The organism is Nocardia carnea NBRC 14403 (assembly GCF_000308515.1).
GTDB lineage: Bacteria > Actinomycetota > Actinomycetes > Mycobacteriales > Mycobacteriaceae > Nocardia > Nocardia carnea.
Map to the genome: position 1 here is coordinate 56,473 of NZ_BAFV01000124.1, position 55,827 is coordinate 112,299.

A 55,827-nucleotide genomic window follows, 5' to 3' on the forward strand; every position below is an offset into this window, starting at 1 on the left:
GCTGAGTTAGGTTGGTGCGCGCGGGCCCGTATTCCCTCTCGGTTTCCGAATTCCGGTGCGACCGGAAATCTTTCCCCTGCAATCGCGGGCGAGTAAGCGGAGCCGTTTCCAGCGCCGACAGGAGCGGTAGTGAGCATCGAAGACCCGAACCATCCGGCCATCGCCGTCATCGGGAGTGGATTCAGTGGAATAGGTGTGGCGATAAGCCTCGTACGCGCCGGATTCACCGCGGTGACCGTGTACGAACGGGCCGGCGATATCGGGGGAGTCTGGCGTGACAACACGTATCCTGGCGCGGCCTGTGATGCACCGTCGCATCTGTACTCGTATTCGTTCGCGCCGAATCCCGCATGGTCGCGGCGCTTCGCGCCGCAGCCGGAAATATTGGACTATCTGCGCCGGTGTGCGGACGAATACGGAATCACCGAACATGTACGCACCCGCACCGAGATCGTGGCGGCGACATTCGACGAACACCGATATCGGTGGGAACTCACCTTGTCCTCGGGGGAGATCGCCTACGCCGATGTGCTGATTTCGGCGTGCGGACAGTTGAGCCGGCCATCGTATCCCCGGCTACCCGGTACGGCGGATTTCGCCGGGACGGCATTCCACTCCGCCTGCTGGGATCACGACTTCGATCCGGCGGGCCGCGATATCGCGGTGATCGGCAACGGCGCCAGCGCGATCCAGTTCGTTCCGCATCTGGTGGAGAAAGCGCACAGTGTTACCGTTTTCCAACGGCAACCGCATTGGATCAGCCCCAAACCCGACGGTGAATACGGCCCGCTGCGCCGCCGGGCGAACAAATGGCTACCACTACTGCAGAAAATTCCGCGGTTGGCGGTGTTCTGCTGGTTCGAAGGAATTCTCAATCCGATGCTGATCTCCCGGCGGGGCCGGCGCATCCTCGCCGCGCCGATCCGGCTGTGGTGCCGGTGGAATCTACGGCGGATCACCGACCCCGAGCTGCGCCGCACCCTGCTGCCCGGATACGAACTGGGCTGTAACCGCATTCTCACCTCGAACGATTACTACACGGCACTGGACCGGGAAACCACGCGAGTGGTGACCGATCCGATCGCGACGGTACGGCCGACCGGGATAACGACCGAGGACGGGCGGCAGTTCGATGTGGACGCCATCGTCTATGCGACGGGTTTCCGTTCGCACGATTTCGTGGCGCCGATGCGGGTGACAGGGCTGGCCGGAGAGAATCTGGATACCGTGTGGAAATCCGGTGCGCGCGCCTATCTGGGGCTCACCGTGCCCGGGTTCCCGAATTTCTTCCTCATGTACGGGCCGAATACGAATGTCGGCTCCGGGTCAATCGTCCATATGCTGGAGAGCCAGATGAAATACATTGTCGGAGCCGTCGAGGAAATCTCCCGGGTGCGGTATCTGGACGTTCGGCCGGACGTGCTCGAGCGCTTCGACAGCGAAACCCGGCAGCGGCTGGCCGGCACCGTATGGAATACCGGTGGCTGTCACAGCTGGTATGTGGCCGATACCGCGGCGGGTCCGGTGAATACGAACAACTGGCCGGGCTCGATGCTGGGATACCGGCGCAGGACCCGGCGCTTCGATGCAGACAACTACCGGACGGTCCCGCGGCCGGCCGAACCCGCGCATAACCGGCGAACCTGACAGCATGGACGCGGGGCGGGCACCGGCCGATACCGGCCCTGGGCCGAGGGCAGATTCGGTGCCGTACGAGACCGCCGACAGCGCGGTCGCGCGGCGGATCCTGGATGCCGTGGAGGGCCTGCTGGCCACCGGTGTTCCCTATACCGCGCTGTCCATGCGGCGTATCGCCGCAGCGGCGGGGCTCGCCCGGTCGACGGTGTATCGCTACTTCCCGCAGAAGAACTGTCTCCTCATCCGGCTGGTGGACGCGGATACCGAGGACGGGTTCGCGCCCGAGGAACGCTGGTGGGCGCAGTGGCGAGCAGATGACCTCGCCGGGCTGGCCGATGCGCTGGCAGCGCTGCTCGAATTCCGCCGCAGCCGTGGACATATCCTGGATGCGCTCGCAGAGGTGGCCGCCTACGACCGCCGCGTGGCGCGATATCACGCCACGCGGGCGTCGCGGCTGTCCGATCGGGTCGTCGACAGTTTGCGGGAAACCCGGCCGGTCCGTGTCGCGTCCTCGCCGCCGGCGGACCGGACCTCGGCCTTGATCATCGTCGCCATGATAGAGCGCACCGCCGAGCTCTATGCGGCGCTGGACCCGCCGGTCGACCCGCGAAGTATCGCGACCGCGTTGAGCAAGGCGGTAGTCGCGGTAGCGACGGGATAGACGGTTCAGGCGCGCGGGTCCGGGATCGGCCGCGTTCACGCGAATGCTGTGGGGTGTGAGTTCCATGGCCGCGAGCTCGGTGAGCATCAGGACTCCGGCCTGGGGCGAGCGGTACGCGCCGATCCCATCAGCGTCCGGTGTCCCGCGGCCGACGGGACGAACACAATGCGACGTGCCGGCCGTGCACCCGGCCGGTGCCTCGATTCCCTTACGGCACAGCTCGCACGCGAACCTGCGACCGTATGGCCCGGCCGGAAGTGTCGCTCGTACAAGCACATTCCTCATCCGAGCATTTTTGTCCTCGGGTACCGAGCTCGCCGGGACCCCATGAGGACCACAGGGCGCGACGAGTGTGCAATGCCGGCTACCCGGTGGTGCACGACTGCGAAACCCCTACTGCCGACTGATGTGCTCGGCAGTAGGGGTTTCCATGACCGGTCCCGGCCGGTCACGAGTCCGGGCGCGCAGTCGGGGTTCCAGCGCACCCGGCGGTATCGTGCCGGTGCCCGATCGCGGTCGGATCTATCCGAGGGGCTGTTCCTCGGTGGGCTCCGCGGGAGCAGGCGGTTCCTCCGCGGGGAGCTCCGTGGCAGGCGGCTCCTCCGTGGGCAGCTCCGCAGCAGGCGGTTCGTCCGTGGGGAGCTCCGCGGCGGGCGGTTCCCCGGTGGGTTCCTGCGGGGCGGGTGTTTCCTCGGTGGGCGGCTGTTCGGCCGGCGGCTCGTCTATCGGGTGGGTGGCACAGGCGAGGATCGCCTGGCCCTTGTCCCGGGCGACTGTCCGGGCTTCGTCCGCGCTGGGCAGCACCTGCACCGAAGCGTCCTCGAACATGCAGGCCACCCGCCCCAGCAGAGTCTCCAGCGGCGGAGCTTCGGGCATCAGAGCCGGCGGAGTGCCCTCGTCCTGGGCCGGCGGCGCGGGCTCGGGGGCCGGAGCGCTCGGTTCACTCGCGGGTGGTGTTGTCTCGTCGTCCGCGGGCGGTGCGGGCGTTTCTTCTACGGGGGGAGCGGGTTCGCCCTCCGCCGGCGGGGGTGTCTCCTCACTGTCGATCGGCGGCGCCGGTTCGGTGCTCGGCGTGTTCTCTTCCTCCGTGGGCGGCGCGGGTTCGGCCGGTGCCGTCGTTTCCTCGTTTCCGGTGCTCGGTGCGGGTTCGGCCGGCGCCTCGGTGGTCGGAGTGGGCGCGGGGGTGGTGGCCGGGCCCGGCTGCGCCGACGCCAGGGGCGAAACCAGGCCGGCGGCCGCCACCGCGACCGCGAACGTGGCGAGCCTGCGGGAGGTTATCGGCATCACAAATCCTTGCTGTTGGGTTACGGGAATTTCGAGCTCGATTACCGATCGGTCTCCGCAGTGTATGTCCGGAGTTATTCGATATGTCGATTCCCGGCCTTTCGACATCCAACTCGCCGAACAGCCTGGGCGGCTGCACAATAGGGGGAACAATTGTTTTCGCCGAAACACGCTCCGGCCTGCGCCGGCTATTTCGGGTGGTGGTGTTCGTGTCGACGGAAATATGAAATTAGCGCTCGTTCTTTCGGCGAATTCACAATTGATGCGTGGCGGCGGGGCCGGTCAAGAGTTCGAGGAATCGTTGCTGCTGCCGGCGCCCCCGGGTGGCGGCACGAGCCCGCCCGCCGGGAGCGAACCGGGCCGCGGCACTGCGCAGCAGATTCACCGGTAAACGCAGAAGCGGATACCACGGCGGCATGAACGGCCACAGGCCCAGGCGGTGCACCGATCGCGGGCCGAGGAAGGCGGTGGCGAGGGACAGATGCTGGGCGCGCGCGAACTGGCCGCGCAGCCGGGCCATATTCGGATACGACCAGCCGAGCGGATCCCGGGCCAGGGGAATGGCGAGCCGGCGGCTGGTCTCGTCGGGGTTCATGATCGCGGTGAGGCAGTGGAACAGGATGCGGACACCGTCGCGGAAACCGGTGGGCAGCCATCGATCTTCGACACCGATCAGCCATCCGACATAACGGGTGAGGTGAGCGGCGGCGTCGAGGTCGGCGCGGCGGGGCAGCATACCCATGGCGATACCGCCGACGAACGGGGCCAGCAGCGCGCCGACCAGAGTGGCGGCCATATCGGTCTGGTTGATCGGCAGGCCCCAGTCCTCGGTGCGCCAATCGGGCCGGTCCAGCAGATGTCTGCGGACCAGGGAATGGATGAGCCGGACACGCAGCGTCGACCGGTACCCGGGCCCGAAACGTGCCATTGCGTCCTGGCCGGATACATCCATGGCCCAGCGCAGGGTTTCGGCGAACCGGGCGGCCGGGCCCTTCTCCAGTGCTCCGGTGCGCAACAGGGTCCGGTTGAAGCCGGAGGCCAGATAGCCGCCGAGGAACGAGACATCGCGGGCGAGGTAGAGGCCGTCCGCGCCACCCATGCGATAGACCTGCGCACCGCGTCGCAGGAGTTCCGGGTCCACCCATTCCGGCGGTGTTTCCACACTCCGGAAGAAGGCGACCAGCGGTTCGGGTGCGTCCGGAACGGAATCGATTCCGGTGGTGAGTGCCCGTTCGAAGAGCGGACGGGTAGTGGCGGTGCCGGCCTCGCACATCCAGGCGACGAGCTCGTCCATGGCGGGGTCGGCGACGAGCAGGGATTCGCCCAGGTCGCGCCACCGGGCGGTATCGGACCTGCGGATGCCGAGCGCCAGTGCGAACGGACGGAGCCCGGGCACCCCGCGGGGTGTATCGGGATGGCGGGTGGGAACGATCCGGGTCATGAATACGGTCCTCCGAACGGCCTGCGGTGCCCATATACCGAAGTGAAACGAACATACGAAGGTCGTTGCACGGTGTCAATGCGTTTGTCATATAACACCGGACCGTTTCGGTTCTCGGCCTGCGAGTAGGTGTAGCCGGTCCGGCCGTCGGTGCCGACACACGCGGTGTTTTCTCCCCGGCATCCATATGGTGACTCCGCTCGGCTTGTGGCAGAACACAAACCGAGAGGTGATACGTCCCGCGTTTCTCCGGGCACTTCGTATCGACTGCGCAACGGTGTACCCGGGAGCGGCGGATTGTATCGACTATTGGTATGCCTCGGTTGGTACATTGAAAATCATGGTGAGGCAGGGCGACGCGGTCGACGAGAAGATCATGGATGCTGCGCTGGTGCGGTTGCTGCAGGTAGGCATCCGGCGCGCGAGCCTCGACGATATCGCGCGCCGTTCGGGCCTCAACCGCGTGACCATCTACCGCCGGTTCGCCGGCAAGGACAATCTCATCGAAGCGGTCATCATGCGTGAGATCGAGCGGATGCTCGCCGAGGTGGGCCGGATCTCCGCCGAAGGTACCGATGTCGACGATCAGATCGCACGGACAGCGTTGTTCGTCCTACGGCAGGCCCGCACGCACCCGCTGCTGACCCAGCTCATCGAGGTCTCCCCGGAGGAAGCGATCGAGTTCTACACGGTGCGCGGTGAAGAGATGGTGAGTTCGGCGATCGGTTATATCGTGACGATGCTCGAGCACGGGCAGGCGGCGGGCACTATCGACGACTACGACCCGCGCCCGGTGGCCGAACTGCTGGCCCGGCTGGCACATTCGCTGCTGCTCACACCGCTGGGCGGTGTCGATTTCCGCGACGAGGAACAGGCCGCGGCCTTCGTCCGGATGGCGGTTGTACCGCTCGTCCGGCACGGCGCGACGGTCGGGGCGGGTGTGGCGCGGGAATCGCCCGCGGCCGACCGGTCGCGTACCCGCTGATCGGGCCGCGGTCCGGGACGGCTCAACGGTGTTCAGCGTGCCGGTGGGCGCAGGACCGCGTGCGCGTGGATGAAAAGTCTGCGGTCCAGGCATCGGCCGTCGAGTTCGACCACGCCCGCGCCGGTTCCGTCGACCGAGACCATCCGGCCGGCGATCTCCACCGGCTGGACCGCGCGGCCGCGCTGCCCGCCGAAGTGGGTGAATTCGGCGTCGTAGCGGGCGACCGCGGCGGGGTCGCCCAGACAGGACGAGAGATAGCCGGCGGTCAGCGCGAGACGCATCATCCCGGACGGTGGCCTGCCGTGCGCCTCCGGACCGGCCACCGTGCGGTAGTGATCGGGAGTGCCGAGCGCGTCGTAGGTGTCCATATCGGCGCTGTCGACCGGAAAGATGCGCCGCGGTAGCGGTAATCCCGGAGAAGTCGCCGCGGACCCGAGGGTTCGTCTGTTGCCGGTCCGGGCGCGGGCCCTGTCGACCACGCCGCCGAGGGGGTACGGCCGGGTCACCGGGTGCGCCGGAACAGCGGGCGCGCAGACGTACAGCGAGCTGGAACTCGATTGCACGATCTCGCCGTGGTGGTCGGTGAACACCAGTTGTGCTTCGACGCCGGCGTATTCGCCCGTGGTCCGGATCGCGCGGATCCGGATATCGGTGGTGACGATATCCCCGGCGACCAGTAGGCGCCGGATGTCCAGGGTCTGCCGGGTGTGCAGCAGCGCGGTGGGCCGGACACCCGGGGCGAGGACCCAGACGGCGTCGTATTGTGCCCGGACCATGACGAGTGCGGCGAAGGTGGGCGGTGCGACCAGCGCCGGGTAACCGTAGTCGCGCGCGACCGTATCGTGGTGATGGATCGGGTGATCGTTGTGGGTGAGCTCGGCGAACAGCCGAATACGTTCCGGCGTCACGGTATAGGGCCCGGTGCCGCGGATCGGGCATCGGCCGCTGAGCTGTGCCGCCGTGGATTCTCGGTTCGGTCCTGGGGAAGCGGTGATCCGCGTGGATTTCGGTACGCCGTTGACGATCTGCATCGTGTCTCCTCGGTGCGTCCGTGGGTGGCTGCCTGCGGCGTGCTCAGACTGCTTTCCCCACGGGTACCGGGCCGGCCGCGACGCCGGCTCGCGCGATCGGCTTCGGTGCCGCCGGGCCCGGGTATCCCTTGCCTTCGAATGCGCCGACCACCATAGCCGCCTGCAGTTTCGACAGTCCGGATACCGTCGCCGGGTCGTAACCGGTGACCTGGTGGATGCGGCGGAATCGGTAGTCCACCGTATTCGGGTGGACATGCAGCAGCCGGGCCGTGCTCTTACGGCTGCCGTCGCAGCGGATGTAGACGAGCAGCGCCTCGACCAGGTCGCGATGCCCGTCCAGCGACGAGGCGATCCGGGCGAGGCTCTCCCGGGCGGGGCCGGGCCTGGTGACCTGGTATTCGAGGGCGATCCGATCGAACCGGTACACGCCGTGGGGGTATCCGAGGCGTCGTACCACGTCCAGCATTTCGTGCGCCGTATCGACGGAATCCGGCACCCGGTCGGGCGGGCAGAACAGGACGGTGGCGGTGACCGGGGTGCGCAGGATGCCCTGAAACCGGGCGACGATCCGGGCCACCCGGCCATCGATATCGCCGTCCGCGGGGACGGACAGGGTGCCGCCGTGTTCGGTGATCAGCGACAGCACGCTGATCTCGGTATCGCCGGTCAGGCACGATTCGATGCGGTCGGCCCGTACGCGCCGGTTGGGCGCCTGTTCGGTGACCTCGAATTCGAGGGCGACGACGGCAGCCCGTTCGCCGGTGCCGGGCCCGGGACCGACACCGCGCAGCGGTACGACGTTTCTTCCGGTGGTGCGCGCGGCACCGTCATAGGCGGTGCTTGCGGTGCCGAGGATGAACTCGCACACCCGGCCCAGGCGCCGGCTGTATACCGCGAGCTGTCCGGCGGGCAGACCGCCGGCATGTAATTCCTGCACGGTCACCTCGAGGGCGCCGCGGACCGCGCCGGTGACCGCCGCGGCCGTTTCCCGCCGTGCGACCGCTGCCTCGACGGCACGGTGCAGGTCGGCGATGAGCGTCTCCGATTTCTCGCCCGCCCCTCGGTCGGGTTCGAGCAGATGCAGTAGCAGGGCGATCACGGTTGCGGGCAGTGGGTGAGTGGCGCCCGCCTCGTCGCGGTAGCGGTCGGCCCGGCGTGGGCTCCGGACCGGCGTGGTGCCGGTCCGTGGCGGTGGGGTGGTGCGCGTGGATCGGGCGAACGGTGTATTCACCAACTGCGTGGCGGCGGCATTCATGATCACATCTGCTCCGGTGTGCTTGGGCCGAATGGCCGGCGATTTTCTCCGCGGTACCGTTGATGTAACAATGTATCAGAGTACGGTGCATCGAGATACGTTTTGCCGCAAATTCGAATTACGGCTGATTTACCGTTCTCAGCCGCCGTTCCGGTATCTGTGTGCAATAAGCGCAGAGCGCAACAGCCAGCTGTCGTCCGGTCGCATCGGGTCCAGGCCGATGAGCTGGTGTGTGCGCTCGAGACGATGACGCACGGTATTGATATGCAAGCCGAGCCGCCGCGCGGTACGGCGCGGCTGGAAACCCGTATCCAGGTGATGCATCAGCGTGTCCAGCAGGTGTGCATGGGGTGCGAGCGGTTCGAGCAGCGCGCCGAGCCGGTCGAAGGCCGGGCCGGGCCGGGTGAGGTGATAGGGCAGTGCCAGATCGGCCCACCGGTACATACCCGGCCGGTAGTCCAGGCGTACCGCGACCTCGAGCAGTTCGTGGGACAGGGCTGCCGCCGCCGGGACCTGCTCGGATTCGGCGTACACAACGGTCGCCAGCAGCGCGGCGTCGGCGGCATCGGCGAGCTCGGTCAGCAGTTCCTCCGCGCAGCGCGCGTGCCGCCCGGCGCCCGGAATCAGGATCGTGTTCCGGCCGGGGGTGAGCAGGGCGGGCAGCGGATCGGGCCCGTCCAGTAGAAGCTCTGCGCGGATCCGCTCGATGATCTCGGCATCGGTGGGACTGCTGGGTGACCGGTGTACCGGAGGCGCCCACGGGGTCAACGCGATGACGTCGTATCGGTCGGTATAGGCATATCCGGTGATCCGTGCGGCGGCCGCCGCACGCGGTGGGAACAGCAGCGATCGTGCGAGTTCCTCGCTGGCGTCGTGCTGCCGGCGATGGCGGTCGTCGGTCCCGTGGCCGGTCTGGTGCGTCGGTTCGCTCATCCGGAGATCTCCGATCGGGTGATAGTGGCGACCCGGTCCCGCGCGACGGCGGGTCAGTGTGCCGGTTCGCCGGGCCGGGTGCGGTCGCCCGGATCGTCGCTGCCGGAATTCGGGTCGTTGTGGGGCGGACGCTTGGTCAGATCCACCGTGGCCGCGGCGGCCGGAAGGTTCATGAGGCCGAAGTTCCCGGAGTCGATCTTCTCGGCGTTCAGGCCGGTCAGGCTCGCCCGGACATCGTCGGGGATGAGCGGTTCGTCGCCGAGGAGATGCCGCGTGACCAGTGACTGCGGGTCGATACCGCGCAAGCGCCGGAGTTCGGACAGCGGGGCGCGGAGCTCGTCGAACTCCGGTCCCAGGTCCCGTTTCAGTTCCGCGGTGGCTCCCGTGGCGTAGTCACGGGCTTGCCGTAACGCCCGGGCGGTCCACCGCGCGGCTTCGGGAAGCCGCTCCGGGCCGAGTATTACCAGCGCCGCGACGAGGAGGACCAGCACCTCGCCCCATCCGATACTGCTGAACACACCGGGAGCGTATCGCTCCCGCAGACCGTGGAATACGAAGTAACGAAGGTCTGTTCACTGTCACAGTTGATAAGGCAGAGAAAGCGGTTGTCCGTACGGAAACGAGAAATCCAGTACAGGCGAAAGGAATTGGATGGTGGTCCAGTCGCACGGTCGAATAACGCTGGAGTTGCTCACAGAATCGCCCGGCGACGGTGGCCGCCGCGCCGATCCATGCCGTTAACTCGTGAGCGAGTTCGCCGGGGAACACCGAGTTTTCGGCGCGCTCCGGCGTCCGGAACGCCGCGGCGACGGCCGGATCGGCCGTCGGTTCCCGGGCCGACTCGGCGCACGACACGTGGTGCCGGGCCGGCCCAAGTCGGCACGAAACGAGGCATTCGGTGGTCAATTACGGCTTCTTCGAAGAATGGGATCCGGCGGGCGGTGTGCTCACCACCTGGACCGCGACCCCGCACTCGCGCGAAGCGGCGCGACGGGCACCGGCGCATCCCACACCGCCGTCGTATCAGCAGGAGGTCTACCTCCGCGCCGCATACCGTGAGGACGGACAGGGGTTCCGCGCATCGCGGCTGTGCATGATCGCCTTCGATCTGCCGGGCGTACCCGACCATCGCGCCATGACCCGCACCGTGAATGCTTTCTTGCGCCGCCACGATACGTTCACCTGCCACTTCGTTCCGCGGGTGGATGGATCGTTCGAGCGGCACCGGATCGATCCGCGGACCATCGATTTCCGGCCCGTCCGGCACGGCGCGACTGCCGGCAGCGCCGCGATCCGGTCGCATGTCCAGCGCGAAACCCCCGGCCCACTCGAATGGGACTGCTTCACCTTCGGGATCAGCGAGCGCACCGACTCTTTCACGGTGTACGCGGCCATCGACCATCTGCACACCGACGGTGTCGCGCAGGCTCTCACCTTCGTCGACCTGCTGACGATCTACTCCGCGGAATGCGCCGGCCGTCCCGCCGCGCTACCGGAGATCACCGGTCATATCGCCTACTGCGACCGCGACCGGCGGGTGAACCGGCAACTCGGCCCGCATTCGCCGGGCGTCCGGGAATGGCGCAACATCCTGTACCGGCACGGCGGTGAAATACCGGCGTTCCCACTGGATACCGGAGTCGTCCGGGGCGGCTACACCAGGGGCGCCCAGGTGACCGTGACCCTGCTCCCGGAAGCACAGGCGGTCGAATTCGACGAACTGTGCGCGAATCAGGGCGGGCGTTTCCTCGCCGGGATTCTCGCCGCGGCGGCCTGTGTGGAACGTGAACTCGTGGGCCGCCCCCGATATCTCGGACTGACTCCGGTCAACACCCGGCACGAGGTGGGGGAGGCCGCTTCGGTCGGTTGGTACACCAACCTCGTTCCCGTCTCGTTTCCGGTCGGAGCGGCCGATACCTTCGCTTCGCTGGTGGGTTCCGCGCAGCGGGCCATGGACCAGGCCAGGCAGCTGTCGGATATTTCGCTGCACCGGGTGCTCGAGCTCGCCGAGCACGATCCGAATATCGGTGCCGCGCCGGGTTGCTCGACGCCGATGCTGTCGTATCTGGATATCCGCCGGATTCCGGGCGTCGCCATGTTCACCGCGGTCAACGGTGGGATCTACGCCAACCCGATCAGTCCGCGCGAGGTCTACATCTGGGTGAACCGGTTCGCGGACGCCACCCGCATCACCCTGCTGTTCCCGGACAACGGCCGCGCCCGCGAATCGGTCGACCGGTATCTGTCGGCGCTTCGCCGGGTGGTGAATACCGTCTGTTCCACCGGAGATTACGGCCTGGCCGTGGAAGCGGTGCCGTGATCGCCCCGACCGCATCCGGCGCTGCCACCGGCTCCGAGCGCGTACTCCGGGGGCCGTTGATCGTCTGCCTGTTCGCGGTGGCGGTGCAGGTGCTGGATATGACGATGCTGGCGGCGGCGCTACCGGCCATCGGCCGCGCACTGCACTTACCTGCGGCGCAGCAGGTGCTCGTGGTTACCGGATACAGCCTGGTCTTCGGCTGTGCACTCATGGCCGCGGCCCATTTCGGCGACCGGTTCGGCCGCAGACGGATCTATCTGACCGGTATGACGGGATATGCCCTCTGTGCAGGCTGGTGCGCCGCTGCCGGCGGGGGAGCGGAACTGGTGACGGCGCGCTGTCTGCAGGGACTGTGCGGTGCGCTGGTGGCGGCGCAGACGCTGGCCGTCATCACGACCTCGTTCGGGCCGCGGCACCGGACCACCGCGTTCGCCGCCCACAGCGCGACCGCCGCGGCCGTTGCCGTCGCCGGCCCCGTCCTGGGCGGGGTCCTCGTCGACGCGGATCTCGGAAATACGGGGTGGCGTTCGGTCTTCCTGGCCGAGATGGTGTGTGCACTGGTCGCGGTCGCCGTGGCCGTACGGTTCCTGCCCCGGCACCGGCCGGCGCCGGACCGGCGGTCCGATCCGGTCGGGGCCGGACTCGGGATCGCTGTGGTCGCGGTGCTGTTATCGCTCGTACTGCCGCTGGGGGGCCCGCGATCCGTGCCCGAACTGGCGTTCGGTGGGGTATGCGTGGCGGTGGCGCTGCCGGTGCTCGTGCACCGTGGCCGCGGAACCGGCCGCGCCCAGGTGTTCCCGGTCGCGCTGTTCGCCCGGCGGGAATTCGCGCTGGGCGCGGTGGCAGTGGTGGGTTTTTCGGCGATATTCGCCGGGCTTCCGCTGACCGTGTCGAATACCGCTCAGCTGGGTGTGGGTTTCAGCGCACAGCAGGCCGGAATGCTGCTGCTGCCGAGTGCCCTCGGTGCGGTGGCCGGCGCACTCTCTGCACCGATGCTGATCCACCGGATCGGCACGGTGGCCCTGCTTGCGGGCACGGTGCTCTTCGGGCTCGCCACGGTATCGGTTGCCGTGCTGATCGATCCGGGGTCCGGACGCATCGACGTACCCGGTCTGATCGTGCCGCTGGCAGTAGCGGGGATCGGCCTCGGCTGGTTCGCGGCACCGTTACCCGGCCTGTTGATGTCCGGGATCGATCCGGACGACACCGGTGCGGCGTCGGGATCGGTACCCACCCTGCAGCAACTGGGTGGTGCGCTGGGACCGGTGATCCTGCTCGCCCGGCCGGAAGAATCGGCCGCGGCCTCCGATCACCTTGCCGCACTGGTCGACTCCTTGTTGATCGTTGCCGGGATGGCCGCTGCTCTGGCGATGGTGATCCTCGCTCTTCCGAGGGCGCGGAGATGAGTTCCGTGCGGCAGGTCGACCCGGTGCCGGTCGTGCCGAGCAGCCGGAACACCGATGTGGCGCCGTTCGCCGTGATTCCGGTGTCCCTGCTGGCGGGCGCGGCGGGGCTGCTGTGGCTGGTGCGGGCGGACCGTTACCCGTATTTCGGAGACGAACTGTATTTCCTGATAGCCGGCCGGCATCTCGCCGCCGGCTACGCCGATCAGGGGCCGGTCGTCGCGGTGCTGGCGCGCGCGGCCGATCTCGTCGCCCCGGGATCGCCGGTGGTACTGCGCACCCCGGCGATCCTGGCGGCGGTGGCCGCGGTCGTGCTGACCGCCGCGCTGGTCCGTGAGTTAGGCGGGGGCACATACGCGCAGGTGCTGGCCGCGCTGGCCTACGCGACCTGTCCGTTCACACTGTCCCAGGCCGCCGCCCTGTCGACGTTCGCACTCGAGGCCACCTGTTCGGCGCTGGTGGTATTCCTGGCAGTGCGGTGGACCCGGACCCGCGATAATCGGCTCATTGCCGGGGCAATCGCCGTGGCCGCGCTGGACCTGCAGATCAAATGGCTCGCACTCGTGGTGCTGGCCGGGCTCGCCGCCGGATTCGCGCTCGCCGGGCCGCGGGTCCTGTGGCGCGCGCGGGTGTTGTGGGCGGCGGGTGCGGTGGCCGCGCTGAGCGCAGTGCCCGGGATCGTCTGGCAGGCGCGGCACGGGTGGCCGCAGTGGGCGATGGGTGAGGTGATCCGGGCCGAGCAGAATTCCGCGACGGGAGGGCGGATAGCACTGCTCGGGCACCAGTTGCTGCAATCGGGTGTTCTCGGAACGGTTCTCCTGACGGCAGCGATCCTCGGTTTCCTGCGCCATGCGGGCTTACGGCAATACCGCTTCGTTGCGGTGACGGCGGTGGTGGCCCTGGGCTTCGCCGTCGTCACCGCGACCCGGCCCTATTACACGGCCGCGCTGCTACCGGCACTGTTCGCGGCGGGCGCGGTGGCTCTGGCGGCGTGGTCCGGACGGCGGGGGCGCGGTCTGGCGGTCGGTTGCGGTGCCGTGGCTACCACGATCGCGGTGGCAGTGGTGGTGGTCCTTCCGCTGGGAGCGGTGGATCGGCCCAGTGATTCGGCCGCGCAGGTTTACGCGCGCTTGCGGATGCACGGGACCAGCGGCCTGCCGGACCTGACGGCGACAGTGACGCGGGCATACCGGGAACTTCCGGCGGATGTGCGGGACCGCACGGTGATCATCACCGATACGTACTGGCAGGCCGCCGCGCTCGAATACTTCGCGAGGGCGCAGCTGCCGCCGGTCTACAGCCCCAATCGCGGATACGCGTACTTCGGACGGCCACCCGACCGCACCGGCAGTGTGCTGTACGTGGGCTCGGCAGCAGGCCGGGACACGCTGTGCGGGCACTTCCGGACGGCCGCCACCGTGGCGCAGGCCGATGAACGGCTCGGCTTCCCCGGAATCAGCCGGTTCGTCACCGTCGCGCACTGCACCGGAGTACTGCGCCCGTGGCCGGAAATCTGGGCGCGCACAACAACTCTGACTCTCGATATGGGCGTCACATGATCATGCGAAACGGCGCATTCGTCCCGAAGGAGTGACAATGACCCGGTACCTGCCGAATACGAAGAGATCCGGAACGGGCGCAGTCGAGGAGGTCCGTGCCCGTACCGAGGGTTACGCCTCGTCACCGCGCGCTCGGCGCCGGGACCGCTCGGGTGCCGCTGGGCGCACGATAGTTCGGTGGATCGCCTCGATGCTGGGTGTGCTGATCGTGCTGTTCGCCGGCGCGGCGCCGGGTTCGGCAGCTCCTGAGACGGACGCGGGGGAGTCCCGGATCGTCGATACCGCGCCGGGACCCGACGGTTTCCTCGACGTACAGGTGTACTCGGCGGCGATGAACACGACCCTCTCGGTGCAGGTGCTGCGCGCCGGTGATCCCGCCGAAGCGGCGCCGACCCTGTACCTGCTGAACGGGGCCGCCGGCGGGCACGATGCCAGCAGCTGGCATCAGAAGACCGATATCCGGGAGTTCTTCGCCGGCGAACAGGTCAATGTCGTGATACCGCTGGGCGGTTCGGGCAGTTACTTCACCGACTGGCAGAGCGATGATCCGGTGCTCGGCCGGCAGCAGTGGACGACCTTTCTGACCCGGGAACTGCCGCCCCTGATCGACGCGGAGTTCAACGGCACCGGCGTCAATGCGGCCGCCGGTATATCGATGGCGGCGACCTCGGTGTTCCAGCTGGCCCTGGCCGCCTCCGGCCGGTATGTGGCGATCGGCTCCTACAGCGGCTGTATTCGCACCTCGGATCCCATGGGCCGGGTGATGGTCCGCGCGGTGGTCGGCCGCTGGGGCGGGGATGCGTCCAATATGTGGGGCAGGTGGCCCAGCCCGGCGTGGACGGCCAACGATCCCTATCTCCACGCCGAAGAGTTCCGCGGAACCACCGTGTACGTCTCGACCGGGACCGGTCTGCCGGGGCCGCTGGAAACCCTGCAGGGTCCCGGTATCGCGGGCGATGTCGGCAAGCTCGTGGACCAGGCGGTGGTGGGTGGTGTGCTGGAGGCGGTCACCAACCACTGTGCTCATATGCTGCGAGACCGGTTGAACGAACTGGGAATTCCTGCCGTTTTCGATCTGCGTCCGAACGGTACGCATTCGTGGGGTTATTGGGAGCAGGATCTGTACCGGTCGTGGCCCCTGTTCCGGGATGCCTTGACACGCGGGCAGTGAGAGCGCGGCCGGTAGACCGACTGGACACTCGAACATTGACTCAATGTAACGGGATCGGTATCCTTGGTGCATACCCTCGGGGGGTCGACTTTCATTCCGCCGTCGTCGGCACATTCGTGCCGACGATCTCTTGTGCCCGTCGACTATTCGCAAGGACCGAATATGGCTGTGATCATTCCCGTCCGGCATCCCGAACTACCCCGCAAACTACCTGCGCTGCATGCCCTCGCCGCGCTACTCGGCGTCGCCGCCCCGACCCCGGCGCAATGGCAGGAACTCGGCGAGGCGCTGACACTCGGCGATCCGCCGATGGACGCCGTGGTCGACTGGATGTACCGCGACGGACTGGACGTTACCTGGCCACTGTTCGAACAGGCGCTCCGGCACGGAATCACGGAAATGCGCGATGCGCCCGCACCGCTGTGGGATTTCTTCCTCGGGGTGGAATCACCGCCGCACTGGCTGGATCCGGAACAGTTGCGCCGGGGCGCGCGGGTCTACCGGCTGGGCGGAGTCGACGGGGTCTATGTCGCGCGCGATGTCGCATTCCTCGGCGGCTACCTGGCCTCCGGATTCAACAAAACACTGCTCCGCACCGGGGCGCTGGAGAAGGGCCCCGCCAAACGGTTCGCCGAAACGGCCCAGTGGGCGCTGGACGTCACCGCCGAGAACGGATTACGGCCCGGCGGTCTCGGTTACCGTTCCACGATTCAGGTCCGCCTGATCCACGCGCTGGTACGACGCCGGGTCGCGACCATGCCGGACTGGCAGGGCGAGAGCTGGGGACTGCCCATCAATCAGACAGATATGGCCGCGACCCTGGTCGGTGCCTTGATCGCGCCGATAGTCGGATCCGTGCCGATGGGAATCATTGCGCCACGGCGAGATCTGGACGCCGCCGCGCATCTGGTGCGCTATGTGGGCCGGCTCATCGGTGTCCAGGACAGCTTCCTTCCCGTCGACTTCACCGACGCGGTCCGGGTGCTGTATCACACCCTCGCCGCCATCACCGACCCGGACGAGACAACGCCGCAACTGGCGGTGCCCATGGCCGACGACCCGCTGACCTGGCATTACCGGAACTTCCCGGAGCTGCGGCGCCGGATCGCCCGAGCTCAGCACCTCTCGATCGCCGGCGCCCTGCTGGGCCCTAAGGCAATGCGCAGACTCGGTCTGCAGCCGTACATGCCGCCGTGGTATCCGCTGCTGCGGGTACCGGTGAATCTGGTCCGCTCGGGGCTGATCCGGCTGCCCGGCGGTGCGGAACGTGTGGCAGCGCACGGCCGGCGGGCGCAGGAAGCGTTCCAGCGGACGCTCACCGGATCGGATTCGGTGGTGATCGGCGAATCGGTCGAGGGGTTCCGATGAAAGGGCACGCGCTATGGGGATGCGAATGATGCTGGTACACAAATTTTTGTGCCGAGATCAGAGGGCGGGCCCGGCCGCTGTCTCCCGGTGGGCGGGAGCGCACTGATGGGCAGGCATCGGCGCCGGCGCCGGCGGGCGCTGCCCCGGATCTCGGTGGTAACGCTGACCGGTCTGCTGCCCACCGGCGTTTTCGCTGTCGCGCACCCACCGGAGGAGGTGGCCGACGTGCCGGAGTCGGATCTCGCCAGGGGCGTGAAGGGGGTGGCCGAGAACCCGAGCCCTACCCCTCGCCTCTCCGTGCCCCGGCCGCCGCCACCGGTTTTCGTACCTCTGAAGGAAGCGAAACCGGCCCCGCCGCCGCCACCTCCGCCGGTCGTCTCCGTCCCGGCTTCGGGGGTCGGGGATATCCCGGCGGTTGCGGTGGCCGCATACCGGAACAGTGCGGTTGTCCTCGGCGCCGAAAGCCCAGCCTGTGGCCTGCCGTGGACCCTGCTCGCCGGTATCGGCCGGATCGAATCGGGACATGCTTTCGGTGCCTTGGCCGACGGTGCGGGAAATCCGGTTCAGCCCATTTACGGACCCGTACTGGACGGGACGCTGGACGGAAACGAAATAATCACCGATACCGACGACGGTTTACTGGACGGTTCCACAACCCACGATCGTGCCGTGGGCCCGATGCAATTCATTCCGGAAACATGGGGCTACTACGCCTCGGACGGAAACGGCGACGGAGTGACGGATCCGCAGAATATCTTCGATGCGACCCTGGCCGCCGGCCGATATCTCTGCGCCGGCGGCGCGGAGCTCGACCATCGGGAGCAGTGGGAGCGAGCGATTCTGCGCTACAACAACTCTGTGGCCTATGTCGTATCGGTGCTGGCCTGGGAAGAAACGTACCGAAATGGCTCGGGACCGTCCGCTGCGGGTTGAAATTCATATCCAGAAAGCTGATCGATCGGGTTATATACGATCACAAACAATATCTGATCGGAAAATATCCGCGTTACGATCGGGACGTCTTCATCGGATAGCCGCGCGAAAGGTTGAGTGATTTATGCGTGCTATTGCAAAAGTGGGTGCGGCCGGAGCGATGCTCGGTGGCCTGGCATTCGGAGTGGTGCCGGCGCAGGCGGCTCCGGGTATAGCGCTGGAGCCCGCGGCGGTCGTCGACCAGGCCGCCGAGCCGGCCGCTGCGCCGGGTGGTGGTGGCGGATCCAGCATCGTCAATGCCGGGTCGTCGGCCCTGTCCTGCGCGCTGTCCAGCATTTCCGGCGGTGTGTGGTGCCTGCCGGGATGATGTAACACCAGTTTCGCCGGTGCGGCGGCGGTCCGGGAATTCGTTCCCCGGCCGCCGCCGTTTCCGTTTGTTTCGGTCCTGTCGCCGTGGGCGGTACCCCCGGACGTCCGGGGAGGGCTCGGTCGTTCCGGTGGTTTCCGTTGTAGGGCAACGCCCGATCATTGTGACGCTGCCGTAGCGGCTCGGGCCCCCGGTAGGTGATTATCCGGTCGGTGCGCGAAAGGATGTGTGCCGCAGGTAGTGCCGGTACCGTTCGGATCGGGCACCGTAACGCGCGGCGGGTGCCTTTTCTCGCTCGGCGGTTTCGAAATAATGGAACAGGCACCGATCGGGGCCGCCGAGCGAGATACCCCGCGGCCACTCCGGATAATTCGTTTCCGCCGGCGTCGTCGCCTCCGCCGCATATCCGACCCCGTCGGTCCCGGTCCGGCAACTGTGGAACCGGTCCTGATGATGAATTCCCTGAGCTCCGTTGAGATCTGGTGGATGCTTCGGCAGACGGTTGCGAAAAATATTTGCAGATACCTGTGACATCGCATCAAGAGCTGATCTTTCGTTGACCGTATGTATCGACGCTGGATACATTGTTGCCCACCTGATCGGAAGCCTGATGCCAATAAGGACGTGATCCAATGGCCGAATCCGAAGTCTCCCGCCGTAGTTTCGTGAAAGGTGCTGCGGCCGGTTCGATCGCAGTAGCTGCCGCGACGGCGGCAAGCAGCGGTTTGGTAGGCCTCACCAATGCCCACGCAGCCCCCACGAAGAAGAAAGTAGCCGTGCTGGGGGGCGGTATCGCCGGCCTCACCACCGCACACGAACTGGTCGAGCGCGGGTTCGAAGTCACCGTGTACGAACGACGTGCCTGGGGTGGTAAAGCGCGCAGTATCGACACACCGTTGCCGGTGGCGGGCGGCCGCAGACCACTGCCGGGCGAACACGGCTTCCGATTCTTCCCGGGCTATTACTACGCGATCCCCGACACCATGAGCCGAATCCCTTTCGAGGGTAATGAGCGGGGTGTCCAGGACAATCTCACGGAGGCGCTCACCGCGACCGGTGCGCAGGGCGCCCCCGACATCACCATTCCGTTCGCGCTGGACTTCAACGCGATCGGGCTGGCGGCGAATCCGCAGCGGATCCTCCGGACACTGCTCGGCGGGATGATCTGGCTGCCGAAGCTGCCGATTCCCGATCTCACCGTCCTGCTGCGGTCGCTGCTGGTCTATTTCACCAGTAGCGACGAGCGCCGGCTCGGTCAGTGGGAGCACACCTCCTTCAAAGACTTCGTGTTGATGGACGGCTCGAACCCCACCTATAGCCTGCTCATCTCCACCGTCACCCGTGCCCTGGTGGCGGCCAAGGAAGAGAAGGCCAGCGCTCGGACGATCTGCAACCAGGCCGAAGGGTTCCTGGCCGCCATCCTGCATCGCACCGACGGACGTTTCCCGGACCAGGTGCTGAACGGGCCGACCAACGAGCGGTGGTTCGACCCGTGGCTGGCCTATCTGGAGGGCCAGGGAGTGAAGTTCCAGATGGGGACCGATATCAAATCACTGGAAGTCGCCGACGGGCAGATCAAGTCGGTGAAGGCGACCACCGAATCCGGCGACAGCGATATCGAGGCCGATTGGTACGTGATGGCCTTCGCTCCGGAGCAGGTGCCGCAATTCCTGAGCCCGGAGATCCTGGAGCTGGATCCCGACCTGGAGCGGATCAAATCGCTGGAGGTCGACTGGATGAACGGTATCCAGTTCTATCTGAAGACCGATCGGCCGATCGCCCCGGGCCATATCGGCTGGATCGACTCGCCCTGGCGGCTCACCGGTATCCAGCAGGGCCAGTTCTGGGTCGACAAGTTTGCCGACACGTACGGCGATGGCAATGCCAAAGATTGCCTGTCACTGTGCATCTCGGACTGGGAGGTGCCGGGGCAGAAGGTGCGCAAGCCGGCCATGGAGTGCAGTCCGGAGGAAATCGCCAGGGAGGTCTGGCATCAGATCACGACCTCGCAGCAGGGCGAGCCATTGGTCCCCGATCTGACGGACCGGGATCTGCACTCGTGGTTCCTCGATCCCGGGTACCGCTGGGATCCGGCCGCGGGCAAGGGAACCAACGAGGACTACCTGATGATCAACACGAAGAGCTCCTGGGAGAACCGTCCCACCGGCCCGACCAAGATCCCGAACTTCTTCCTGGCCGGCGACTACCTGAAGACCGAGGTCGACCTCGCGACGATGGAAGGCGCCTGCGAGGGGGGTCGGTACGCGGCGAACGCCATCCTGGACGCGTCCGGCTCGGACGCGGAGAAGGCGCAGCTGTGGAAGCACCCCACGCTCCGGGAGTTCGAGGGGGCCCGTGCCCTCGATGCGCGCCGGTATGCGGCCGGTCAGCGCAACATCCTGGATTTCCCGCGGTAGTCCATACGCGCAGTTCAGGTCCGGCCGCCCCGGGTCCCCTCGCCGGGCCGGCCGGACCATCCGTCCACAATGATCGGAGGCAGCCATGGGCGCGATGAGTCCTGCACACTGGCTGATAATTGTCCTGGTATTCGCCCTCTTCTTCGGCGCGAAACGCTTACCGGACGCGGCCCGCAGCCTGGGACGCTCGATGCGGATCTTCAAGACCGAAGTACAGGAAATGCACGACAAACCGGATTCGGATCCGGCCGAATCCGGCGATATGCCGGTCCGGCAACTGTCCGCGGCCGATAGCGCCGACCGGGTAGCGGAGGCGAAACCGATGTTGCGGGATTCGCTGCGGGCCTGAGCGTTCCGGTGTCATACCGGGCCGGGGTGCCGCCGGAGATTCCGGCGGCACCCCGGTGATTCGCCGTGGGCGCCCCTGCGTGACACAGCACTATCCGAGGCGAGGTAATGGGAATTTTCGACGCGCTCCGCCGCGGCCGGCGGCGGACGGATCCGGACGCCACCATGCCGCTGGTCGAGCATCTGCACGAACTGCGCAGCCGGCTGCTGAAATCACTCGCGGTCGTCGCGGTGACCACCCTGCTGGGTTTCTACTGGTACAGCCACACAGTATTCGGTATGCCCAGTCTCGGCGATACGCTACGCGAACCGTATTGTTCGCTGCCGCCGGAGGTACGGGCGGCGATCACACCGGACGGCAGCTGCCGGCTGCTGGCCACCGGGCCGTTCGAACAGTTCGTCCTGCGCCTGAAGGTCGCGATCACCGCGGGGGTCGTACTGGCCGCGCCGGTCTGGCTGTACCAGCTGTGGGCGTTCATCACCCCCGCCCTGCGTACCGCCGAACGCAGATATTCGGTCGGTTTCACCGCCGCCGGCAGCGCGCTGTTCGCCTCCGGTGCGGTGCTGGCATATCTGGTGGTGGCGCACGCCCTGGGCTTTCTGCTCGCCATCGGCGACAATGCACAGATCACGGCGCTGAGCGGCGCCGAATACTTCGGCTTCATGATTCAGCTCCTGGTGATCTTCGGCGTCAGTTTCGAGACCCCGCTGCTCATCGTCGGACTCAACCTGATCGGCGTGCTGGAATACCGGCGTTTGGCGGCCTGGCGTCGCGGAATCATCTTCGGGCTCTTTGTCTTCGCGGCGGTAGTAACTCCGCAGGACCCGCTGTCCATGCTCGCGCTCGCGGGAGCACTCACGATACTGTTCGAGCTCGCCGTCCAGTTCACCCGATTCAACGATAAACGCCGGGCCCGGCGGGCGGACTCCGCGCTGCCCGACGATACGGCCGCACCTGTTCCCGACCCGGAACCGGTGTGAGCGGGCGTCGCACCGCGAATGTCACCGGCGCGGCCCGGGCCTATTCGGTTCCGGTTGTGTATCCCCGGACCACCAGGGCCGACCGCAGATACCACAGTCCCGGTGCCTCATTGGCGTCCAGGCCGGTCAGCTCACCGATCCGCTTGAGACGGTAATCCACCGTATTGGGGTGGATATGTAATGCGCGGGCGGTCCGCTGCCGATTGAGATTGTTGGCGATATGGGTGTGCAGCGTGCGGGTCAGCTCCGGGTGCACGTCGAGCGGATCCAGTAAGGACGCGAGCTGATCCCGCCCCGGCCCCGGCCGGGTGAGCTGGTATTCGAGTGCGAGATCGTCGAAGCGGTAGAGCCCGGCCGTCAGCCGCAGGCGGCGGACCACATCGACGATCGCCCAGACCTGTTCGGCGGCTGTCGGAATACCGGCCGGTGACGCTTCCGCGATTGCGGTGACCACCGGCGCACCCACCGCCTGCACCACGCGGTCGACGGAGGCATCGAGATCGCTGCCGGTGCCGGCGTGGGCGGGAATCAGAACCGTGGTGCCGTCGGTGGTCCAGTGCGCCAGTGCCTCCGGGGAGAAGAATTCGGCGAGCTCTCCGGGCGTGATCCGGCATCCTTCGCTGTGCGCGGCCGCGGGCTCGCGACCGAGCGCCGGCGCGGGGGGCGGTATATCGACCGCCAGAACATGGTAGGAGCCGGCAACAACGACCCCGGCCGCCCGCGCCGCCCTCGCCGGGCTGGACCCCGTGAGCAGAGTGGCGGCCAGTGTGCGCTTCTCTGTTCCGGAGCCGGAGGACGCGTACCAGGCGGCCGTGCCGCGGCGATGGGCGCCGGGGGCTGCCCGCGTGCACGCGTTGTCGTCGACCGGCATCCGGCATCACCTCGCTGTAGGACTGTCTTCCCGCGGCGAATCCGCACCGGGGCAGCCGCCCGCCGCAGTCGTCGACGCGGCGCAGATACGGGCCGCCGGGGGCTCGGCGGCGGGTACGGCGCTGCCGTGTTCGTAACTGTGCGCGATGAGGGCGGACTGCAGATACCACAGTCCGGTCTGCTGCACCGGATCGCAGCCGGTGAGTTCCTGAATGCGCCGAAGCCGGTAATCGACAGTGTTGCGATGCAATTGGAGCATCTGCGCGGTCGCCTGCCGGCGCAGGCGGTTGCGGATGTACAGCAGCAGCGTATCGAGTAGCTCCGGATGGTCGTAGAGGCGAGCGACCCGGGCCGCCAACCGGGTGCGGGCAGGTCCCGGCCGGGTGAGCTGGTATTCGAGGGCGAGATCACCGAACCGGTAGAGACCCGGACCGTACCGCAGCCGCTGAGCGAGATCGAGCAGTTCGTGCGCGGTATCGGCCACGGCCGCTGTTGCCGTGCGCGGTGCCGGGGCGGTGGTCGCCAGGAGCGGCACCTGGGCCGCCGCGGCCAGATCTGCCACCACTTCGGTGACGTCCGCGGAATCGGCGGGAACCAGCAGCGTACCGCCGTGCACGCCGAGGGCGGCCAGGATCGACGGATCGCGGGCGAGAACCGGCCGCATACGGTGCACGGCACCGTATGCGGCGGAACCCTGGAATGCCGTATCGCCTGCGCCGGCGCGGCAGTCGGCGCAACAGGTGGTGTGGAGGGTGAGCGCGAGCACCGTATACGTTTCGCTGATCCGGGCGCCGGGTGGGAGCGCCTCGGTGCGGCCCTGTGCCACGGCAGTGGCCAGCGAGCGCAGTGCCGGCGCGGGGCCGTCCGTGCCGTTCGGCAGGGGTCCGGTGAGGCCGGTGGACACCGCCTGTGCCACGGCCTCGTGGGCGTGGACGAATCGGCGGATTGCGGGCAGCAGCTCTATCGCCGGACCGGATTGCGCGTCGGCGAGGAGATCGGCGAAACAGTCGTCGACCGCTCCTCGGACGACGCGGTGGAACGCTTCGGCGGTGCCGCCGCGGCGGATCCAGTCGGCGGCCGAATCGTGGAGCCGGGCCAGCTCGGGTGCCGGCTGCGAATGTGGCAGGCTCGCGGCCTCGTCGGTGAGTACCCGGTGGTATGCCCGGACCACCGAGGTCCGGCAGTCGGCGAGCTCCGCGGTGCCGGGCCGGGCGTCGGGTCCGGCGGTGCTGTCGCCGCGGACGGAACTGCCCGGCCGGGGCCGGGTATCGCCGGTGGGGTGAAGGTCGGCGCTGACGGTCATATCGGCTCCATTCGGCTGGCCGGCCCGGGTCATGGATCGAGCAATACGATAGCGCGAATGTAACAAGGCATCAATATCGGGTTCACCGTGTATCGGGGCGCCGAGTGGTGATTGACGACCGCCGTGGGCCGTCGGCCAAGGCAACAGAAACCTTTGACCCAAAGAAACAAGGGATGTAGTTTCGATGCATGTTGCGTGCGTATGACGAGGTCGAGGAGACGATCCTGGACGCGGCACTGCAGCGGATCCTGCAAGTGGGCATCCGGCGGAGCAGCCTCGACGATATTGCGCGCCGCTCCGGGCTCAACCGGGTCACCATCTACCGGCGTTTCGCCGGGAAGGACAACCTCGTCGACGCGGTCCTGGCGCGCGAGATCCAGCGAGTTCTGGCCGAGGCCACGGCCATCGCCACCACCACGGCCGGTGTCGACGCGCAGATCGAGGAAACGGTCCTCTATATCCTGCGGCTCACCAGAACCCATCCACTGATCACGCAGTTGCTCGAGGTGGCGCCGGAGGAGGCGCTGAGTTTCTACACCGTCCGCGGCGAAGAGTTGGTATCGCAGGGCATCAAGTTCATCGACAGTATTCTGGACGCCGCGCAGGAGCGTGGGGGGATCGACCGGTACGACACCGGGCCGGTGGCCGAACTCGTCGCCCGGTTCGCACATTCGCTGATGCTCACGCCCACGGCCGGTGCGGATTTCGACGATCCGGATGCCGCGCGCGCCTTCGTCCGCGCGGCGATCCTGCCCCTGATGAAACACGGCCTGGGGCCGTCCGCCCCACCATCCGGAACCCGGCGCCGTACGCGGCCGAAAACGCCTCCATCCGAATAGTATTCGTGCTGGTCGGGTCCGGTGTTGCGGCCGGTCAGAATTTGTAGACGTGTTCGGCGGATCCGGCCAGCACGCACCAGTTGGCGAAATCGTGCTGATAGGTCACCGGCCGGCTGTCCCAGAGTCCGATCACCAGAAGCGAGACCGGTTCGTAGATCATCGGGCAGGCGGCCGGCTCGGCGGTGAGGGCGGCGAAATCACCGCCCGCCTCCTCGAGTTCGGCGCACGCGTCCACCGGTTCCGGATGGGCGCCACCGTGTTTGGGGGCGCACAGCAGGGTTGTGGTGCGAAATTCGGGTTCGCCCGAGCGGGCGACCGCGGACAGCGTCAGCACCGAGATCCGGGAATCCCCGGCTTCCGGGGTGGGGCCGGCCGGCGGCGATGATTCGGGAGTGGCGCTTTCCGGAGTTCGCGAGCTCGGCGGCGGCTCGGTCGTGCTGGATTCCTGCGCCTGCGCGGGGGCGAGGGCGAACCATGTCCCGCATACGAGCACCGCGGCGGCGGCAAGGCGACCGAGTTTCGACATTATCCGAGCCTTCCTCGAATCTCCGGCCGCGGTGTGATTGCACAACAATGGACACGTCCGGTTTGTGTATCGATATCAATTCGAAGTATGCGCCGAGAATATGCTTATAAGAATTGTTCGCACCGGCGCCGGGAATTGTTGACGGCGGAGGGATTCCGCGGTTGCTCCGGGATCGGCGGCGGGGGCACGCCACCGATCCCGGAGGTGCCGGGCCCTGCCGGGGCCGTGCCCACGAAGTCGGCACGGCCCGGACCGGCGGGGCCGGATCTCGCTGTCCCGCAACGGGGACGAGGTCAGGACCCCATACTGCCGGAAAGGCTCGAGACGAGGTCGAGGACGATATCGAGGCCGGTTTCGATCAGGTCCGATCCGGCGTCGATAACGCCCGATCCGGTGCTCGGGAGCATGCCGGATTCGGCGACGGGGCCGGCGGGGGTCAGGGCCGGCGCGGCCTGTGCGGGCGCTGCGGCGAGCGCTACCGCGCCGGCGATCGCGACGGAAGCGAGAATTCCGGAAAATGCGCGCATGTGATTTCTTTCTGGTCGGAAACTTCTTGCGCCGCCAGGCTATCCCGGGTTATTTGTCCATCGCTGGAATTGGTGGCGATACACGATGGTTCCGTGTATCCATTCGTGCCGTATTACGGCCTCGCGGAGAAATCAGAGCGTGATTGCGCGGCGGGCGAGTTTGCCGGTGGCGTTGCGCGGCAACGATTCCGTCGTGATCCGCCAGCGGGTCGGCACCTTGAAATACGACAGCCGCTCACGGGCGAATTCGGTGAGCTGCTCCTCGGTGACCGTGACGTCCGGCGCGACCACCACCACCGCTGCCACCTCCTGCCCGAGGTCGGAATGAGGTACGCCCACGACAGCGCATTCGGCGATATCGGGGTGCTCGTCGAGGCATTGTTCGATCTCGGTGGGGTAGACGTTCTCCCCGCCGCGGAGGATGAGGTCGGAGCGACGGCCGGTCAATCGGAGCTCGCCCCCCTCGACGATGCCGTAGTCGCCGGTGCGCAGCCAGCGGTCCGGGGTGATGGCGGCGGCAGTCGCGGCCTCGTCGTCCCAATATCCGAGCATCACAAAGGGGCTGCGGACACATACCTCGCCTTCGGTGCCGTCCGCGACCTGCACGCCGTCGGGATCGCGGATCTCGAGGTTCACGGTGAGGATCGGCCGGCCGAGCGTGCCGGGGGAGCGGTTCAGATCGGCGGGGGTGGCGACCGCGATCGCAGTACTGCATTCGGTCAGCCCGTAGCTGTCGACGAGTGCGTCGCGGGCGAACGGGAATCGTTCCCGGAGCCGGTCCTTGAACGCGATCGACGACGGGGCCGAGGCCAAGGCGAACGAGGTGAGGGAGGACAGGTCGAAGTTCTCGGCGCCGTCGTATTCGAGCAGTCGCGCGGCCATGGTGGGCACGGCTCCCCAGTTGGTGATCCGTTCCCGTTCGATCAGGCGGAGCACGGTCTCGACATCGAAACCGCCCTGATTCAAGATCACCGCGCTGCCCGTGGCCAGCCGGGGTACGACCAGATTGTGCAAGCTCGCGATATGGAAAAGGGGCGAGGTCAGCAGGCATCGGAGTGGCACCGGTTGCGAGTCGTCGTAGTCGTGGCCCGACATTTCGGCGGCGAACGCATCGCCGAAGCGGAAGTAGTCGACGACGGCCAGCAGATTGCGCTGCGAATGCAGGGCGCCCTTGGGGCGCCCGCTGGTGCCGCTGGTGTAGAGAATGACCGAGGGGTCGTCCTCGTCGACCTCCGGCTGGGGGAGTTCGGCACCGGAATGTTCGGTGACCAGGCGTGGTAGATCGGTTTCCGTGGTGAGCACGGTGATTCCGGAGGTGTCGAGTCCGTCCAGCAGCCGGGCGCGTTTCTCGTCCACGATCAGCACCGCGGGGCGGGAGTGCTGTAACCCGTAGTCGATCTCGCGCGCCACCCACCAGCTGTTCATGCCGACGGTGACGGCGCCCAGACTCTGGGTGGCCCAGAACGCCATCACCCATTCGGGGCTGTTGGCGGCCAGGATCGCCACCCGGTCACCCTTGCGCACCCCGTACCGGTCGCGCAGTGCGACCGCCAGCGCCGCGACCGCGTCGAGGTGCTCGGTGAACGAGATCCGGCGGTCCGTGGTGACCAGATAGTCGCGATCGCCCCATACCCGCGATCCGGCCAGCAGATCGGCCACCCTCCGGCCGCGATGGCGAATCACCGGGATCTCGGCACCGAGCACGTCCTCGGCCACGATTTCGAACCGGCCACCGGGGCCGGTCAACCGCCGGATGATGCCTTCGATCCGGGATTGCATATCGGTTGCCGGTGTCGCCATAGTGGCCGCCCTTCTCTCCACGGTGCCTGTCGGACAGCAACATGCCACGGCCCGACCGGGCGGTCGGTGACCTGTACCACTCAGCGAGACTACGCAGGTGTGTCCGGTGGCGGTGGTCCGGGCCGGTCGTCGAATATGCAGCCGAGCCCGGCGGCGAGGGTGCGCAGGGCCGTCAGCTGGTCGCAGTAGTCGGCGGCGCCGGTGGCTGTGAGTCCGACGCTCGCGATGGTGGTGCCGGCGGTCCGGAGCCGGTCCAGGGCGTGCGCGGTACGGTCCGGGGCGCCGATCGGGTCCAGTCGTTCGCCGGCGCTGAGTACCAGGTCGAATCCGGCGGGGAGTTCGACAGTTTTCAGCATGGACTGCAGCTCGGTGAGGGGGAGTCCGAACGGGACCCAGCCGTCGCCGAATTCGATCGCGCGCCGCAGCGAGCGGCGGGTCCGGCCACCGATCCACAGCGGGACCCGCGGCTGCACCGCGTTCGGCCGGACGACCATATCGTCGAAGTCGTAGTACCGGCCGTGGTATTCGGGCCGATCTGTGGACAGGGCGGCGCGCAGCGCGGCGAGTGCATCGTCGGCGCGGGCTCCGCGTTCTGCGAATTCGGCGCCGAGCAGTTCGAACTCCTCGCGGAGGCTGCCGACGCCGAGCCCCAGGATCAGCCGCCCGCCGCTGACCAGGTCGAGCGTGCCGTATCGCTTGGCGATTTCGAGTGGATGGTGATAGCCGAGCACCAGTACCTGGGTGGTCAGCCGGATACCGCTGGTGCGGGCCGCGAGGAAGCCGAAGGTGGCCAGCGGATCCCAGTAGGTGCCGCCTCGTTCGGCCGCGATATCGACCGGGACGGCGACGTGTTCGCTACAGGTCAGGTGGTGGAAGCCCAGCCGGTCCGCAGTTCCGGCGATCCGGGCGAGTTCGGCGATTCCGGCGTCTCGTTCCCAGTCCGCGCACATCGACGGATGGGCGATGACGATGGGCGACGAGATTCCGATATGCATCCTGGCGAATTCTCCGCTACTGGTGTGCCGGCTCGGTGGGTTCGGCGTCCGTTCTACCGTGCCCGCCAGGAGTGGCGTACCGGCCGTCTCGGTGGGTGGTATCCCGGCGACTCGCTCGTTCTGCCGGGCAGACGGCTTGCAGGTGCTACTCTGAAACAAGAATGAATTTCAGTTTTTGCCTGTGAAAGGCCTCTGAACAGTGCTGTTGGAGGAAGTGATGACCGTCACGGACTTGGTATCCGCCCCCCGGGCCGAGGTGCGGGAGCTGCCGCAATCGATGGTCGAGCGAATGACCGCGATACTCGATGCGTTCGAAGGCCGCGCCGCGCGCCTGTCCCTCGAGGACGTTGCCGATTACGCGGGGCTGCCCCGCTCCACCGTGCACCGCATCCTGCACCAGTTGGTGGGCCTGGACTGGATCGAGCACACCGCGTCCGGCTACCGCCTGGGCCGCCGTGCCCTGGGGCTGGCCGGTGGCGACGGCGGCCGCAGTGAGATCCGCGCGGCGGCGGCGCCGCTACTGCACCAGTTGCACCTGCAGACCGGTCTGGTCGTGCACCTGACAGTGCTCGAGGGCGGGGACAGTGTGTATCTGGACAAGGTCGGTGGCCGATTCGCCACCTGCGTCCCCTCACGGGTGGGCGGCCGGGCACCGGCCTACGCGACCGCCGGTGGGAAAGCCATTCTGGCCGGGCTGCCCCCGGAAACCGTCGATGCCCTGTACGGCCCGCGCCTGCGCGGCTGTACCGATCGCACGGTTTCCGATCTCCCCGCACTCCATCAGGAGCTCAACCGGATACGGCGGCGCAACGGCCTCGCTCTCGAACACGGTGAATCCGCGCCCGGCGTCTCCTGTGTCGGTACGGCGATCCGCGGTTACGACGGCCCGGTCGCCGGAATCTCGCTGTGCGGGGACACCCGCTCGGCCCGGCTCGACCGTGTGGCGCCCCTCGTCGCCGACGCTGCCCGCACGATATCGCGCTCGCTGTACCCGGAACACTCGGATCGGCGCCGTACCCGGGGTAACGCCCGGATTCCGGCGACGACGCCGGATACCACCGCCCCACTGGTATCCGCCCGTGCCGGCTGACGTGCCGGGGTACTCGGCAGCGATCCGCCCGTCGGCGCTCGGGCCGAAGCGGTCGCAGTGATTGCGTACTCGGCTGCGCCCGCGGGCGCGGGATCGCCGGTGGGCGGCCGCGATAGGCCCTGAGCGGCCCGCCGACCCACCTCTGGGAAATCGCGGGGCCCGCTGGATTTGTGAATTCGCCGGACCAGTTGTCCCCAGGTCCGGGTGCGTGACCACCGGCTGGGCCCGTCCTTCGGTGAATTGCCTGATCAGCGTGAGGTTTTCGGCCGCCGTGGCAGCTTGTGCCGGCATTGCTACCCTGTCGGGGATCGGTCACCGGCGCTGCCGTAGATCCGGACAATGTTGTCCGGGCCCGGCCTCGACCGCGTGATCGATCTGCCCGGCAGCGGGTATCGTCTGCACCGCTGGGTAGCTGTGAGCAGGGCCTGCGCGGAGTGTGGAGAGATATCTCCGGGCGGGAGAGTGTGTTCGACCCGATCCGAGATCGTCGAGTGCCGTTTCCGGTCATGAACCCGGCCGCCGGCGCCGCTCTCGGATCGTTTCCGAGGACGAGCCGAGAGGATCTGCATGGGACGCGATATGACGCAGCACGAATTGCTGGTCGAGCTGGAACCGGTAGTGGCCGAGAATCTGGATCGGCACCTGGCCACGGCCAAGGACTGGAACCCGCACGACTACGTGCCGTGGGACGAGGGCCGCAATTTCGCCGCGATGGGCGGTGTGGACTGGGATCCGGAACAGTCACGGCTGTCGGAGGTCGCCAAGGTCGCGATGATCACCAATCTGCTCACCGAGGACAATCTGCCCTCGTATCACCGCACGATCAGTGAGCATTTCTCCAGTGACGGCGCCTGGGGCACCTGGGTGGGCCGGTGGACCGCCGAGGAGAACCGGCACGGTATCGCCATGCGCGACTATCTGGTCGTCACCCGCGGCGTGGATCCGGTCGCGCTGGAGAACGACCGTATGGTGCATATGACGCGCGGTGTGCATGCGCCGGAGTACTTCATGGGCATGCTCGATCAGGTCGCCTATGTGACCTTCCAAGAACTGGCGACCCGCATCAGCCACCGTTGCACCGGCAAAGTATGCGAGGACCCCATCGCCGACCGCATGCTCAAGCGGATCGCCACCGACGAGAACCTGCATATGATCTTCTACCGCAATTTGGCCGGGGCGGCGTTCGATCTCGCGCCCGACCAGGCGATGGAATCGGTCACCAAGATCATCAAGGATTTCGCCATGCCCGGCCGCGGTATGCCGAACTGGCGGCGTAACGGTGTCCTGATGGTCAAACACGGCATCTACGATCTGCGCCAGCATCTCGACGAGGTCCTGCTGCCGGTGCTGCGGATCTGGAACGTTTTCGACCGTACCGATTTCACCGCGCGCGGTGAACGCAGCCGTGAGGAGCTGTGCGAATACCTCGAGAAGCTGGGCAAGGATGTGCAGCGGTTCGAGGAGCAGCGGGCGCGGATGCTCGCCCGGGAAGCCGCCAAGGCGGAGAAGGCCGCGGCCACGGTGAGCTGAGCCGGACCGCGCCGTTCCCCCGGTACGCGGGAACGGTGTGCGAGGCTGGTGCGGGCGCCGGTTACACGGTGTGGGCCGGTGGGTTGCGGGTATACGCGACGGGAAAAGGAGGCCCGATGAGCCAGCGAGATGTTGTGCATGCACTACTCGACCGAGCCGGTAGCACCTACGCCGCCGAAGCGGGAATCAAGCTCGACGACAAACCGGCGCCACTGTTCCAGCTGTTGATGATGTCCGAGCTGCTCAGCGCCCGGATCTCCGCCGATATCGCGACCGCCGCGACGGCCGAACTCGTCCACAGCGGCTACCGGACCGCCCGCGAAGTCGCGGACGCGCAGTGGCAGGAACTGGTCGACGCACTGGGGCGCGGGCACTATCGCCGCTACGACGAACGCACCGCCTCCCAGCTCGGCGAAATCGCCGCGACCGTCCTCGAGAAATACGACGGCGACCTGCGCAAACTCGCCGAAGAAGCCGATCACGACCCGGACCGCGCCGCCGAACTCATCCAGCAGTTCAAGGGAATCGGCCCGACCGGTGGCGATATCTTCCTGCGCGAGGTACAGGACGTATGGCCGTGGGTTCGCCCGCATTTCGACCGCCGCGCGGTACACGGTGCGCAGCGGATCGACCTGCCCGCCGACCCCGGCAAACTGGCCCGCCTCACCCCGGACCACGAGGCCGCCGAGTTCGCCGCCGCGCTGGTCCGGGTCGCCGTCGACGACGATCTCGCCGCGGAGGTGCGGTCGGCGGCCCACTGACCGACCCGACCGGCCGGCATGTGATCCGGACCGGATCGACCGGGTCGCCTTTCAGGATCTCGGGCAACAGGGCTCGGCCCGGTGCATGGTCGGGCAAGAGCCCAGGCCCGGCGGATCCGGGCGTGGAGGTCGCGGTGGCGCGTGTCGGTGCGGGCCGGCGCCGTCTCAGTGCGGTATCCGCTCCTGGTAGACCGTCGCGAGATCGCGCAACGCCTGCTCGCAGTCGCCGGTGTAACCGGACCCGTGCATCACGGCCAGGGTGGTGGGCTGTAGCTCCGCGAGCCGATTCAGTGCCGCGGGGACGGCGGGGCCGATCGACGTCGCATGGAAGACGTCTTCGGCGACGGTCGCCGGCTCGACGAGGTCGGTATCGGTGAGTGCCGGTCCGTCACCGAGTTGGGTCATCAGGTCGCCACAGAACAGCACCCCGGTGGTCTCCTCGTACAGGACGCGCGCCTCCCAGTTGTGCGGTGCGTGCGGGGTGTCCAGATGCCGGATCCGGCGCCCGCCCAGATCGATCACCTCTCCATCGGCCAGCCGCCGTGGTGGCCGGTCGGCCAGATCGTCGATCGATACCAGGCAGCCCACCTCGCCGTGCGCCACCTCGGCGTTCGGGGCGGCCTCGAGGAAAAGGTTCATGGCCCCGCATTCGTCGGCCTCCACATGACCGAAGGTGATCCAGCGCAACTGCTCGACCGGCCTGATCCGCCCGACAGCGGCGGAGACCGCAGGAAACAAGGCCCGCATACCGGTGTGGAAAAGCAACGGTTCGTCGGCGTCGACGAAGAACTGATTGAAGGTGAATCCGGTGGGCCCCACATCGGGAACGTAGGTGGAGAACCGGTAGATACCGTCGGCGATTTCGTCGGTTCGGGTTTCCATAGGAGACGTCCTGGTAGTTTTCGAACCCCCGGATGCAGCACCCTGAGCAGTCGAACAGCGAATGGTCAGTTTACTCCCGGTGCCGCTTCGGCAGAAGGTCTGACCGGCTCCCGGCCGGCGGTAGCGAAACCCGGCAGCCATCCGTTCACCAGCGGTATCATCGCCTGGATCAGCGGCCCGATCGCGACCGCGTACACCACGGTCCCGAGGCCGACCCCGCCCCCGAGCAGCCAGCCGGTGGCCAGCACCGAGACCTCGATCGTCGTCCGGACCAGGCGCACCGACAAACCGGTCCGGCGCACCAAACCGGTCATCAGCCCGTCACGAGGTCCGGGCCCCAGCCCTGCGCCGATATACAACACACTGGCCAGCGCATTGAGAACCACCGCGAGCACCATCGCGCCCAACCGCACCGGAAGCGACTCCCACTCCGGCAGCAACCACAGCCCCACATCGACCGACACCCCGACCAGTACGACATTGCTCAGCGTGCCGAACCCGGGCCGCTGCCGCAGCGGTATCCAGGCCAGTAGTACGACGGCACCGGTCAGGATGGTGACCGTCCCGAAGCTCATCGGAACATGCTGTGTCACGCCCTGATGGAATACATCCCAAGGGTCCAAACCCACTGCGGCGCGGATCATCACGGCCATCGAGAACCCGTACAACCAGAGACCGGCGAACAGCGCCACAAGACGTCGGATCATGTGACGAGCATGCCGGGCAACCGGACTGCTCGTACAGGTCCACCTCTGTAGTACTGGCCTCTTGCTGGAGGGTCCGGCGCGTTCACCACCGGAAGGGACCGGGCTGTGATTCAGGTACCGGCGGCCATGCCTCCGGTCACGCGCAGCGTCTCGCCGGTGATGAACCGGGCGCTGGGGGAGGTCAGGTACAGCATCGCCTCGACCACGTCGGTTTCGGCGCCGTCGGTATCGATGAATTGCATTGCCTTGACACGGTCCTTCACCGCATCCGGTAGCTCGGCGCGGATCGTGTCGGTGAAGATCATGCCGGGAGAGATCGCGTTGACGCGGATACCGGCGGGGCCGAGCTCCCGCGCGAAGGTGACCGTGAGGCCGGCCACCGCGAGTTTCGACGTACCGTACGCGGTGCCGCCGAGATGTGCTGCCGCCGAGGCGATATTGACGATATTGGCGCCCGCCCGATGTGTCATATGCGGTTGCGCCCCGAGGGTGCAGGCGATCACTCCGATGACATTGACTTCGAAGAGCCGGCGAGTTTTCGCCAGCCCCATTTCGCCGATGGGCTTGCTGTATTCGTCGCTGTGCAGACCGGCGTTGTTGATCAGTACATCGATACCGCCGTGGATCGCGGCCGCCTCGGCCATGATCTCCGCCATTACGGTTTCGTCGGTGACGTCCCCGGTGCGGCCGGTCGCGGATCCGCCGTTGTCCCGGATCTCCGCCGCTGCTGCTTCGGCGGCGGCCGTATCGAGATCTACGAGGACGACAGCGGCGCCCTCGGCGGCGAGCGCGGCACCGAAAGCCTTCCCGAAACCCCGGGCGCCACCGGTGACCACCGCGGTAGTGCCGATCCGGGACGAAGTGCCTGATCGGCGGTCTTTCATTGTCACGTTCCACTCCTCGCGCCTTGCCGCCTGCCGTCGCAGCGCCGATACGTTGTGTCACTTGGTCGAGTCTGCTCGGGCTCGAGTGGTGTGTGGGCCGTTCGGCCGAGACATATCGGCGCCATCTTCGAGGTTCTCGCGTGGATAGCGGACCGGGGCTGTCCGGTATCGGATCTATGGTCGCGTCCGGCGGCATAACCACCGCCGCATCGACAGAACCAGGAGCATATATGAAACTCGTCTCGACCCGCCTGATCACCGATGACATCCAGCGGATGGTCGAGTTCTACCAGCACGTGACCGGTGTCGACGCCACCTGGGCAACACCGGATTTCGCCGAAATAGTCACCCCGGCCGGCACTCTCGCCCTCGGCAGCACCCGCACCGTGGCGCTGTTCGCGGAAGGTAGCGCGCGCCCGGCCGACAACCACACCGCGATCATCGAATTCCTCGTCCCCGACGTCGACGCCGACTATCGGCGGTTGCGGGAGACGGTCGAGGGTTTCGTCAACGAGCCCACCACGATGCCGTGGGGAAACCGGTCCTTGCTGTTCCGCGATCCCGACGGCAACCTGATCAACCTCTTCACCCCCGTCACTGAGCAGGCGGTGGCAAAATTCGCCGGTTGACATCCGCGCATCGGAGCTTCAGGGCAGTCGGGTCAGAGGGGATGTCGAGCCGCCAGGTACATCCTGTCGCCATCAGTCGCTGTCGGCCGGCGGAGTCATGTTTGCACACGAACATGGACGAATACGGTGCGAAGGATGTTCGAGTCGCCCCGGAACTCGCCGGCAGCGAGGGCTTGCTCGATGCCTATTGTTCCGGCGGCGAGAGCGACGACCACATCGGGAGCGGCAGTGAATACTGTGGCCGGATCTCGATCGGGCACGAATGCGCGCGGACCGTCTTCGTCGATCCTCAGGACCATGAGGAAGCCGTCCGTCTCGATGCCGAGTTCGACGGGGACTGAGGCAGTCACACCCCGGAGGAGGGCCGGCAACGCCAGAGTCAGCCAACGCGGCCGGAAACTGTCGTCGCCCTGGCCGGTAGTCAGCAGCGGCGCGCCCCACCGGCCGAGGGCCTCCATGGGATCCCGCAGCTCGGCCCCCCACGGTGTGAGGGTGTACACGACACTCGTGCGGTCGAGGCGACGCTCGACGATCCCGTTCGCCTCCATGGTTTTCAGCCGCTCGGACAGCAGGTTCGTCGCGATTCCCTCGAGCGAGGTCTTCAGCTCGGTGTAGCGCATCGGACCGGGAAGGAGTTCGCGCACGATGAGCAGCGTCCACCGGTCGCCGATGACGTCCAGGGAGCGCGCGAGGGCACAGAACTGCCTGTAAGAGCGCGGACTCTTCGCTTCTTGGTGGACTTTATCCATCATGATTGATTCTATCAAGTGATACTTGGACGTCGAGGAGAGGTGACTCCCGTGGAGCTGAGCATCAGCTGGCCGGCGGTCGTGGTCGCGATCGTGGTCGGCATGGCGATCGCCTGGATCTGGTACAGCGACTGGGGCCTCGTCGGCGGCACTTGGCGGAAGCTGACTCACGTGACCAAGGAGGATTCGGCGCGGGGCGGCAAGAGTCCGTTCGTGGTGCTGGTGGCATCGATCATCGTCACCGCGCTGGCACTCGCCGCAGCCTGCTCGATCGCCGCCGGCTTCTTCGGCAACGATTCGGTCGGGTTGGCTTTTGCCGTCGGGCTAGTTGCGTGGTTGGGCTTCTCGCTCTCTACGCTCGCGCAGCACAACGGTTTCGAGCAGAAACCTGTCCGGCTCACGGTGATCAACAGCGCATATCAGCTCGTGCTGTTTCTGGGGATGTCGTTCACCATCGGCCTGCTGCAGTAGCAGTGCCTACAGTCGGAGCGCTCGAGTCCGTGGCATCGCAGAACTCCCCTGAGCCTGAGGCGGCGCCGTCTCACAAACGCTGTACAGGCCTGTCTGGAGTGGCGGTGATCCCTGTCGGCGGGGCGGGTCGAGAACCATCGATCGGGAAGTTCGAAAATTACCTATAGCGACCGTTCGGTCTGATAGTGAATGATGTGCCGGTGGATCTAGATCGAATCAGCGCCCGCACGCAGGAATTGGCGGCCAGGGTGGGCGTGCAACCGCCGGATATCCAATCGGGCCCGGCGCCGGATTGGATTGCGGAGGGTATACGACCGAGACGCAAGCGGGGCCGGCTCGTGCTCAGTGTTGGCCCCGCCTTCGATGAGCTCTCGCCGGCCGAGCAGGAAGCAGCGCTGGCAAGCATCCTGGTGTCATGGGATCTTGGCCGTCGTGGTCGATTTCGGCTTTGGGTCGGCATCATCTCGACTGCCCTCGTGTTCGGCATGCTCTACGGCTACGTATCAGGGTTACTGGGCTTCCCGGCTTGGCTGCTGATTCTCGGCGCCTTGGCAATCTATGTGATCGATGTTGTTGCGATCTCGGCCATCTGGTTACGGCGGATCGTTTATCAGCACGACCGCGAGCTCACGAAGCTGATGGGACGACCTGCTGTGGACTTGCTGCTGGATCTCGATGCACGCAAGCGGCCTGAACTACGAGGGCTGCCACTGGTCTACATCACGCTCGCGAGTCCACACGAAACCCGGAGAGCGGAGCGTTTGAATACTCTCGTCGCACAGCCGTGATGGTCCGGCCGGCCCTGTGCAGGAAGTGTCAGCGCACCGGGCGGCAGGTCTTCCAGCCGCTGCGCAGTCACCCGCGCCGAGCGCCGGCCGACGAGAACGGGATCGGTCACAAGGTGCACACCCCGCCGATGGCGAGTGGCTCTCCTTCTGCGCAGCGCACAGTCGGGTCCGGCATCGGTGCGACCGTCGGCCTCGGCAACCAGGTCGCGATGATGGATCGGCAGTTGCCGGTGCGGTTCAATCGCAGCAGGCGCAGTCGTGGCCGGTGCCGGTGGTGTTTTCGGTGAGTTCGGCCGGGGTGGGGCAGCAGGCGTTGCCGCGCCAGGCCTCGATACCTTCGCGGACCGCGATGGCGGCGATGATCAGGGCGGCGAGCGGATCGGCCCATGACCACCCGAACAGGCTGTTGAGCAGCAGTCCGGCCAGCAGCACCGCCGAGAGGTAGGTGCACAGCAGGGTCTGTTTCGAATCCGATACTGCGGAGGCGGAGCCGAGTTCGCGCCCGGCGCGGCGCTGTGCGGCCGACAGCACCGGCATGATCACCAGGCTCACCGCGGCCAGGACGATACCGATCGTCGAATGCCGGGCTTCGCCGACGCCGAACAGGGCGCGGACGGAGTCGACGGTGACGTAGAGGGCCAGAGCGAAGAAGGAGAACGCGATGATCCGCAGCGCGACCTTCTCCCGCTTCTCGGGATCGCGGCCGGCGAACTGCCACGCCACCGCGGCCGCCGAGGACACCTCGATCACCGAATCCAACCCGAAACCGATCAATGCGGTGGAGGACACCCGGGTGCCCTCGGTGAGCGCGATAGCCGCCTCGATGACGTTGTAGGTGATGGTCGCCGCGACGAACCAGCGGATCCGCCGCGTCAGAACCGCACGACGGTCGGTGTCCCCGCCCGGAGGCGGGACCGCTGTTTCCCGCAGACCCATCAGCAGCAGCCTTCGGTCACGGCATCCGGGCAGCATGCAGGGTCCACCGCCAGCACCAGGCCGAGTAGATCCTCCAGTGCTGCGCCGATCCGGGGATCGGCGAGTTCGTAGCGGGAGCGCCGCCCTTCGGGCACCGCGACCACCAGCCCGCAGCCACGTAGGCACGCGAGGTGGTTGGACAGGATCTGGCGGGTCACTCCGATCTGCTCCGCCAGCTCCGACGGGTAACCGGGGGCTCGGCGCAGGTTCAGCAGGATCCGGGTACGGGTCGGGTCGGACAGGGCGTGCCCGAACCGCGCCAGGGCGTCGGTGTGTACAGCGGGCTCCACGCCGCAAATAGTACACCGGTTTCTGTATTCAGAAAATAATGAACCTTCAAGGTTCGACGGCGATGTGGTGCGGGCGGCGCCGATGATGATCATCTCCGCGATGTGTGTTGCGTCGTGGCGGTCCGCCGTCGAGGCGGGGCACAGATCCCTGCGCGAGCACCGCTTCGAACATCTTTCGAGTGAGCCGCATTCAGCACAACAGGCCCGCGACCGCCGCCGTCGATCACGCCCCGTGACTCCGAGCGACTTCCGTCGTCCCGATCTCACGTGGACCGGGTCGCTGTTGTCCCTGCTACCGTTCCGTCCATGTCGGGTAGCGAGGATTTCCGTCCCGTCGGCGAGGTCCTCGCGGCGTTGGATGCGGTGTTCGCACAGGTCGAGCGGCCGGAGCGGATCGATGCGTGTCCCTGCTGCCTCAGGCCCGACAAGATCGAGGTCCTGCTGAACAAACCGCGAACAGACCTGAGTGCCGACGACCTCCGGCAGTACGTGACGGTCGCAATGATGGGGGCGGGCTCGGCCGAGGACCTGCGGTACTTCACGCCCCGGATCCTCGAGCTGTGCCTCACCGGCGAAATGGATTGGCCCGATATCGAGTGGGTTTACCAGCGGCTACGCGATGCTGGCTGGAGAGCATGGCCGGAGGCCGGTGCGATAGCCGAGTTGATGGGTGCGCTGTGGGCCGAAGTCCTCAGCGACTACCCGGATTCATACGATCCGAACGAGTTGCTGTGGACGTTCGGCAATGCCGGCGAGAGTGTCGCCGCGAACTTGCAGAGCTGGTCACGGTTGCGGACTCCGGCAGCAGTGCACAGCCTCCGGGATTTCGTGGTCGACGACGTAGTTTCGCAGGACGGTAGGCGGGTGCCGAACGGTCTGTGGCATACCGACACTGCCGCACACCGCGAGGTCGTCCAGTGGCTCGACGGTGGCGAGGCGCGACTCGCCGTGGAGCGGGCGATCGCCCAGGAAACACATCAGGAGCTGCTCCACATGCTGAACCAGTGTCGGGATTCCCTCGCGCCGCAGCCGGATTGAAGGCGGTACCGCACACCCGTCCGTCGGGACTCATGTCCACCAAGGGAGTAGGCCCGGCGGCATCATCCGGTCCGAGATCCGGCACAAGTTCTGGGACCCTGCAGGCCGGGGCCCCGTCGCGCCTGCGCTACTACGGTCGATCGAGTTCGCTGTTGGCGGCGTCGGCCAGGAATGCGTCCCACTGGGCGGGGGTGAGGACCAACGCCGGACCGCTCGAATTTTTGGAGTCGCGGACGCCGACCATGCCTTCGTCGAGGTGTGCGACCTCGACGCAATCGTTGCCCCCGCCGCTGTGGGTGCTCTTGAACCACCGGGCCCCGGACAGGTCGATACTCACTGCTCGTACTCCCTAGCTAGCCGCCGAAGCGTCTGTTTGCTGTCTACCGCGGACAACGCTACCTGTTGCAGTGCGCGAAACGTGTCTCTGTACTGGGCCACCGCCTCGGCCATGTCGTAGTACAGGTTGCCTCGGTATCCCTCTACGTACACCGTTGGTGGCTCACCGGTCGCGCGGTCGAAGTCGAGTACCGTGAACGGTCCGCACGCAACTCCCAACGGGAACCCGGCCGAGAAGGGCAGCACGCCAACGGTGACGTTCTCGGGCAGGTCCGCGAGATGGCGTAAGGACCGTCGCATGACATCCCGGCTGCCGACAACGCGGCGTAGCACGCTCTCGTCGAGTAGCAGGTCGACTTCGACCGGGTTGCGCCGCCGGTTGATGATCCGCTGCCTTCTCAGTCGCACATCCACCCGCTGTTCGAGGTCTTCGGGCGTAGCGTCGGGAAAGTACAGCGTGTCCAATGCCCTCGCGTAGGCGGGTGTTTGGAAAAGTCCGGAGATAATGTCCGGGCGATAGACGGTCAATTTCGATGCCGACGCTTCCAAACTTACGTACAGCTCGAAGTCGGCTCTGATGGCGTGGCCGTACTCGTTCCACCACAAGCCGTCCTCGCCATCACCGTTCGCGGCCACCTTCGCCAGTTCGAGTAGCCCGGGCAGCTGGTCCATAGTGTCGTAGACCTGGCAGAGCGCTTGGATGTCGAGTAGCCGAATGCGGTTCGCCTCACCTTTTTCCAAGCGCTGCAGGGTGCCTGCTCCCCGTTCGATCAGCCGGGCGGCGTCCTGGATCGACATGCCCGCTTCCTGGCGCATATCGCGGAGACGCCTGCCTAGCTGGCGGCGTGGGATGGTGCTGGGAATCTTCCCCATCTGGTCGTTCCCCCGTGTTGTTGGGTGGCACCTGGCCGTTTTCGTGGGTGATCTGGTCGGCGGGGTCGGGTGCCCTGGTCGGTTGAGTTGGATGCATTGTGCACCCGTCGCGGATGGTTTGCTGGGGAAACGGGTGAAGTTGATTGGATGATCCAAACGGACTGGCCCACTGTGTGTTCCGGGTGTCTACTTGCGCAGCACCCGGAACCGGGAAAGCCCGTGGCATCTGCGCTCTGCCATGGGACACGCAGTACGGTCGAGGAGCATCGTCGCTGGGTGGTGCGGTCCGGCCTCGGTTCCGGGTGTTGCCAACATCTTGAAACGATAGGGGAACCGATGGACAGAAAGGTGCAGAAGGCGCTCGGATTGATCCGACGTGAATTGCACGGCGACGGTGTGGATATTCATCGGGTGGCGCAGCAGCACGGCTACCGGATCGTATGGACTGTCCGACTCGATACCGGCCCGCTGGCTACCGCGCTCATCTTGTGCGGGGCCGTCATGGAACACAACGCGGCGGCGGTCGCGGTGCCTTCGTTCGAGCATGCCGACGCGGTACGCCATGCGATTACCGATATTGCCGCTCTCGTCACGCCGATGCGCGTCTATCCGCTCGGATATCGCTGGCCCGTAGTGGATCTGGACCGGCGGTGAGCGTGCTGGGCTTGGTGGTGGCCTTCGGGTTGCCGTTGGGAGTCCTGTTGTGGGCGGTGTGCTGGCCGCAGCGTTACTGCCCGGGTAGGTCAGCTCGTCTTTTCGGCCGGTACGTCGACCGCGACCTCGCCGCCGAGCGTATGGCCGCCGGTGAGGCGCAGGTGGTCGCCGCTCCAGAAGCGGCCCGGGTCGTACCAGTCGGGACTGCGGTCCTCGGGTAGTAGACCCATCGCCTGATAAGTGGCGGCCACGATTTCCGCGCAGTAGGCGTTCTCGACTTCGCGCGCATCGGGGCGGCGGGGGCGGCGGGATAGTCGGCGGGGCAGCTGGATTCGGCCCCGGAACCAGCGGCCGGCGAGGGCGGCGGTCGAGGGGAAGGGGGTTCCATCGAGCCGGGCGACGGTGCGCAGGACACCGTCTTCCATTGCGCGGGTGGCCGGGGGATCGAGCTGGCGCAGCCAGGCCTGCTGCCCGTACTTGTTGGCCCACACCATCACTGCGTCGCGCAGATTGTGCAATTGGGCGCCCCGATGAGTGGTGCCCGACCACATATCGGTGAGTGAGCGGCCGAGTTCGGCATGCCAGATCAGGGCCGGTAGATCGTCGATCACCACGGCCATCCCGACATGGTTGACCGGGCTGTTGGTGGTCATCCTGATCATTCGGTCGGCCGTGGAATGTCCACGGAACAACCAGATATCGCCCGTTCTGGTGATCTCTACAGCCCGGTCGAGATCGATATCCGCACCCGCCATACACGTAGCCTATTCCTATGAGGTGGTGGAAGCTGCTGGGTTTGGCGGGTGCGGCCGGTGTGGTGGCCACCGGTGTGGTGGTGGTGCGCGCGGAGCGGCGCCGCCGGGCGTATACACCGGATGAGGTTCGCGAGCAGTTGCATGCGCGGTTCGCGCAGGCGGTGGCCGCGGAAACGGTCGAGGCGGCCGAACCGGAGTCGCGGCGCGCCCGGCTGCGAGCCTGGGTGCGGAGGGTGCTGCGGCGCTGACAACCATTCGGTGATTCAGATCACATTCGCTGCCTGTCAGGAATCCGGTCGCTGCCCCGTTCAGAGGACACGCGAACGAAAGAGGTTCACGCGAACCGGACAGGAGCACCGTTATGAAGCACCGCATCATGGTCCTGGGGGCCGGATACGCCGGCGCCTACGCCGCCGGACTGCTCGCGCGGCGGCTGCATCGCGACGAGGTCGAGATCACCGTCGTCAATGCCGAACCGGATTTCGTCGAACGGATGCGCATGCATCAGCTCGCCGCGGGCCAGGAACTGCGCCGGCACGATCTGGCGGAAGTATTCTCGGGTACCGGCATCAGGCTGCTGGTGGCGAGGGTGGAAGCGGTCGATGCCGAACAGCGGACCGTCACTGTGACCGGCGCCGACGGAACCGACCGGCTCGGATACGACACCCTTCTCTACACACTCGGCAGCACCGCCGCCCACCACGGTGTGCCGGGTGTCGCCGAGCACGCCTTCCATGTGGCCGGGCGGCCGTCGGCGCTGCGGCTGCGGCAGCGTCTGGACGACCTCGGTGGTGACGGGGCGGTGCTCGTCGTCGGCGGCAATCTCACCGCGATCGAGGCCGCGCCCGAACTCGCCGAATCCCGGCCTGGCCTGCGGGTCACGCTTGCGACCACAGGTGAACTGGGCGGCTGGCTCGGGCCCGCGGCCCGGCGTCATCTGTTCCGGGTCTTCGACCGGTTCGGGATCACCGTCCACGAGCACACCACTGTCGAACGGGTGGAGGCGTCCCATGCGGTCGCCGCCGACGGCACTGTTCTGCCCGCCGACGCTACCGTCTGGGCGGCCGGGTTCGCTGTGCATCCGGTGGCCGCCGCGAGCGGGCTCGCGGTCGAGGAGAACGGGCGGATCCGGGTGGACCGGATGATGCGATCGGTCTCGCACCCCGATGTCTACGCCGCGGGCGACAGCGCTTTCGCCATCCGCGACAACGGCCGGCCGCTGCCGATGTCCTGCGCGTCGGCGGGTTTCACCGCCATGCAGGCCGTGGCCGCGATCGTCGGCGACCTCACCGGCCGCGAGGCACCCGAGACCTCGCTGTCCTACGTGGGCAACCACATCAGTCTCGGCCGCAAAGACGGGATCTTCCAGCTCGTCGATGCTGCCGAGCGGTCGAAGTCGTGGGCCTTGCGGGGCCGTCCCGCCGCGCGGGTCAAGGCCGCCATTCTGAACGCGGGTCCGTGGAGTTTGCGCCATCCGACCTACGGCCGGCCCATCCGCAGGCATCATCTCGCGGACGTGCCGCGGCGGCGCAACGAGGAGGTCGCGGCCTAAAGTGGCGATCGTGGACACTGCCACCGTGGCACGCTTCGAGGCCGGCCGGTCCCGGCTGGCCTCGCTGGCGTACCGGCTGCTCGGTTCGGCCGCCGACGCCGAGGATGTCGTCCAGGACGCGTTCCTGCGCTGGCAGGCCGCCGATCGCGACCGCATCGAGATCCCCGAGGCCTGGCTCACCAAGGTGGTGACCAACCTGTCGCTGGACCGGCTGCGCTCGGCGCGCGCCCGGCACGAACGTGCGGCCGGCACCTGGCTACCCGAACCGCTGCTGGACGGCGACCCCATGCTGGGGCCGGCCGATACCGTCGAACAGCGCGAATCGGTAACGCTGGCGGTGCTGCGGCTGATGGAGCAGCTGTCCCCGGTCGAACGCGCCGTCTACGTTCTGCGCGAAGCATTTTCCTACAGTCACGCCGAGATCGGCGAGATCCTCGACATCTCCGAATCGGCCAGCCAGCAGCACACACATCGGGCGCGGCAGCGGATCGCCGCCGGGCGCAACGCCGGTGCGGCCGACCGCGCGTCCGCCCGCCGGATCGTGGAGGCCTTCGTCGCCGCCGCCTCCTCGGGACGCACCGAGCACCTGGTCGCCCTGCTGACCGATGATGCGACCGCGATCTCCGACGGCGCCGGGCTCGCCGCGAAACTCCAGGTCTTGAAGACGCCCCGCCGGATCGCGACCACCTTGCGCGCAGGCTTCAAACCGACCCCGGCCAAGCGCAGGCTGGTCGGTGGCCCGCTGTCCATCCACGCCGGTGTGGTCAACGGTGCACCGGCGATGATCGCCGTGACCGCGGACCGGGTGGTGGGCGTGGTGGTCCTGGAGGTCCGCGACGGCAAGATCGCCACAGTCTTCGGTATGGGCGCGCGAAGGCTCGACCGCCTCACCGGGCAATGGCAGCAAACCGAGCACCCGGAACCGCTCATCGAATCATGGTGAGTGGCCGGGAAACTCCCACACGCGCAGCTCGACCGGCCGATCACACGACGGATCAGGCGATTTCCGCGGAGACCCGTTCGGCGACAACAGTCATGCCGTCGAGGTTGGGATGGTAGGAGGCGGCCATGGACGCTATCGGATCGGGTGCCACCGGGGCGAGGATCCCGTTGACCCAGGGATCCGGGGAACAGGCGGTATGACTGTCGGCACCGGGGACCTGGATCGAACGTACCCCCGTATCGTCCGCGGCGCGGCGTGTTGCGGTGATGAGCCCGTCGAACGTCCGGCGGGCGACAGCCGCGTACTCCGGCGCCAGGGGAACCATCGGGCAGGTGGTCGCGTCCGCGCCCAGGACCGGTAGGTATTCGACCAGCAGCACTGTCGCCCCGGGCGCTTTGTCCTGCACCGCACGGACGATATCGGTCAACGCCCCGGTGAGTCGCTCGATATCGGCGGCGGTGGGCTCGGTGGCGGTGCCTCCGCACAAGGCGTTCAATGCGCCGGTGATCGTATCCGGCGGTGCCGTGGGCAGTGCACCGCCGACGATGCTCCCGCAGCTGCTCGCCTGCATCCCGCCGATGAGGCCGAGGTCGTTACCGCCGATGGTGATGGTGACCAGCCGGGTGTCGCCGGTGACGGCGTCGAGTTGCGGTGCAGCGGTTCCGCCGCCGGGGATCTGCTGAGGTTCGGACAGCAGATTCGAGGTGGTCGCCCCCGAACAGGTGACATCGGTGAGCGCGAGGCCCGTTGCCTCGGCGACCTGGTGCGGATAGTTGCGGCCGGAGCGAGCGCATCCGGCGCCGTGCAAGGGTTCGATACCCGGACCGGCGGCGTAGGAGCTCCCCAGCGCGACGTATCGCCCGGCGGCCCCCGGTTCGGCGTGCCCGGCGGGAGCGGCACACAGTATCGCGGCGAACACGACGGCGGACGCGGTTGCTGTCCGGAACGGCATGATGCTCCTCGGTGAGTTGATCTGGCCGACACTGTACGTACTGGATGTCCCGGGCATCGATCTGAGAGTTGTCGTCTATACCGCTGCGGCCGGATCACCGGAAGCTGAGAAGCTGGGTCGGTGCGGTCCGGTTCCGCGACCCGCTCATGAGCTGACCGCGGCGGCTTCGCGCTCGGCCGGGTCGGAGTCACCACTCCACGGGGAGGGGGTGATGTGGTGCCGATGCCGCCCACCGGCGTCGCACACGACCCAGTTTGTCCGGGTTGACCTGGATACGGATCGTCTGGATGCCGCCCGGGGCCGACTCGAAGCAGAAAACACCGAGTACCTGCCCGTTCACCTCGACCAGCAGGGCCGGCCCATCGTTGACAGTGACGCTGTAGAAGGATGGCTTACTGCCGATGAAGGCCCGCTTGGCGGCGGTCGGCCGGAACAAACCGCTCAGGTAGCGGGCGATGGCGAAGCCGCCGAGGACCGGGCCTCGACGCGCCGGAACTCGTCCACCACCATCGGCGATGCTGACTGCGTCGCCGGTGAGCAACCGGATCAGCGGTTCGGTATCGCCGCTGAGAGCCGCGGTCAGGAATTCCCGGACGATTCCCCGCGCGGTCGCCGAGTCGACCGGAGTGCGGGACCGCTCGGTGGTCACATGCTGTTTCGCGCGCCGGTAGATCTGCTGGCAGTTCGCCTCGCTGAGGTCGAGCATGTCCGCGATCTCTCGATGCTGATACTCGAATGCCTCCCGCAGCACATATACTGCGCGTTCCTTCGGCGACAGCCGTTCCAGCAGGGTGAGCATCGCGAGGGACACCGATTCGCGTTGCTCGACGGTATCGGCGGGGCCGAGCATCGGATCACCGGCCAGGACCGGTTCCGGAAGCCATTGCCCCACATAGGTTTCGCGTCTCGCTCGGGCCGAGGTCAATTGATTGAGGCAAAGGTTGGTCAGCACCTTCGTCAGCCACGCCTCGGGGGTTTCGATCTGTTCGCGGTCTGCCGCGTGCCAGCGCAGAAAGGTCTCCTGCACGGCGTCCTCGGCATCCCCGGCCGAGCCGAGCAGCCGGTAGGCGATCGCCGCCAAACGGCCCCGCGCCCCTTCGAACAGGTCGGCCTCTTGCGAACTGAGCACCATTGCTCCATCGTCGACCATCCGCGCAGGCCGAGTCCAGCCGGCCCGGGGGCCGTCGCGTCGCCCCGGGGTTCTGGATATCGCGAAACCGTCCCCTGTGCGGGCCGGCGACGGGCCCGAACTCCGGGCGATCGACTACGACCTGCCATTCTGTCCGGTCACCGGTTGCCCGGCGCGACGCTCCCCGGGGACTCTTCGGCGAACTCGTCGCGCAGGGCCGCGACGAGTGTTTCCGGCGGGATCGTGCGCGGCCGGTCGCTCACCTGACCGTCGCCGAGCTCGATCAGGCGCCAGGCGCCATCGGCGCGCAGCGCGAAATCTGCCGTGACGAAGGGCAGCCCGAGATCGCGGATCGGCTGTTGCGCGATGGCGGTATCGAAGTCCGGGGAGGGGGTGTCCTGTGGACTGTCGGGGTGGGGGCCGACGATGTGACAGTTACCGCCGATCCACCAGGTCCGAATCTCGGCGGATACGAACGGCTCATAAGCGCGCAGTACGAAACCGCCGGTCAGGTCCGCACCGCGCAATTCCCGGAACCGGCTCGCCACCCGCCAGGCCGCCGTGCCGTCACCGGTCTCGGGTATGAAGGCGGCGTCGTTCCAGTAGTGCTTCATCGATTTCGTGTAGTCGCGCAGCACGGCGGGGCCCGCGCCGAGCCGTTGCCGTGCCCGGTCGAATTCCACCCGCGCGGTGCCCGTTGTCCATACCGACCGGGGCGTCAGTGTGGTGAGTTCGGCGTACCAGCCGGGCATTTCGTGTGCGCGCCGGTAGTGCGGGGGTGTGGTGCGCAGGACGATATTCCGGCTGAGCAGGGCCTCGGTGAGTTCGGCGTACCGCTCGCTACGCACCATCCAGCCGCGGTATACGGCAACCCCCTCGGCCTGGACTCGCCGTACCGCTTCCTCCGCACCGCCGGGCCGGGTGAGGTGGTCGTGATCGACCAGCGCCACATCGATCCCGAGGGTGCGCGCGGCCGCGGCCTCGGCAGCGAAATGGTCGTCGGCGCGGCGGGGACGGAGTGGATCGGCGGGTACGAGCAGGATCATGGCCGATATCGTCGCCGAACGGTATGGCCGGCCCAACCGGTTTTCGCTGCGTTGCCTGCTGTCCGGGTCAGTGCAGGAGTGTGCCCAGCTGCCGGGCGGCTTCGGTGACGGCGGTGGCGAGCGCGCGCTCGTCGTCGATCTCGAATACCGAGATTCCGATCGAGGACAGCGGTGCGCCGCGGCGGCGGGGGATCAGGGCCGAGAGGCCGTACACCGTGGAGACGACCTCGCCGCGCGTGACCGCGTAGCCCCGGTGGCGGGCCGCCTCCACCTCCGGGCGTTCGCCGGGGGCCGGTGGCAGGGCGGCCAGCATGGCCAATCCGGCCGATCCCCGGTCGATGGCGTGTACCTGGCCCGGCCGGAACGCCACATGGACCTCGGCATTGCGTGGTTCCACGACTACCAGCGCGCGCACCTCGGACGCGCTCTCGCGGAGTACGAGGTGGACGGTGGCGCGCGTACGTTCGGCGAGGTCCTCCATCACCGGCCGGGCCACGGTCCGTAGATCCTGTTCCACCGGCTCGGCCAGCGTGACCAGGCCCGTGCCGAGCGTGACCCGTTTGGTGTCGTCGCGGCGGCACAGGCGGTGGGCCTCGAGGGTGCGGACCAGCCGATGCGCGACAGTCCGGTGCACGCCGACCGCGTCGGCTAGATCGCTGGTCGACAGCCCGTGCGGGTGACGGGAGAGCACCTCGAGGATCGCCAATCCGTGGTGCAGCGTTTTCGACATCCCGGAGTCGAGCTCGACCGCGGGCGTGTGTTCGCCGTCCGGTGCCGTGCTGTGGTTCATCTCGTCCTTCTTGACTTCTGTGAGGGCGGACACTTAGCCTTCATGCATATCGCACAGTGTGTGCGATTATCGCACGGTCGCAGGGTGGGGGCAAGCCGGCCGATCAGCGATCACCCGAGGAGAATGTCGATGAACACGGTGTCGCCCGGAGGTCTGCCCGATCCGGCCACGGTGGCCGCGGTCCACCAGTTGTACGGGTTCCAGAGCCACTCCATAGACAACGGCCGCGCCGCCGACTGGGCGGCCACGTTCACCATGGCCGGGGAATTCCATTCGCCGAGCTATCCCGAACCGGTGGTGGGCCGGGCTGCGCTCACCGACTTCGCCCGCGGCTTCTACGAGGCGGCGCAGGCGGCGGACGAGATCCAGCGGCACGTGGTCACGAATATCGCGATCCGGCAGCTCGACGACGCGACGCTCGAGGCCGGTGCCTATCTGCAGATAGTCGCGACCCCTCGCGGCGGCCGCTCGCGGCTGGTGCGGATGACCACCTTCGAGGACCGCCTCCAGCGCACCGACGGCGGCTGGGCGATCGCCCGTCGCCGCGTTTCGCGCGACGACACACCTCCGGCATAACGCCGGCCACCTCGACTTTCTCCCATTTTCATCTCAGGAAGGACCAGGAAATGAGCACCACCACGGACCGGGACAATCCGGGCCGCACCGATGCGACCCCGATGACCGCGCAATACCCGGAAATGGCGGGCAAGGTCGCTGTTGTCACCGGTGCGGCCCAGGGGATGGGTGCGGTCTTCGCGGCGGGGCTGGCCGCGCGCGGAGTATCGGTGGTGGCCGCGGATATCAACGAGGACCAGGTTGTCACCACCGCGGACCGGATCAACGCCGAACTCGCCGGGAACGGGGCGGACGTACCGGCGGGCCGGATCGTCGGTATGCGGGCCGATGTCACCGCGCCCGCCGACCACGAAGAACTCGCCCGGCGGGCAATCGCCGAATTCGAGCGGATCGACTTCTGGATCAACAACGCCGGTATCTTCCCGTTCGCGCCGGCCGAGGATATCTCGCCCGAGCAGATCGGCGCGACCCTGCGGGTGAACGTCGAGGGCGTGCTGTACGGCGCGCAGGCCGCGGCGCGGCATATGCGACCCGGCGGCGCGATCGTGAACATGTCGTCGGTGTCCGCGCTGCGGGTGCGGAAGGGCCGGGGCGCCTACTGCACCTCCAAGGCCGCAGTCGCGCATATGACCGAATCACTGGCAGTCGAATTCGGTGACAAAGGGATCCGGGTGAATTCCATCGCCCCCGGCTACATCGATACCGCCATGACCCGCTGGGTCCAGGACGATCCCGCCGCGCTCGCGCACGCCCTCGAGGTGGTCCCGCTACACCGGCTCGGTTCGCCGGAGGAGGTGTTCGGGCCGCTGCTGTTCCTGCTGTCCGACAGCGCCCGCTACATCACCGGCCACAGCATCGCCGTCGACGGCGGGTCGCGCCATGTCTGACCGCCCGGACTATCCCGGAGTCGTCCTGGTGACCGGTGCCGCGGCCGGTATGGGCGCGGCCCATGCGCGGGCGCTCGGCGCACTCGGCACCCATGTCTGTGCCGCGGATATCACCGACACCACCGAACTGGTCGCGGAGATCACCGCGGCCGGTGGTTCGGCCAGCGCGCATCTGCTCGATGTCGCCGACCGATCGGCCTGGGACCGGGTCGTCGACGAGATTCGTACGCAACGTGGGGAACTCGGCGGCCTGGTCAACAATGCCGGTATCTCGCGGCGGCTGGAATTCACCGACACCCCGGACGAGATCTGGGAGAAAACGCTGCGGATCAACCTGTCCGGCCCCTTCTACGGGATGCAGGCCGTGGCGCCGCTCATGCGTGATTCCGGCGGCGGATCCATCGTGAACATCTCCTCGATCACCGGGCAGATCGGCTACTTCTCCCCGGCGTACTCGGCCAGCAAATGGGGGCTGACCGGGCTGTCGAAATCGGCGGCGGGCGGCCTGGCGAAATGGGGTATCCGGGTCAACTCGGTCCATCCGGGTCTGGTCGGGACCGCCCTGGTCACCGGTTCGGGCGGGTTCGTGGAATCGTCGCTGCGGTCCATTCCGATGGGGCGGATGGGCGCGCCCGAGGAGATCACCGACGCCGTACTGCATCTGCTGTCGAACCGGTCGAGCTATATGACCGGCAGCGAGGTCACCGTCGACGGCGGACTGGTGTCCAACGGCCTGTACCACCGCATCGTCGCCGATACCGAGGGGAGCCTGTAATGGATGACGAATTCGATGTCATCGTCATCGGCGGCGGTGGGGCCGGCCTGGCGGCCGCGGTCTCCGCGGCCGAAGACGGTGCCTCGGTGCTGCTGTTCGAATCCGAACGGGAACTCGGCGGCTCCACCCAGCTGTCCGCGGGCCTGTTCACCGCGGCGGGAACCAGTGTGCAGCGGGCCCTCGGGATCGAGGATTCGCCGGACAAGTTCTTCCAGCACTACATGGACCTCAACCAGTGGGTGTTGCGCCCGGGGCTGATCCACGCCTTCTGCGAGAATGCCGGACCGACACTCGAATGGCTCATCGGCCTCGGACTCGAGGTTCCGGCGGCCGTTTCCGGTAATGCACACCAGCCGGGCCTGACCCGCGCGGGAGTGGAGGACGTGTGGCGCGGGCACGTACCGAAGGACCAGGGCTACGGCCTCGTCCAGGTCCTGGCCGGGGCCGCCCGTGCGCACAGTGTCGAGGTCGTGCTGGGTACCCGGGTGGAGAAACTGCTGGTCCAGCAAGGGCGTGTGGCGGGAGTCGTCGCCGACGGGATCGACATGCAGGCGAAAGCTGTCGTCGTCGCCTCCGGTGGTTTCGCCCGGGATCCCGAGTTCCTCGACCGCTATTTCCCGGACGTGCGCGAGGCGGGCGAATCCTTGTTCGTGGTGGCCGCACCGGGCAGCCGGGGCGACCACCTGCGCTTCGGGGAGAACATCGGTGCGGCACTGACCGGCCACGGCTGGGGGCTGCTCATGCCCACCGTGTACTTCCAGCGGCAGCACCACTGGCAGTCCGGGTTCCCACCCGCCTCGCGAATCCATGTGAACCCGCAGGGCCGGCGTTTCATGGACGAGGACGCGTCTTATGCCGTGTCGACCGGAATCCTGGACCAGCACGGCGGCTACGGCTGGATGATCTTCGACGAGAAGGCCCGGACCGGACTTGCCCCCGGATACACCGACTGGACTGCCGAACGGGTGGCCGAGGAGGTCGCGGCCGGACGTACGGTGCGGGCCGGCAGCTGGGACGAGCTCGCGGCAGCCATCGGAGTCCCGGCCGCTGCCCTGCGCACGAGTATCGATCGGTGGAACGCCGAGGTGCCCGCGGGCCAGGACACCGAATTCCGCCGGCACGTTTCTCTGGCCGCGAAAGGTGTGACCGAGCCGCTGGACCCGATCGAAACCGGCCCCTTCTACGCGGCCAGGATCCTGCCCGCGGAGCTGGTCTGCACCCACACCGGCCTCGAGATCGACGCACGTGCCGCCGTACTCGATACCACCGGAGCGCCGGTGGCAGGACTGTTCGCCGCCGGTGAGGCGGGCGGCGGGGTCCTCGGACAGCGCTACGTCGGCGGCGGCAACGCTGTCGCCAACGCGCTCACCATGGGCCGGATCGCCGGCCGCAGCGCGGCGCTCGCGTCGCGCCCCCTTTCGAACGCACAAGGACGATGACATGTTGGGAAACGAGCTGATGCCCGAAGCAGCGCACCGCTCCGAATCGGCCGCCGGCACCGGCCCGGCCAAGGCGCAGTCGCCGGTGAAGGTGGTCCGCGCGGCGGTCGTCGGCACCGTCGTCGAATACTACGACTTCGGCATCTACGGCTATATGGCGACGGTGATCGCCTCGCTGTTCTTCGTCTCGGAGAACGATACGGCCGCGATGCTGGGAACCTTCGCCGCCTTTGCGGTCGCGTTCTTCCTGCGGATCCCCGGCGGTATCTTCTTCGGCCATATCGGTGATCGCTACGGCCGCAAGAGCGCGCTCTCGTGGACCATCCTGCTGATGGTGATCGCCACCGTGGTCATGGGCCTGCTACCCACCTATGTCACGCTCGGCGTCTGGGCCACGGCCATCCTTGTGCTGGCCCGGTGTGTGCAGGGTTTCGCCGCGGGCGGAGAACTCGGTGGCGCCAACGCCTTCGTCTCCGAATCGGCGCCGGCGCGCTGGCGGGCGACGCAGACCTCGATGGTGAACTCGGGCACCTACCTCGGCTCGCTCGTGGCCTCGCTGGTGGCGCTGGGCCTGACCTCGTTCTTCGACGAAGAAACCATCCTGTCCTGGGCCTGGCGTATCCCGTTCCTGCTCAGTGTGGTGATCGGTGTCGTCGGCATCTGGATCCGCAATCATATGGAGGACACCCCGCAGTTCGAGAAGCTCTCCGAGAAGGGCGAGACGAAGAAGCTGCCGATCATGGAGTTGCTGAGCACCTCCGGCGGCGCGGTCGTGAAAATCATCTTTCTCGGTGCCCTGATCACCGGTGGCTACTACATCGCCTCGGTGTACGCCGCCACCTATCTGCAGACCTCCGGCGGGCATTCCTCGACGATGGCGTTCCTGTCGACCTCGCTCGCACTGGTACTCGGTGTCATCACCTTGCCGATCGCCGGCTATCTCGCCGACCGCTACGGCCGCAAACCGGTGTTGTTCGGCGGTAGCGCCGCCGCCGCGATCCTCGGCGTCCCCATGTTCATGCTGATGTCCGGGTCCGGGGCATGGCAGGCAGTGGTCGGGCAGTCGGTGCTGTTCATCTGCGTCTCGGTCGTCAACGGCGCCTCGTATGTGACCTACGTGGAGATGCTCAAGGCCTCGGTGCGCTACAGCGGTCTGGCCCTGGGCAACAACACCACCAATATGCTGCTCGGCGGCACGGCGCCGTTCATCGCGACCTACCTCATCGACCTCACCGGCAATTCGCTGGCGCCCGCCGCATACTTCGTGTTCTGCGCGCTCCTCACGCTGGTGACGGTCTTCTTCATCAAGGAAACCAAGGGCATCGCCCTGCGGGTGGACTGACCCCGCGCCGTCATCGACACATACTCGTCTTCCCGAGGAGGCAGGCATGGCGTATTACCGCCGGCTCGGCGATGTTCCGCCGAAACGTCACACCCAGCACCGCGACGACAGCGGCCGGCTGTACTACGAAGAGCTGATGGGCGAGGAGGGCTTTTCCTCGGATTCGTCGCTGCTCTATCACCGCGGTATACCGTCCGCGATCTCCGGATCGACCGTCTGGGAGCTCCCGGACCAGGCCACGGAACCGAATCATCCGCTGCGGCCGCGGCATCTGAAACTGCACGAGCTGTTCCCGCAGGAGAGCTGGTCGCAGACCGATATCGTGACCGGACGCCGGCTGCTGCTGGGCAATGCCGATGTGCGGATCTCCTATGTGGTCGCGCAGCAGACCTCGCCGCTGTACCGCAACGCTCTCGGCGACGAGGTCGTCTACGTGGAATCCGGTGCGGCGCGGGTCGAAACGGTCTTCGGAGCGCTGGAGGCCCGGCCCGGCGACTACGTGGTGATCCCGACGTCCACGACCCATCGCTGGATTCCCCACGGCGACGAACCGGTGCGTGCGTACGCGATCGAATCGAGCAGCCATATCGCGCCGCCCAAACGCTATCTCTCGCGGTACGGGCAGCTCCTGGAGAACGCGCCGTACTGCGAACGCGATCTGCACGGGCCGTCGGAGGTCCTGCTCGCCGACGGCACGGATATCGAGGTGCTGGTCAAACACCGCACCTCCCGCGGGATCGTCGGCACCCGCATGGTGTACCCGCGGCACCCGTTCGATGTGGTCGGCTGGGACGGTTGCCTGTACCCGTACACGTTCGATATCGAGGATTTCGAACCCATCACGGGTCGCGTGCACCAGCCTCCGCCGGTGCACCAAACCTTCGAAGGCAACGGGTTCGTGGTGTGCAATTTCGTTCCCCGGAAGGTCGATTACCATCCGCTGGCCGTTCCGGTGCCCTACTACCACTCGAATGTCGACTCCGACGAGGTGATGTTCTATTGCGGCGGGAACTACGAGGCGCGCAAGGGATCCGGGATCGGCCTCGGGTCGGTGTCGGTCCATCCCGGCGGCCACGCCCACGGTCCGCAACCGGGCGCTATGGAACGCTCCCTGGGGGTCGAGTCGGTCGAGGAGACCGCGGTCATGGTCGACACCTTCGCGCCGCTCGAACTGGGAGAAGGCGCGCTGGCCTGTGAGGATCCGGACTATGCCTGGTCGTGGCTGGGGGAGGCGGGCGAATGATCCCCGCCCTGCTGCGCGGCCTGTGCGACGACGCGGCGCTGTTCCCACCCGGTAACGCACCACTGCCCGCCGCGCTCACCGCGCACGCCCGCTACCGCGACAGTGCCTTCGCGGCATTGGTCGGTCCGTTCATTTTCCCGATTCCCCGCCTCGCCGAACTCGCCGCGTCGCAACCCGCGCCGATCGAGGTGGTCCTCACCGCGCCCGAGGGCCCCGGGGCGGTGGCCATCGCTCTGGACCGGACCGCCGAGATCGCCGGGGTCACCGTCGTGGGCGTCGAAATCGCCGCCCGGCCAGGACAATCCGCGGAAGAGTTCTTCGCGGAGCTACCGGCGGCAAGACCGGGATGGCCGGAACTCGCCGTCTCGGTCGAGGTTCCCCGGGACAGCCGCCGGGCGCAATTCTTCGACCGGCTCGCGGACTCGCCGTATGTGGCGAAATTCCGCACCGGAGGGGTGGTCGCCGAGGCCTACCCGGACACACCGGAACTCGCCGCCGCGATCCGGTCGGCCGTCACCGCCGGCACTCCGTTCAAAGCGACCGCGGGCCTGCACCACGCGGTCCGCAATACCGATCCCGCCACCGGATTCGATCAGCACGGGTTCCTCAACCTGCTGCTCGCGACGCACCTGGCGCTGGCCGGCGCCGATACCGCCGAACTCGCCGACATACTGGCCGACCGTGACGGCCGTGCGATCGCCCAGCAGCTGGCCGCGCTCACCGACGAGGAGACCGCGGCCGTGCGAGCGGCGTTCCGCTCCTTCGGCACCTGCAGTATCGGCGACC

The 55,827-nt window shown here is 67.2% G+C and carries 57 protein-coding genes (1 of these 57 only partly in view); 32 read left to right on the forward strand and 25 right to left on the reverse strand.

The annotated features are described in order from the left end of the window. The first annotated feature begins 129 nt into the window (after positions 1–129). Entirely contained in the window at positions 130–1,647 is a 1,518-nt protein-coding gene (locus ON22_RS32345) for a flavin-containing monooxygenase (RefSeq protein WP_033242752.1), read from the forward strand. A gap of 58 nt (positions 1,648–1,705) precedes the next feature. Next, complete coding sequence (locus tag ON22_RS32350) at positions 1,706–2,299, forward strand: TetR/AcrR family transcriptional regulator (protein WP_033242753.1); 594 nt, start codon at positions 1,706–1,708, stop codon at positions 2,297–2,299. A gap of 522 nt (positions 2,300–2,821) precedes the next feature. On the opposite strand, the gene ON22_RS32355 is transcribed toward ON22_RS32350, so the two are convergent. Continuing rightward, positions 2,822–3,583, reverse strand: coding sequence for a hypothetical protein (locus tag ON22_RS32355; protein WP_033242754.1), 762 nt, complete (start codon positions 3,581–3,583; stop codon positions 2,822–2,824). Between the two features lie 253 nt (positions 3,584–3,836). Beyond that, a complete protein-coding gene (locus tag ON22_RS32360; RefSeq protein ID WP_033242755.1) occupies positions 3,837–5,024 on the reverse strand; it encodes an oxygenase MpaB family protein in 1,188 nt (395 codons plus the stop codon). A 340-nt stretch (positions 5,025–5,364) separates the two neighbouring features. Between ON22_RS32360 and ON22_RS32365 the strand changes: the two genes are divergently transcribed. Then, entirely contained in the window at positions 5,365–6,009 is a 645-nt protein-coding gene (locus ON22_RS32365) for a TetR/AcrR family transcriptional regulator (protein ID WP_051158366.1), read from the forward strand. A 32-nt stretch (positions 6,010–6,041) separates the two neighbouring features. On the opposite strand, the gene ON22_RS32370 is transcribed toward ON22_RS32365, so the two are convergent. From ON22_RS32370 to tatB, 4 genes are all read right to left on the reverse strand, one after another. Continuing rightward, entirely contained in the window at positions 6,042–7,040 is a 999-nt protein-coding gene (locus tag ON22_RS32370) for an FAS1-like dehydratase domain-containing protein (RefSeq protein ID WP_033242756.1), read from the reverse strand. A gap of 43 nt (positions 7,041–7,083) precedes the next feature. Then, positions 7,084–8,295 carry a PucR family transcriptional regulator gene (locus ON22_RS35085; protein ID WP_051158367.1) on the reverse strand — a complete coding sequence of 404 codons (1,212 nt, stop codon included), beginning with the start codon at positions 8,293–8,295 and terminating at the stop codon, positions 7,084–7,086. A gap of 138 nt (positions 8,296–8,433) precedes the next feature. Next, positions 8,434–9,228: a PucR family transcriptional regulator gene (locus ON22_RS32380; protein ID WP_051158368.1), complete on the reverse strand. Its 795-nt coding sequence runs from the start codon at positions 9,226–9,228 to the stop codon at positions 8,434–8,436. A gap of 53 nt (positions 9,229–9,281) precedes the next feature. After that, the gene (tatB, locus tag ON22_RS36170) at positions 9,282–9,746 is read right to left on the reverse strand and encodes a Sec-independent protein translocase protein TatB (protein ID WP_081595995.1); all 465 of its coding nucleotides are present in this window, start codon (positions 9,744–9,746) and stop codon (positions 9,282–9,284) included. 380 nt (positions 9,747–10,126) lie between these two features. On the opposite strand from tatB, the gene ON22_RS32390 reads away from it, so the two are divergent. From ON22_RS32390 to tatC, 10 genes are all read left to right on the forward strand, one after another. Continuing rightward, positions 10,127–11,548 (forward strand): condensation domain-containing protein, encoded by a 1,422-nt coding sequence (locus ON22_RS32390; RefSeq protein WP_033242757.1) that lies wholly within the window; start codon positions 10,127–10,129, stop codon positions 11,546–11,548. Next, on the forward strand, positions 11,545–12,954 hold the full coding sequence (locus tag ON22_RS32395) for an MFS transporter (RefSeq protein WP_033242758.1): 1,410 nt from the start codon (positions 11,545–11,547) through the stop codon (positions 12,952–12,954). The genes ON22_RS32390 and ON22_RS32395 overlap by 4 nt, the downstream gene beginning before the upstream one ends. Further along, the gene (locus ON22_RS32400; RefSeq protein WP_051158369.1) at positions 12,951–14,510 is read left to right on the forward strand and encodes a glycosyltransferase family 39 protein; all 1,560 of its coding nucleotides are present in this window, start codon (positions 12,951–12,953) and stop codon (positions 14,508–14,510) included. Before ON22_RS32395 ends, ON22_RS32400 begins: the two co-directional genes overlap by 4 nt. 190 nt (positions 14,511–14,700) lie before the next feature. Then, positions 14,701–15,681, forward strand: coding sequence for an alpha/beta hydrolase (locus ON22_RS32405; protein ID WP_051158370.1), 981 nt, complete (start codon positions 14,701–14,703; stop codon positions 15,679–15,681). Positions 15,682–15,843: 162 nt separating this feature from the next. Then, the gene (locus ON22_RS32410; RefSeq protein WP_033242759.1) at positions 15,844–17,049 is read left to right on the forward strand and encodes an oxygenase MpaB family protein; all 1,206 of its coding nucleotides are present in this window, start codon (positions 15,844–15,846) and stop codon (positions 17,047–17,049) included. Positions 17,050–17,154: 105 nt separating this feature from the next. After that, positions 17,155–17,982, forward strand: coding sequence for a lytic transglycosylase domain-containing protein (locus ON22_RS32415; protein WP_033242760.1), 828 nt, complete (start codon positions 17,155–17,157; stop codon positions 17,980–17,982). Positions 17,983–18,106: 124 nt separating this feature from the next. Continuing rightward, entirely contained in the window at positions 18,107–18,349 is a 243-nt protein-coding gene (locus ON22_RS32420) for a hypothetical protein (protein WP_156052232.1), read from the forward strand. A 632-nt stretch (positions 18,350–18,981) separates the two neighbouring features. After that, positions 18,982–20,766, forward strand: a complete 1,785-nt coding sequence (locus ON22_RS32430) for a hydroxysqualene dehydroxylase (RefSeq protein WP_033242763.1) — start codon at positions 18,982–18,984, stop codon at positions 20,764–20,766. An 85-nt stretch (positions 20,767–20,851) separates the two neighbouring features. Continuing rightward, entirely contained in the window at positions 20,852–21,115 is a 264-nt protein-coding gene (tatA, locus tag ON22_RS32435; protein WP_033242764.1) for a Sec-independent protein translocase subunit TatA, read from the forward strand. A 107-nt stretch (positions 21,116–21,222) separates the two neighbouring features. Continuing rightward, positions 21,223–22,095: a twin-arginine translocase subunit TatC gene (gene tatC / locus ON22_RS32440; protein ID WP_051158371.1), complete on the forward strand. Its 873-nt coding sequence runs from the start codon at positions 21,223–21,225 to the stop codon at positions 22,093–22,095. Positions 22,096–22,135: 40 nt separating this feature from the next. Here the strand turns inward: tatC and ON22_RS32445 are convergent, their stop codons facing one another. After that, positions 22,136–22,966, reverse strand: coding sequence for a PucR family transcriptional regulator (locus ON22_RS32445; RefSeq protein ID WP_051158372.1), 831 nt, complete (start codon positions 22,964–22,966; stop codon positions 22,136–22,138). A 6-nt stretch (positions 22,967–22,972) separates the two neighbouring features. Beyond that, the gene (locus ON22_RS35090; protein ID WP_156052233.1) at positions 22,973–24,268 is read right to left on the reverse strand and encodes a PucR family transcriptional regulator; all 1,296 of its coding nucleotides are present in this window, start codon (positions 24,266–24,268) and stop codon (positions 22,973–22,975) included. Positions 24,269–24,456: 188 nt separating this feature from the next. On the opposite strand from ON22_RS35090, the gene ON22_RS32455 reads away from it, so the two are divergent. Beyond that, the gene (locus tag ON22_RS32455; protein WP_051158374.1) at positions 24,457–25,107 is read left to right on the forward strand and encodes a TetR/AcrR family transcriptional regulator; all 651 of its coding nucleotides are present in this window, start codon (positions 24,457–24,459) and stop codon (positions 25,105–25,107) included. 34 nt (positions 25,108–25,141) lie between these two features. Here the strand turns inward: ON22_RS32455 and ON22_RS35095 are convergent, their stop codons facing one another. From ON22_RS35095 to ON22_RS32475, 4 genes are all read right to left on the reverse strand, one after another. Next, on the reverse strand, positions 25,142–25,633 hold the full coding sequence (locus tag ON22_RS35095) for an SSI family serine proteinase inhibitor (RefSeq protein ID WP_051158375.1): 492 nt from the start codon (positions 25,631–25,633) through the stop codon (positions 25,142–25,144). Between the two features lie 293 nt (positions 25,634–25,926). Continuing rightward, a complete protein-coding gene (locus ON22_RS32465; RefSeq protein WP_033242765.1) occupies positions 25,927–26,160 on the reverse strand; it encodes a hypothetical protein in 234 nt (77 codons plus the stop codon). Positions 26,161–26,292: 132 nt separating this feature from the next. Continuing rightward, on the reverse strand, positions 26,293–27,960 hold the full coding sequence (gene casG, locus ON22_RS32470) for a steroid-24-oyl-CoA synthetase (protein WP_033242766.1): 1,668 nt from the start codon (positions 27,958–27,960) through the stop codon (positions 26,293–26,295). Between the two features lie 89 nt (positions 27,961–28,049). Continuing rightward, positions 28,050–28,955, reverse strand: a complete 906-nt coding sequence (locus tag ON22_RS32475) for a TIGR03619 family F420-dependent LLM class oxidoreductase (RefSeq protein ID WP_033242767.1) — start codon at positions 28,953–28,955, stop codon at positions 28,050–28,052. A gap of 217 nt (positions 28,956–29,172) precedes the next feature. On the opposite strand from ON22_RS32475, the gene ON22_RS32480 reads away from it, so the two are divergent. From ON22_RS32480 to ON22_RS32490, 3 genes are all read left to right on the forward strand, one after another. Next, the gene (locus tag ON22_RS32480) at positions 29,173–30,045 is read left to right on the forward strand and encodes an IclR family transcriptional regulator (RefSeq protein WP_033243053.1); all 873 of its coding nucleotides are present in this window, start codon (positions 29,173–29,175) and stop codon (positions 30,043–30,045) included. Positions 30,046–30,612: 567 nt separating this feature from the next. Beyond that, positions 30,613–31,575, forward strand: a complete 963-nt coding sequence (locus tag ON22_RS32485) for an acyl-ACP desaturase (protein ID WP_033242768.1) — start codon at positions 30,613–30,615, stop codon at positions 31,573–31,575. A 116-nt stretch (positions 31,576–31,691) separates the two neighbouring features. Further along, positions 31,692–32,336: an HhH-GDP family DNA glycosylase gene (locus ON22_RS32490; protein WP_033242769.1), complete on the forward strand. Its 645-nt coding sequence runs from the start codon at positions 31,692–31,694 to the stop codon at positions 32,334–32,336. 165 nt (positions 32,337–32,501) lie between these two features. Here ON22_RS32490 and ON22_RS32495 read toward each other — a convergent pair whose 3' ends face one another. The 3 genes from ON22_RS32495 to ON22_RS32505 form a co-directional block, all read right to left on the reverse strand. Then, a complete protein-coding gene (locus ON22_RS32495) occupies positions 32,502–33,218 on the reverse strand; it encodes an MBL fold metallo-hydrolase (RefSeq protein WP_033242770.1) in 717 nt (238 codons plus the stop codon). Positions 33,219–33,283: 65 nt separating this feature from the next. Further along, positions 33,284–33,925 (reverse strand): membrane protein YczE, encoded by a 642-nt coding sequence (gene yczE, locus ON22_RS32500; RefSeq protein ID WP_033242771.1) that lies wholly within the window; start codon positions 33,923–33,925, stop codon positions 33,284–33,286. Positions 33,926–34,035: 110 nt separating this feature from the next. Further along, complete coding sequence (locus ON22_RS32505) at positions 34,036–34,809, reverse strand: SDR family NAD(P)-dependent oxidoreductase (protein ID WP_051158376.1); 774 nt, start codon at positions 34,807–34,809, stop codon at positions 34,036–34,038. A gap of 230 nt (positions 34,810–35,039) precedes the next feature. Here ON22_RS32505 and ON22_RS32510 point away from each other — a divergent pair, with 230 nt between their 5' ends. Then, positions 35,040–35,438, forward strand: a complete 399-nt coding sequence (locus tag ON22_RS32510; RefSeq protein ID WP_033242772.1) for a VOC family protein — start codon at positions 35,040–35,042, stop codon at positions 35,436–35,438. A gap of 95 nt (positions 35,439–35,533) precedes the next feature. Here ON22_RS32510 and ON22_RS32515 read toward each other — a convergent pair whose 3' ends face one another. Continuing rightward, positions 35,534–36,190, reverse strand: coding sequence for a winged helix-turn-helix transcriptional regulator (locus tag ON22_RS32515; protein ID WP_255218574.1), 657 nt, complete (start codon positions 36,188–36,190; stop codon positions 35,534–35,536). 48 nt (positions 36,191–36,238) lie between these two features. Between ON22_RS32515 and ON22_RS32520 the strand changes: the two genes are divergently transcribed. After that, positions 36,239–36,658 carry a DUF1761 domain-containing protein gene (locus ON22_RS32520; RefSeq protein WP_051158383.1) on the forward strand — a complete coding sequence of 140 codons (420 nt, stop codon included), beginning with the start codon at positions 36,239–36,241 and terminating at the stop codon, positions 36,656–36,658. 185 nt (positions 36,659–36,843) lie between these two features. After that, on the forward strand, positions 36,844–37,446 hold the full coding sequence (locus tag ON22_RS32525; RefSeq protein WP_156052234.1) for a hypothetical protein: 603 nt from the start codon (positions 36,844–36,846) through the stop codon (positions 37,444–37,446). A 237-nt stretch (positions 37,447–37,683) separates the two neighbouring features. Here ON22_RS32525 and ON22_RS32530 read toward each other — a convergent pair whose 3' ends face one another. Together ON22_RS32530 and ON22_RS32535 are read right to left on the reverse strand one after the other, a co-directional pair. Then, the gene (locus ON22_RS32530) at positions 37,684–38,382 is read right to left on the reverse strand and encodes a cation efflux transmembrane domain-containing protein (RefSeq protein ID WP_033242774.1); all 699 of its coding nucleotides are present in this window, start codon (positions 38,380–38,382) and stop codon (positions 37,684–37,686) included. Continuing rightward, positions 38,382–38,711, reverse strand: coding sequence for an ArsR/SmtB family transcription factor (locus tag ON22_RS32535; protein WP_033242775.1), 330 nt, complete (start codon positions 38,709–38,711; stop codon positions 38,382–38,384). The genes ON22_RS32530 and ON22_RS32535 overlap by 1 nt, the downstream gene beginning before the upstream one ends. A gap of 306 nt (positions 38,712–39,017) precedes the next feature. Between ON22_RS32535 and ON22_RS32540 the strand changes: the two genes are divergently transcribed. Further along, the gene (locus ON22_RS32540; protein ID WP_033242776.1) at positions 39,018–39,749 is read left to right on the forward strand and encodes a hypothetical protein; all 732 of its coding nucleotides are present in this window, start codon (positions 39,018–39,020) and stop codon (positions 39,747–39,749) included. A gap of 130 nt (positions 39,750–39,879) precedes the next feature. Here ON22_RS32540 and ON22_RS32545 read toward each other — a convergent pair whose 3' ends face one another. Together ON22_RS32545 and ON22_RS32550 are read right to left on the reverse strand one after the other, a co-directional pair. Then, the gene (locus ON22_RS32545; protein ID WP_033242777.1) at positions 39,880–40,086 is read right to left on the reverse strand and encodes a DUF397 domain-containing protein; all 207 of its coding nucleotides are present in this window, start codon (positions 40,084–40,086) and stop codon (positions 39,880–39,882) included. Then, positions 40,083–40,958: a helix-turn-helix domain-containing protein gene (locus ON22_RS32550; protein WP_033242778.1), complete on the reverse strand. Its 876-nt coding sequence runs from the start codon at positions 40,956–40,958 to the stop codon at positions 40,083–40,085. The genes ON22_RS32545 and ON22_RS32550 overlap by 4 nt, the downstream gene beginning before the upstream one ends. A 336-nt stretch (positions 40,959–41,294) precedes the next feature. Here ON22_RS32550 and ON22_RS32555 point away from each other — a divergent pair, with 336 nt between their 5' ends. Next, entirely contained in the window at positions 41,295–41,612 is a 318-nt protein-coding gene (locus ON22_RS32555; RefSeq protein ID WP_033242779.1) for a hypothetical protein, read from the forward strand. An 89-nt stretch (positions 41,613–41,701) separates the two neighbouring features. Here ON22_RS32555 and ON22_RS32560 read toward each other — a convergent pair whose 3' ends face one another. Further along, positions 41,702–42,367, reverse strand: a complete 666-nt coding sequence (locus ON22_RS32560; protein ID WP_033242780.1) for a hypothetical protein — start codon at positions 42,365–42,367, stop codon at positions 41,702–41,704. A 17-nt stretch (positions 42,368–42,384) separates the two neighbouring features. Here ON22_RS32560 and ON22_RS32565 point away from each other — a divergent pair, with 17 nt between their 5' ends. The 3 genes from ON22_RS32565 to ON22_RS32575 all read left to right on the forward strand — a co-directional run bounded on the left by ON22_RS32565 (position 42,385) and on the right by ON22_RS32575 (position 44,862). Beyond that, positions 42,385–42,615, forward strand: a complete 231-nt coding sequence (locus ON22_RS32565) for a hypothetical protein (RefSeq protein ID WP_033242781.1) — start codon at positions 42,385–42,387, stop codon at positions 42,613–42,615. Between the two features lie 113 nt (positions 42,616–42,728). After that, positions 42,729–43,919 (forward strand): NAD(P)/FAD-dependent oxidoreductase, encoded by a 1,191-nt coding sequence (locus ON22_RS32570; RefSeq protein ID WP_033242782.1) that lies wholly within the window; start codon positions 42,729–42,731, stop codon positions 43,917–43,919. 10 nt (positions 43,920–43,929) lie between these two features. After that, positions 43,930–44,862, forward strand: coding sequence for a sigma-70 family RNA polymerase sigma factor (locus ON22_RS32575; RefSeq protein WP_033243057.1), 933 nt, complete (start codon positions 43,930–43,932; stop codon positions 44,860–44,862). A 52-nt stretch (positions 44,863–44,914) separates the two neighbouring features. Here ON22_RS32575 and ON22_RS35100 read toward each other — a convergent pair whose 3' ends face one another. The 4 genes from ON22_RS35100 to ON22_RS32595 all read right to left on the reverse strand — a co-directional run bounded on the left by ON22_RS35100 (position 44,915) and on the right by ON22_RS32595 (position 48,719). Further along, on the reverse strand, positions 44,915–45,814 hold the full coding sequence (locus tag ON22_RS35100) for an SGNH/GDSL hydrolase family protein (RefSeq protein ID WP_051158377.1): 900 nt from the start codon (positions 45,812–45,814) through the stop codon (positions 44,915–44,917). 187 nt (positions 45,815–46,001) lie between these two features. Continuing rightward, positions 46,002–46,946 carry an RNA polymerase sigma-70 factor gene (locus tag ON22_RS32585; RefSeq protein WP_033242783.1) on the reverse strand — a complete coding sequence of 315 codons (945 nt, stop codon included), beginning with the start codon at positions 46,944–46,946 and terminating at the stop codon, positions 46,002–46,004. Positions 46,947–47,101: 155 nt separating this feature from the next. After that, positions 47,102–47,989, reverse strand: a complete 888-nt coding sequence (locus ON22_RS32590; protein ID WP_051158378.1) for an ATP-grasp domain-containing protein — start codon at positions 47,987–47,989, stop codon at positions 47,102–47,104. Between the two features lie 67 nt (positions 47,990–48,056). Then, complete coding sequence (locus ON22_RS32595) at positions 48,057–48,719, reverse strand: IclR family transcriptional regulator (RefSeq protein ID WP_086007844.1); 663 nt, start codon at positions 48,717–48,719, stop codon at positions 48,057–48,059. Between the two features lie 189 nt (positions 48,720–48,908). Between ON22_RS32595 and ON22_RS32600 the strand changes: the two genes are divergently transcribed. The 7 genes in view from ON22_RS32600 to ON22_RS32630 are tightly spaced (at most 50 nt apart) and all read left to right on the forward strand, a layout consistent with a single transcriptional unit that may run on beyond the window. Continuing rightward, positions 48,909–49,355, forward strand: coding sequence for a nuclear transport factor 2 family protein (locus ON22_RS32600; RefSeq protein ID WP_051158384.1), 447 nt, complete (start codon positions 48,909–48,911; stop codon positions 49,353–49,355). 50 nt (positions 49,356–49,405) lie between these two features. After that, positions 49,406–50,242: an SDR family NAD(P)-dependent oxidoreductase gene (locus ON22_RS32605; RefSeq protein ID WP_033242785.1), complete on the forward strand. Its 837-nt coding sequence runs from the start codon at positions 49,406–49,408 to the stop codon at positions 50,240–50,242. Then, a complete protein-coding gene (locus ON22_RS32610) occupies positions 50,235–51,017 on the forward strand; it encodes an SDR family NAD(P)-dependent oxidoreductase (protein WP_033242786.1) in 783 nt (260 codons plus the stop codon). The genes ON22_RS32605 and ON22_RS32610 overlap by 8 nt, the downstream gene beginning before the upstream one ends. Continuing rightward, positions 51,017–52,456 (forward strand): FAD-dependent oxidoreductase, encoded by a 1,440-nt coding sequence (locus ON22_RS32615; protein WP_033242787.1) that lies wholly within the window; start codon positions 51,017–51,019, stop codon positions 52,454–52,456. Before ON22_RS32610 ends, ON22_RS32615 begins: the two co-directional genes overlap by 1 nt. Before the next feature lie 19 nt (positions 52,457–52,475). Then, positions 52,476–53,798: an MFS transporter gene (locus tag ON22_RS32620; RefSeq protein WP_051158385.1), complete on the forward strand. Its 1,323-nt coding sequence runs from the start codon at positions 52,476–52,478 to the stop codon at positions 53,796–53,798. A 46-nt stretch (positions 53,799–53,844) separates the two neighbouring features. Continuing rightward, positions 53,845–55,041: a homogentisate 1,2-dioxygenase gene (locus ON22_RS32625; protein WP_033242789.1), complete on the forward strand. Its 1,197-nt coding sequence runs from the start codon at positions 53,845–53,847 to the stop codon at positions 55,039–55,041. Next, positions 55,038–55,827: the 5' portion of a hypothetical protein gene (locus ON22_RS32630; protein WP_033242790.1), read on the forward strand. Its footprint extends 74 nt past the window's final position; only the first 790 of its 864 coding nucleotides appear in the window; the start codon lies at positions 55,038–55,040; the stop codon falls past the right edge of the window. Before ON22_RS32625 ends, ON22_RS32630 begins: the two co-directional genes overlap by 4 nt.

Bases quoted from the DNA above. Each gene is read 5' to 3' on its own strand.
- ON22_RS32355 (WP_033242754.1), bottom strand. From the start codon at position 3,583: ATGCCGATAACCTCCCGCAGGCTCGCCACGTTCGCGGTCGCGGTGGCG.
- ON22_RS32360 (WP_033242755.1), bottom strand. From the start codon at position 5,024: ATGACCCGGATCGTTCCCACCCGCCATCCCGATACACCCCGCGGGGTG.
- ON22_RS32365 (WP_051158366.1), top strand. From the start codon at position 5,365: ATGGTGAGGCAGGGCGACGCGGTCGACGAGAAGATCATGGATGCTGCG.
- ON22_RS32370 (WP_033242756.1), bottom strand. From the start codon at position 7,040: ATGCAGATCGTCAACGGCGTACCGAAATCCACGCGGATCACCGCTTCC.
- ON22_RS35085 (WP_051158367.1), bottom strand. From the start codon at position 8,295: ATGAATGCCGCCGCCACGCAGTTGGTGAATACACCGTTCGCCCGATCC.
- ON22_RS32380 (WP_051158368.1), bottom strand. From the start codon at position 9,228: ATGAGCGAACCGACGCACCAGACCGGCCACGGGACCGACGACCGCCAT.
- ON22_RS32400 (WP_051158369.1), top strand. From the start codon at position 12,951: ATGAGTTCCGTGCGGCAGGTCGACCCGGTGCCGGTCGTGCCGAGCAGC.
- ON22_RS32405 (WP_051158370.1), top strand. From the start codon at position 14,701: ATGCTGGGTGTGCTGATCGTGCTGTTCGCCGGCGCGGCGCCGGGTTCG.
- ON22_RS32410 (WP_033242759.1), top strand. From the start codon at position 15,844: ATGGCTGTGATCATTCCCGTCCGGCATCCCGAACTACCCCGCAAACTA.
- ON22_RS32415 (WP_033242760.1), top strand. From the start codon at position 17,155: ATGGGCAGGCATCGGCGCCGGCGCCGGCGGGCGCTGCCCCGGATCTCG.
- ON22_RS32420 (WP_156052232.1), top strand. From the start codon at position 18,107: ATGCGTGCTATTGCAAAAGTGGGTGCGGCCGGAGCGATGCTCGGTGGC.
- ON22_RS32430 (WP_033242763.1), top strand. From the start codon at position 18,982: ATGGCCGAATCCGAAGTCTCCCGCCGTAGTTTCGTGAAAGGTGCTGCG.
- tatA (WP_033242764.1), top strand. From the start codon at position 20,852: ATGGGCGCGATGAGTCCTGCACACTGGCTGATAATTGTCCTGGTATTC.
- tatC (WP_051158371.1), top strand. From the start codon at position 21,223: ATGGGAATTTTCGACGCGCTCCGCCGCGGCCGGCGGCGGACGGATCCG.
- ON22_RS32445 (WP_051158372.1), bottom strand. From the start codon at position 22,966: ATGCCGGTCGACGACAACGCGTGCACGCGGGCAGCCCCCGGCGCCCAT.
- ON22_RS35090 (WP_156052233.1), bottom strand. From the start codon at position 24,268: ATGACCGTCAGCGCCGACCTTCACCCCACCGGCGATACCCGGCCCCGG.
- ON22_RS32455 (WP_051158374.1), top strand. From the start codon at position 24,457: ATGTTGCGTGCGTATGACGAGGTCGAGGAGACGATCCTGGACGCGGCA.
- ON22_RS35095 (WP_051158375.1), bottom strand. From the start codon at position 25,633: ATGTCGAAACTCGGTCGCCTTGCCGCCGCCGCGGTGCTCGTATGCGGG.
- ON22_RS32465 (WP_033242765.1), bottom strand. From the start codon at position 26,160: ATGCGCGCATTTTCCGGAATTCTCGCTTCCGTCGCGATCGCCGGCGCG.
- casG (WP_033242766.1), bottom strand. From the start codon at position 27,960: ATGGCGACACCGGCAACCGATATGCAATCCCGGATCGAAGGCATCATC.
- ON22_RS32475 (WP_033242767.1), bottom strand. From the start codon at position 28,955: ATGCATATCGGAATCTCGTCGCCCATCGTCATCGCCCATCCGTCGATG.
- ON22_RS32480 (WP_033243053.1), top strand. From the start codon at position 29,173: ATGACCGTCACGGACTTGGTATCCGCCCCCCGGGCCGAGGTGCGGGAG.
- ON22_RS32485 (WP_033242768.1), top strand. From the start codon at position 30,613: ATGGGACGCGATATGACGCAGCACGAATTGCTGGTCGAGCTGGAACCG.
- ON22_RS32490 (WP_033242769.1), top strand. From the start codon at position 31,692: ATGAGCCAGCGAGATGTTGTGCATGCACTACTCGACCGAGCCGGTAGC.
- ON22_RS32495 (WP_033242770.1), bottom strand. From the start codon at position 33,218: ATGGAAACCCGAACCGACGAAATCGCCGACGGTATCTACCGGTTCTCC.
- yczE (WP_033242771.1), bottom strand. From the start codon at position 33,925: ATGATCCGACGTCTTGTGGCGCTGTTCGCCGGTCTCTGGTTGTACGGG.
- ON22_RS32505 (WP_051158376.1), bottom strand. From the start codon at position 34,809: ATGAAAGACCGCCGATCAGGCACTTCGTCCCGGATCGGCACTACCGCG.
- ON22_RS32510 (WP_033242772.1), top strand. From the start codon at position 35,040: ATGAAACTCGTCTCGACCCGCCTGATCACCGATGACATCCAGCGGATG.
- ON22_RS32515 (WP_255218574.1), bottom strand. From the start codon at position 36,190: ATGATGGATAAAGTCCACCAAGAAGCGAAGAGTCCGCGCTCTTACAGG.
- ON22_RS32530 (WP_033242774.1), bottom strand. From the start codon at position 38,382: ATGGGTCTGCGGGAAACAGCGGTCCCGCCTCCGGGCGGGGACACCGAC.
- ON22_RS32540 (WP_033242776.1), top strand. From the start codon at position 39,018: ATGTCGGGTAGCGAGGATTTCCGTCCCGTCGGCGAGGTCCTCGCGGCG.
- ON22_RS32550 (WP_033242778.1), bottom strand. From the start codon at position 40,958: ATGGGGAAGATTCCCAGCACCATCCCACGCCGCCAGCTAGGCAGGCGT.
- ON22_RS32555 (WP_033242779.1), top strand. From the start codon at position 41,295: ATGGACAGAAAGGTGCAGAAGGCGCTCGGATTGATCCGACGTGAATTG.
- ON22_RS32560 (WP_033242780.1), bottom strand. From the start codon at position 42,367: ATGGCGGGTGCGGATATCGATCTCGACCGGGCTGTAGAGATCACCAGA.
- ON22_RS32565 (WP_033242781.1), top strand. From the start codon at position 42,385: ATGAGGTGGTGGAAGCTGCTGGGTTTGGCGGGTGCGGCCGGTGTGGTG.
- ON22_RS32570 (WP_033242782.1), top strand. From the start codon at position 42,729: ATGAAGCACCGCATCATGGTCCTGGGGGCCGGATACGCCGGCGCCTAC.
- ON22_RS35100 (WP_051158377.1), bottom strand. From the start codon at position 45,814: ATGCCGTTCCGGACAGCAACCGCGTCCGCCGTCGTGTTCGCCGCGATA.
- ON22_RS32585 (WP_033242783.1), bottom strand. From the start codon at position 46,946: ATGGTGCTCAGTTCGCAAGAGGCCGACCTGTTCGAAGGGGCGCGGGGC.
- ON22_RS32590 (WP_051158378.1), bottom strand. From the start codon at position 47,989: ATGATCCTGCTCGTACCCGCCGATCCACTCCGTCCCCGCCGCGCCGAC.
- ON22_RS32595 (WP_086007844.1), bottom strand. From the start codon at position 48,719: ATGTCGAAAACGCTGCACCACGGATTGGCGATCCTCGAGGTGCTCTCC.
- ON22_RS32600 (WP_051158384.1), top strand. From the start codon at position 48,909: ATGAACACGGTGTCGCCCGGAGGTCTGCCCGATCCGGCCACGGTGGCC.
- ON22_RS32605 (WP_033242785.1), top strand. From the start codon at position 49,406: ATGAGCACCACCACGGACCGGGACAATCCGGGCCGCACCGATGCGACC.
- ON22_RS32610 (WP_033242786.1), top strand. From the start codon at position 50,235: ATGTCTGACCGCCCGGACTATCCCGGAGTCGTCCTGGTGACCGGTGCC.
- ON22_RS32615 (WP_033242787.1), top strand. From the start codon at position 51,017: ATGGATGACGAATTCGATGTCATCGTCATCGGCGGCGGTGGGGCCGGC.
- ON22_RS32620 (WP_051158385.1), top strand. From the start codon at position 52,476: ATGCCCGAAGCAGCGCACCGCTCCGAATCGGCCGCCGGCACCGGCCCG.
- ON22_RS32625 (WP_033242789.1), top strand. From the start codon at position 53,845: ATGGCGTATTACCGCCGGCTCGGCGATGTTCCGCCGAAACGTCACACC.